This is a genomic window from Yoonia maritima, from assembly GCF_003003285.1.
GTDB lineage: Bacteria > Pseudomonadota > Alphaproteobacteria > Rhodobacterales > Rhodobacteraceae > Yoonia > Yoonia maritima.
This window is the reverse complement of record NZ_PVTP01000012.1, coordinates 88,911-138,300: the sequence shown is the minus strand read 5'-3', so window position 1 is coordinate 138,300 and position 49,390 is coordinate 88,911. Positions and strand designations below refer to the sequence as shown.

The following is a 49,390-nucleotide window of genomic DNA, read 5'->3' as shown; positions in this document are numbered from 1 at the left end:
ATTTCTTCGGGCCCACAACATTGAACATTCGATGAGCAGACGCGGTAATTGCCATGACAATGCGGTTGCCGAGAGCTTCTTCAACCTGCTCAAACCCCGCGAGCAAGCCAGACAGGACATCTTCGACTACATCGAAATATTCTATAACCCGAAACGCAAACATGCCAGAAACGGAATGCTGTCGCCCGTCGACTTCGAAAACAGACAGCTAAATGTGAACCAAGAAGGTGTCTACAATACTAGGGGCTATTCAAACCGTGTTTTTGAAAGGTCAGGCCCATCTCCTCGCTTGGGTCACAATCACATATTGCGAGCAAAGCTATCGAGAAGCCGGACTGGTGATGTTTGCTGTCGTCGACGAAAATATAGGCCATTCGGCCACCGTAGACGACGCAACCTGCAAGTTAAAGGTGGCGTAAATCTGCAGTGAGATCACTTGAAGCTAGAATTCACGGTTGCGTTGAAAGTCCACAATGATGGGCCGCACCGCAGCGTTGTGACAGTCATGCTGAACGACGGCTTTGGGCCGTAAGGCGCCACCATTTTTGTAAGTGGGAAGCCAAACGGCGGGCTACGCGGCGGGAACGTTAGCGGCCTATTTGTCTGCCAAACACTCTTATATGTTGGCTGCCAACGTTTGTGCAGAATGTATCACCAATTTTGCATGTCGTGGACGAAGTGAGTTCGCGTGGAGTTGGTCCTCAGTGCGCCCATGGGCGGCAACCCAAAAATCCCCATCGGTGAGAAGTTCGGAAGTTACATGTGGCCAACGTCCGTCCTCATATCTTATCGCCATATCAAAACCGTCTTTGCGCAAACCAACCAGATTGGTGCTGGGATTTATAGCAACCGCGTCTTGCAGCAGCCTAAAAGTCGTGATTTGAATGCCGTCCACACCCGCAAAGCTCGGGCAAGTTCAGGCAGTCTTGGGCGGCGTTTATGCTCGCTTCTAGTGCAGCTAACGACAGCCCGGTTGTCTGCAAAAACGCAGTTAAGGCGGCGTTATTTTCACCTATGTCGCTTACCTTCTCGGATGTCGCCCGTGCAGATGTTAGAAATCTGGAATGGGCTTCGCCGAGCTTTCGAAAATAGACCAGAAATCCAAAGCCCTGTACGAAACATCTAAAAATCAATGCCTTATCAGCGCGCGCCACTGCCCGGACGTAATCCTTGCAGGACAATAAATGCGCGGCATCACGATCTGTGTCTTTTAAGTTGAAAGAATGTGCACGTTGGGATCGCCCCTTTGGTCCCGTCCACGCAGAGGTTAAAATAATCTGGCCACTAGCGTCTTGATGGAAAAGCGCCTGTGCCACCGGGTTGCGGCCCGCAATTGGAAAGGCTATGCCAGACACCGTTGTGCCTTGAGATGGAATGGCTTGGGCTTTTGTTGGCATCATCGCGGCCGTTTCCAGAATGTAGCCCACCCCCTTTAGGTGGACGCAGAGCGCTCGATGTAATCCGTCATGGGCCGCCAGTATTTGGCAGTCGGCCTGTGGTAAATGCTGCTGCACCAGTGCGCGCAATCTGAGCGTATGATACACGCAGTTGCCACCAAGGTGCGGAGGAACCTGAACACCATAGGCACGCAACACCGCCGCAATTGAGTTAAAATGGATATTGTGTTGAACGTCTTGCATCAGGGAGGACAAGAGTGCGCGTTCGTCCGTCAAATAGGCCTGCGGGGCATGTGGCGGTGCGATCACTGTGACCTCGCTGGCCACGGCACGGCAGTCATCTGAACAGGTGCTTTGGGTAATTTATCTTTTCCATTTTTGGTGATGATCCAATTGTCTCTTGCCGCCAATTGAGGATCATCTAAAACATGTGAAAAATTGTTTACCGGGGCCAGCAAGGTGCCATCAATCACAGCATCATCGTATAGTGAAGTGGTTTTCTGTGATCGAAAGTAGGACCGAAAAGGTTGCAAAAAATCTTCAATCTCAGCTTGACTTGCAAATTCAATCTGGGTCAAATCCCGGGCCAATAGATCAGGGGCTGCAAACCCGGCGGCGGCCATCCGACCAACCAAAGCCTGCATGCCGCGCACATCCCGCCCGGTCATCGGAAGCCAAACGACAGAGCCATCAGATGTCTCAAACAAAAGCGGCAGCGCTAGGGACATATCCCCGATTGCGTAGGTATTGCCGCGGCGGGTTAGATTGATCTGCTGCTGGTCCCAAAACTGGTAGGCGTTCACCAACATCCACAACCCGACATCGCGGATGGAAACGTCGATCAAGGCACCTTGGCCTGTCTTGCGCTGACGCCTGCGCGCGATCAACAGCGCCGCAAACGCATGGAGTGACGCAAAACGAGCGCTCATGAAAGGCGCTGAGGGTTTCACGGGTCGCCCCTGCGCCGCCCCCGTCAAATTTAGATATCCGCTTGCGGCAATGGCGATCAAATCGCTGGACGGGCGGTCCGCATCTGGTCCGTTCGAGCCAAAGGGCGTAAATCTAAGGATAATTGCACTGGGGTTATCTGCCCTCAATGACGTGCAACAAATAGCGCCGGGTTGTGCATTGACATCCCACAAGATCACATCCGCCGATAGAGCATGTTCAGCAAACTCTGCCGCGCGCACCACTGTTTTACCAAGATCAAACGCACCGTAAAAAGCGGCCAACCGTCCTGAGGAGCCATCGCTTTTTGATCTGGCGGTAAAGACGGTTGCGCCCAAATCCGTCAACATACGCCCTGTTAGTGCACCAGCTGTTCCGGCACTTTCGGCGACGCGCAAACCTTGAAAGGGGGGGGGAGGAAGCCCTTGTTTTGGGGTTGAATCAGGCTTCATCCAAGCGCCCCTTTGGCGCGCAGAGTGGAAATGTGGGTGGCATCATAGCCAAGAAGATCTTGGCACAACACATCACTATCGGCATCAAAACTTGGGAAAGGGCGATTGGGTCCTGAGATCATTCCATCAATTTGAAACGAGGGACTTAGTACCGCATGGTTGCCGTGATCGTCGTGTTTCAACTGCCGAAATGCGCCTGACATTGAAAGCTGCACCTCTGCAAAAAGGTCTTCCGCCAGATAGACTTTGCTTGCAGCCACGCCCTGCGCGCTTAATGCATCTGCCAGTTCAGCGGCGTTCCATGCGCAGGTATAGGCCTCAATTTCTTTGTCCAAGGCTTGTTCATCTGCTTTGCGGGCCGCCAAGGATTTGTAGCGCGAAACATTATCTGGCGCCAATCCAAGCACCACCCCCAATACCGTCCAATCGCGCTCTGTCTCAACAGTGATCGCACACCATGCATCCGGTCCCCGACAGCGATAGGCGTTGTTTGGGCATACATGTTCTTCATGGTTGCCATCGCGCTCAATTTTGATCCCCCATTGCACCGCCAACAGCTCTGGTGCCGCCAAATAGGCAGAGGTGTCGACATGTGCGTGATCTATGTAGGAACCCTCACCGGTGTCGTCCCGCACCTCAAGCGCCAACATGATTGCTGACAGCAAAACCGGCCAAGACATAAAATCGGTATAGGCAGAGTAGGGCCCAACAGGTGGCGCATTTGCTTCGCCTGTGATGTCGAACCAACCAGTTGCCGCCGATGACAAATGCCCAAATCCGCGCAGGGTTGCACGCGGGCCGGTCTGTCCCTGCAAGCTATGGCTTGCCATCACAATACGCGGATTCCAGTTGTGGATAACATCATAGGTCAAGCCAAGCCGTGCCATGACACCGGGGCGGAAAGCCTCGACCAAAACGTCTGAGACCATGACCAAATCACGCAATATCGCGCGGCCTTCAGCAAGTGATAGGTCCACCGCCATACTGCGTTTTCCAGCATTGTAGGCCGCAAAATATCCGCTGCGGTTCAGAGGGTCTTTGGTGGGTGCATAGGGCGGTGCAAGACGCGCAATGTCAGGCCGCTTAGCTGTCTCGATCTTGATGACTTCGGCGCCAAAGTCGGCAAGGTGGCGTGTTACTGTTGGCCCAGCAATTGTTGAGGTTAGATCAATCACGCGCATACCCTCAAGCGGCAATTCATCATCCACTGTCATGGGGTTTGTGCCTGTGGGTTTTGTAGCCAGAAGTGCGGAATGTGTCGCAATCCCGATCTTGGGTCAGAGGGTGAAAGCGGTGCTTCGGCTTCTAGATTAGAGCAAGCAACAAAGAGGGCTGTGACCGCTTCTTCCATCATCATTTGCGCAAGTCTTGAACCAAGACAATAATGGGGGCCTAGACCAAACGCGGAATTGGGTCCTGATCCTGACAGGTCTTGCGTTAATGCGGACAGTGACACCAAACACTGCGCGCCTGACTTGATCTTTACTGACGCAAGTGTGACCTGCTCAGTTGTGACCCGCGCAACATGTTGGGCAGGGGTCGCTTGAAGTAGTGCGGAGTCAATAAGCGCTGCATTTTCGTCTGGCGTGTCGGGGTGCAATTTTCCTTGATCCAATGTCAGCGGAATCGTCGTGCTTAGTGCGCTGACAACGGGCCAATATCCTGCGGTCAGCACGTTGAGGCAAACGGCTGCTAACTCTGCCTCGCGCTCCCTTGATGCAAACCTTGGCAGGGCCTGCAAGAGCGACAAAAGACTGGGTGAGGCGGGATCATCTGTGCGACAAGCGGCTTGTGCCAAAAAGAACGCCTCATACTGCAACACTGCGGCTTGCGCAGCATCCGCGACCTGTTTTTGCGCTGCGGGGTCAGGTTGACCAATGTAGAACCGGGTTTGGCAGGCCGCCCAACGCTCTATTTTTGCCCAGCAGCCAGGTGGAAATTCGAGCAACTCAAGCAGCATCTGTTGGACCATCGGTTGGATATAAGTAGTCAACAAATCGAAACGCGTGTGGGCTGCGCAAGCATTGGCATGTTTCTGCGCAATCCGGCTAAGGTTTGGTCGAAGGCCCGCCAACGATTTTTGCGTAAATGCCGGCTGTAAAGCTGCACGTAATTTCTTGTGCTCAGCGCCATCTAACAGCCCCAGCCGCGCCTTGGTGAACCTGCGCAATGCGGGATAGCTTTTGGTGCAATTTGATCCCTGCAATGCACGCTGAAACAATCCCTCTATCCGAGCACCGTTAGAAAACTTCGGGCTGCGAAGGCACTCTTTGGCGGCCTGTTTTTCCACGATCCGCCAGCTTGCACAATCAGGGTCCCAGACCGCCCCGTTTAATTCTTTGGTGCAATGGTTTGGCTGGTTCATTGCTGCACCTGAACAGGCCACCGCGCGATCCCACGGTGACGTTCATCCCGGTCCCATTGCGCATCTTCAGTGCGGATGTATGAATATATATCGTGGTTCAGCAACGCGGTCAGAGCCACTTGCACGAGCATACGCGCGAGGCCTGCGCCAGGACAATAATGTGGCCCCGCTCCAAAGGCGAAATGCGCAACACTGCCATTGCGCAGGTCCAATGTGTCAGGGTTCGCAAAGCGTTCTGGATCGCGGTTTCCTGATCCCGGCAACAGATGCACATTGGCCCCTTTGGGAACCTTCACGTCACTAAGGGTCACTGGTTTGGAAACTGTCCGGGACAGTTTTTGCACAACACAATCGTATCGCATGAGTTCATCCACGGCCTCGACTGACAATCCACCAGATTGCATCTGTGTAGCTGTCCACTGGGGATGGTTGAGGGCAGTATGTAACCCGACGGAGACCGCATGGCGTAAGCTTTCGTACCCTCCAGTAAGGCATTGTATTGCCGTGCAGATCGCAGCATCTAACCCCAAACCTTGCTTGATCATCGCCTTTTTGAGCGCCCGTATGATGAGGCTGTCTGAGGTTCCGTGATTGTCAGAAAGCAACTGTCCAAAAATGGAAGACAACGCGCCTACAGCACGCTCTTTGCGGTCTAATTCGTCGGTTGACATGGTTGCAAGCGCGAAGTCACCCAACATATTGCGGGTCCAACCCTCGACGTCTTCTAACGGCCAGCGGTGGTCTAGGCCCATCGCGGCCACCAACACTTCAAATGGTAATGGCTTGGCAAAGTCGCCAATGAGGTCAACGTCTTGGGTTAAGTTCAGGGCCTCCAGCCGGGCCTTGCATTTCGCTTCGACCATTGGTTTTAGCGCAGTGATGACAGGCCGCGCGGTTGCTGCTTGCATGAGTTTTCGATGCTTAGTGTGCGCGGTACTATCCAAATGCCCAAGATGGTTGGGAACAACTTTGCACACTGTTGGCAGTCGGTTCCTGATTTCCTCAGACAGACCCGCAAACAAAGCGTCGCAGCGCGCGCCATGGGACAGCGCATCAGAGGCTTCGATACGCGAAATATCGTCAAATCGTGATATCATCCATGCACCACGCCCGGCACTGTAATGAACCGGAGCTGACTGGCGAAGCTCTTTATAGAAGGGGTAGGGATCATCCAACAACGCGTCATAGGCCATGGAATTGCGTGCTGTTCTTTGTGCCGCCTGCGCCGTATCCGCACCGGGCCCGATGCTGGCGCATTTTGCATCTGAAATCGCTGAACCCTTGTGCTCATCCCGCATGAGTTCAAATTCCTGGATTTACAGGAAGCGCGAGGCTGAGATAATTGTCATTTTCCGACAACATCAACCCCATGCTGCAAAATCTGTCCAAGGCCGCACGGACTTCTTCTAAGCTATGGGCGTTTTCGTACTTGGAATTCAGCCGTTTTGTGACCTGACCAGCAGAGCAATAGGTTTCGTCACATTCCAGATAGATTTGGGCAAGTGGTCCCTCAAATGAATGGGTTCCCCGAGAAAAATCGCGACGGTCATCATCAATCATGATGCCGTCGTCGATCAACCTGTAGCTAAGAGTATCAGGCTGGTCACTTGTGGCCCGGTCTTGCCATTCTGCCACCCATGCGCGCAGATCCGAATGTTCGGACCCTTGTGTGTTGGCCATGACATAGTCAAAAAAATAGGCCACTTTTTCGAGGTTGAGATAGTCAGGATACGCATGGCCGTAACTGGCCTCTGGCACAATCTCTTGGATGGGAAACCGATCTTTTTGCGTATAAAATGGGGAAAACCGCTCTAGCCAAATTGGGCCGCATCCGCTTGGGGGTTCCAGATGGGGGATAAGTTTCGCGGCAGACAGTTGTGTCGCATAATCCTCGGCAATCTCTCCGGGAAAACCCCAGATGATATTCCAGCCAACCTTGAGCCTGTAATAGCGCGACCATTTTAAAAGGCGGACATTTTGAAGCATTGTGCAGCCTTTTTCCATCAGTGCCAAAACATTCGTGCTGAGGCTTTCGATGCCCGGCTGGATATGGCGCACACCGCCCTTTTGCAGCATCGCGACTTGTGACCGGTTTAAGTTCGCCTTTACTTCAAAAAAGAACGTGTAATCGAGGCGCTTCCCCTCAATTTCAGAGAAAAATGTGGAGAGATATTTCATGTCCAATATATTGTCGACGCTCTCGAAAGACGTAATGCGGTGGCGCTTTGCCAGCGTTGCGATCTCAGCCAAAAGGCGCTTTGGGTCTTTGGAGCGGTAGGTCATACCGGTGCCGTTCAGGCCACAAAATGTGCAATGGTGCTTTTCGCCCCACCAACAGCCACGCGACCCTTCCAACGGCAACATCCGCCCATAACGGTCGCCAGACGAAAGGCCAGTGGCGTCCATACGTGCGAAAAATTCGTCATAGATGGGGATTGGCTGGGCGTTCAGGTCTGAAAACTCTGCGTTGGCTGGCGTAAAAGATACATCTTGTCCTTGCCGCGCTATGACACCGGGAATGCCTGCGCCGGATTTTCCATCGCGTATCGCTTTGAGTAATTTGGGAAAAGCCGTTTCGCCTTCTCCGGATACGGCATAGTCAATGCAGTCAAATGCACGCACATATTCAGGGCCCATTTCATCTTCGAAATTAGCACCGCCAAACACGATTTTGGTGTCGGGGGATGCCGATTTGATGCGCCGTGCCAAAGCCAGTGATGCGACGTTTTGCTGGAAGGTAGAGGTGAAGCCGACAACATCCAAAGTGGTCCAGTCCTCGTTCGTCATACAGGCGTCGATAAACTCTGGTAGTATGCGGTGCCGCAGTTCGGTCAAATACGGGCGATCACAATCAAGCTTTTCGCAAAGGCCGTCGATTTCTTCGGGGAATGCTTTGAAATAGGCATTATCATCTGTATCAACTTCGCCCCCAAAAGCCGCGACTGAAAACAGCCAGTCACCCGTCATGCGTCCACGGTGTTGGCACAAGCTATGATAGGCATCAGCGCCGATGCGTTGGGCGAGATAGACTGTTAGATGATAGGTCGAAACCTGTGCGCCGATACTTTGAGCGATGGCAGCAAGCAAGCCAATTTGAATCGAAGGGTAATCTATTGAAAAGAAAGGGGCGCAAACCAATCCAACCTTTAACGGTTTTGGGTTGTCCGCAACTTTAAGGGTATCGCCAAATTCGAAACGTGCAGCGTTGTGTCCCAAAGATGAACTCCAACAAATGATATGAAAAATGAATAATAATGTGACGCCCGGCTCACCGGACGTCAGCGTTTCCGTGGTACCGGCTAAGAATAGCTAGGGTGCTATTCGATACAAACAGTACCGGGTGCAAGAACCGCTGCATTGCCGGATGGTTCTGGAAATGCGCCTGGCGCAAAGCGCGAGAAGGATGCGGCAAATCCAGCCTGCAACCCAGTGGAGTTGTCCCCGCCACGGTCAATACGCAGTCCTTCAGGCCCCAAATTCGCTAATTCACGACCAGCCAAGACAACCATAGCAGAAAGCATCGTCTGCTCTTTGTCATCGAGGTCCTTTGCAAATCGCTCAAGCTTGTCGGCCAAAGCTTCAAGCTCTTTTGCCGAAATTTCTATCTCTTTTCCTTCTTTCATAGTAATTCTCCAATTTTAGAAATTTATGTAAATAAAACCTTGAGCAATAAAATGGCTCATAGAAAGTGTAGCCCATTATCGTCAAAGTAGTGTTCATTTTCAATAAAATTCTCGAAGTTGTACCTATCGTGGCTTTGAAACACTCAAGAAAAAGGGCCTAAGTATTAGTCTGTAAACAACAAACAGGTTGCGCTGTTAGTTGTCGTTTTAGTCTACTTTTGGCGCAGTTCTCGCCGTGCCTTGTTAATTTGTACAGCATCAACCACCTTGTGCGGCAGCGACAACCACTTGGCCAGTTTATGCGCCGCTGTTGTGTTGCCTTGACCTGCGCCCTAAGTTTCCTCCAGCTTTGCGCGGACCCCTTAGATTTAAACCTTTGGCGTTAGGCCGCCATCTTGTCCATTGTCTTTCTTTGCAGAAATTCCATCGGTGTCAGCCTTGCTAAGGCTGAATGTGGTCTGCGCCAGTTGTAGTCTTCTTGCCATTCTTCCAGCGTTTCACGGGCTTCGCCCAATGTACCAAATAGCGTTTCATTACCGCACGATGATCCGATGGGCAGCGTCCCATCAATGCCTATTCGCTTGGATTTGGACTTTCAACTACCTGCCTTAGCGAGATCCATTCAATTTCAACAATAACACGTCACCTCGCCTTAGAGCCACTTATTGCGGCCATTGGAGCAGCCGCAGCCAAGGCCCGCTTCCTCCACAGATCGCTAGCTCGAGGCACCACGCATTTGCGTGTGCAGCGAATGACCGCAAAGCGGGCTGCGACCGCAGCATCCCCGAACTGCGCTGAGAGTCCGTTAATGGGATGTACCGGCTGCTTCACCCAGCAGGTTAGGCTGCGCCTAGTTCACCTGCATATAGGAGAAGTAGCATGGCGAAGACAGAGTGTGTTGAACTGATGTCGATTGGCATCGATATCGGGAAAGACACGTTTCATTTGGTTGGCTTTAGGATGCCACTGCCGTCAGCAAGGTGTGGCGGTCCTTCCGAATGCCTCGGCGCGCGACTGAGCCATCCGCCAAAACTGCATCGACATATCCAGCCGCAATAATTTCATCATGCTTTATGTGCACCTGCTTTGGCGTCATCCCGAAGATAAGGTTCGGTGGTTTGGGGCTTTCGATATGCAGGGAAAATTCCGGCTCACGTGCTGCTTCATCCAAAACTTGTCGCACGCTTTGACCGACCTTGTTGGGTTTACGGGAGTAGCTCTGGAGATGTAAAAACTGCGGGCCAGACATGCTCAGTGCCCCCAGCCAAAAGAAACACAATACTGACCGACTATTGAGTTGATAAACAACTCGCCGGGCAAGGCGCTGCGCCCCTGCACCCAACTATGCGGCTGCGCCGCCGATCTGTACCAGATCGAAGCCCCCGTTGGCGGCTGCCAGACCTCCCCCCTCACCTGCTATATGGAGGCCATTCGGGTGAGGTCTTGCAAAGGGAACCCATGCGTTGAGAACCTTGTGAGACACCACCCTTCTCATAGCCGAATTGCCTGTGGCACGCTTGATGTCTTTGACGATCTTCTCGCCGGGGCTCTTCATTGTCTTTCTCATCTTCCACTCCTCGGTGGCTACGATGAGCAACAAACACTCTCTTAGCAAATTGCACTATTTGAACCCATAAGCGCTGACGTCAGACAATCTTCAAGAGCAGTTCTTTGGTGTTCTTGGCGGTCATTTCGACTGGGTTGCCGCCTGTGCTTGGGTCTATGAGTGCGCCTGAGACGATCCTATCGATGTCCGGGTTTTCTACGCCTAGGCCGCCCAGTGTTTTAGGGATGCCAAGCGACGCGTTCAAATCGTCGACGTAGCTGCAAAAGCCGTCAAACCCACCTTTGATGCCAAGATAATTCGCCGCCATCGCCATACGGTCAGCGATTGCTGGTTTGTTGAATTGCAGCACCGTGGGCATGCAGACGGCGTTCGTTGTGCCATGGTGGGTGTGATAGATTGCGCCGATGGGGTGTGACAGGGCGTGGATGGCACCTAGTCCCTTTTGGAACGCAGTGGCACCCATTGCTGCCGCGGACATCATGTTTGCGCGCGCTTCGATATCTGTACCGTCTGCGTAGGCACGGGGCAGGTATTCTTTGACCAAGCGCATCCCTTCGAGCGCGATACCTTGCGACATGGGGTGGTAGTGCGGTGAACAGAATGCCTCTACGCAATGTGCGAATGCATCTAGGCCAGTGCCAGCGGTGATGAACTTTGGCATGCCAACCGTCAGTTCTGGATCGCAGATGACCACGGACGGCAGGAATTTCGGGTGAAAGATGATTTTCTTTTCGGCTGTGACCGAATTGGTGATCACGGATGCCCGGCCCACTTCGGACCCTGTCCCGGCTGTCGTAGGCACGGCCACGATCGGCGCGATGGCATCCGCGTCTGCGCGCGTCCACCAGTCGCCGATATCCTCAAAATCCCACAAGGGGCGGGTTTGGCCAGCGTAGAACGCGACCAGTTTTCCCAGATCAAGACCTGAGCCACCACCAAATGCGACAACGCCGTCATGTCCACCTTCGCGAAACGCTTTCACACCGGCCTCGGCATTCTTTTCGTTTGGGTTCGGGTCAACATCGGCAAAGATGGCGCGTCCCAAACCGGCGGCTTCAAGCAGATCAAGCGTCTTTGTCGTGATCGCCATATCGGCCAGACCGCGGTCAGTGATCAGAAGTGGTTTCTTGATGCCCGCAGCGGCGCAAGCATCTGCGATCTCGGAAATGCGCCCTGCGCCGAAACGAATTGCGGTAGGGTAGGACCAGTTTGCAGTGATCGACATCGGTTAGGCCTTTTTCATGTGGTAGGATTTCGGACGTGTCAGGTTGTGGAACCCGATCACGGATAGACCGCCGCCGCGCCCAGTGTCTTTGCAGCCGGTCCAGCACAGCGCGGGATCAAGATAATCCGCCCTGTTCATAAACACGGTTCCGGTTTCAAGCTGATCGGCAATTGCCTCAGCGCGTTCGGTATCTGGCGTCCAAAGAGAGGCCGTCAGCCCATAATCGCAGTCGTTCATGAGAGCGATTGCCTCGGCGTCGGATTTCACGGGCATGATGCCGACGACAGGGCCAAAGCTTTCTTCACGCATGACACGCATGTCGTGGGTCACGTCGGTCAGGATTTGGGGCATCAAATATGCGCCGCCATCTTGCGGGAACAATGCTGGATCGATGTGGGTCTTGGCACCAGCGGCAACCGCATCAGCGATTTGCGAACGAACACCATCAGCAAAGCGCACTTGCGCCATCGGCCCAATGGTCGTTTCCGGATCAAGAGGGTCGCCCAGCTTGTACGTGTTCACCAGTGCTACGGCTTTTTCGACAAATGCGTCGAATAGGCTTTCGTGGACGTAAATCCGTTCGATACCACAGCAGCATTGGCCAGAGTTGAACATTGCGCCGTCCATAAGCGTATCGACAGCGGCGTTTAGATCAGCGTTTTCCATGACATAGCCAGGGTCTTTGCCGCCCAGTTCAAGGCCCATGTTAGTGAACGTGCCAGCCGCGGCCTTTTCCATCGCGGCACCGCCTGCGACTGACCCGGTAAAGTTCACGAACCCAAAGGAACGTGTCGCAATAAGGTCTGATGTCGTTTGGTGATCAAGGAATACGTTTTGGAATACGTCGGCGGGCACGCCTGCGGCATGGAATGCCTCTGCCATGCGCTCACCTACAATCGGTGTTTGCGATGCGTGTTTCAGAACCACCACGTTGCCTGCGATCAGCGCAGGGGCGATTGTGTTGATCGCCGTCATGAATGGATAGTTCCACGGGGCAACGACAAGTACGACGCCGTGTGGCACGCGTTTGATCATGCGGCGGAATTTGTCGCTGTCTTCGACGATGGTCGGGGCAAGCGATTCATGCGCGATGTCCGCCATATACTGCGCACGCTCGTTAAAGCCGCCGAATTCACCGCCATAACGCACCGGGCGACCCATTTGCCATGCAAGTTCCGGCACGATGAGGTCGTTCATTTCACCGACCTTGGCGACACCAGCAAGCACCAATGCAATGCGTTCGTCCAGCGGACGCGCTGCCCATTCGATTTGGGCGGTCTTTGCGCGGGCGACGGCTGCGTCGGCTTCTACGCGGGTTAAGGTAGGGCGTTCGGCATAGACCGATCCGTCTACCGGAGAGATGCATTTGATAGTCATGGTTCAGGCCCTTTCAAAACCGCGTGCGATTTCCCAGTCGGTCACCACACGGTCAAATTCTTCTTGTTCCCATTCCGCTGCGCGGGTGTAGTGATCGATTACATCGTCGCCCATGACGTCGCGCAGGAATTTTGAATTACGGAGTGTTTCAGTCGCTTTGCGCAAGGTCTGGGGAATGTCACCAGCTTTGGCATCTTCATAGACATCACCTGTGGTAGCAGGCGCAAGAGGCATTTTATCTTCGATGCCTTTGATCCCTGCGGCAAGCATAGCGGCCTGGGCAAGATAGGGGTTCAGGTCCGATCCACCAATCCGGCATTCGACGCGAACGCCCTTGGTGCCATCACCACAAAGGCGGAACCCGGCGGTGCGGTTATCGACCGACCAGACCGTTTTTGTAGGGGCAAAGGTGCCTTTGGAAAACCGCTTATAGCTGTTCACATAGGGTGCCAGAAAATAGGTGTAGTCCGGTGCATAGGCGATCAGCCCAGCCATGTAATGTTCCATCAGTTCGGACATGCCTAGCTTGGCGTCCTTGTCATAGAATGCAGGCTTTCCATCGGCCCAAAGCGACTGATGCACGTGCGAAGATGATCCCACGCGGTCATGGCTCCATTTCGGAAGGAAGCTGGCGGCGTGGCCCTGCTGCCAAGCGATTTCTTTGATCGCGTGTTTCGCAATCGAATGATGGTCGGCGCAATCCAGTGCAGCGGCGTAGCGGATGTTTAGCTCTTCTTGGCCCGCTTCTGCCTCGCCCTTTGAATTCTCAATCGGGATGCCTGCCGCATATAGATGGTTGCGGATTGGGCGCATGACGCCTTCTTCTTTGGTGGTCTGAAGGATGTGGTAGTCTTCGTTATAGCCGCTGATCGGTTCGAGATCACGGAACCCCGATTTGCGGATTTCGTCAAAGCTTTTCGCGAAAAGGAAAAACTCCAACTCTGTCGCCATCATCGCGTCGAACCCAAGCGCCTTGAGCCGGTCAATCTGTTTTTTCAATATAGCGCGGGGGGAATGCGGGACCGGTTCATGCGTATGGTGATCCAGCACGTCGCACAGAACCATCGCGGTTCCTTCTAGCCACGGCACCATGCGAATGGTGCTTAGGTCGGGCTTCATCACATAGTCGCCATAGCCCGACTGCCAACTGGTTGATGCGAAACCGCTTGGCGTTGCCATCTCAAGGTCAGTGGCAAGCAGATAGTTGCAGCAATGTGTTTCGTTAAACGACGTTTCCACAAAGTTGGCCGCATGGAACCGTTTGCCCATCAGGCGCCCTTGCATATCCACAAGGCAGGTCAGAACCGTATCAACCGTGCCGTCAGCGACGCGGGATTTCAGATCATCGAATGTCAGATTGCCCATTAAGGTGTTTCTTTCTTTTGATTTCGCGCGTCGTTTTTAAGCTGTTCCAAGATTGCAGGGAAGTCGCTAGCTTTGGTTGTTGGAGCCAGTGCGGGAGGATCAAATCGCGCTTCCAGAACGCGATCGGTAAGCTCTATATCGACGCTCCGGAGTGTTTCGGCTTCGCCCTCAGGGTGGAGGTATAGAAAGACTTCATGTCCTAGAAATTCGACCAAGTAGCGTTCATCAACATTGGATCGCTTATAGCAGCCAAGCCCAAGGTGAGGCCCGAGTGTGGATTGAAGGTTTCCGGCAGCGTCATAATGAGCTGCTCTATGTACATGTGTAAGCGATGGTAAGTGATCAGATAACTTGGGATCTGAAGCGACGGTATCAAACCAACCTTTGATATGATCGGCCGCATCATCCGTCAGATGAATTATAGATGGGTCAATCACGGAAATTGCATTTTTCGTCATCATCGCTTGTTCTCCCCCAATTTGGTGCTCCCGCAAACATGAGGGAGCACCAAGCTCTGAAACCTTAGCCGTAACGGTAAGGACGTCCAGCTTTGAGCATGTCGGCGTTGTACTGTTTAAAGATATCGACCACGCGGCGTTTCACGTCGCTTTCGGCTGCGATTTCTTCCCAGAACTCTTGTGCTTTGGCTTCGACCGTTGCCCATTCTTCGTCTGGGATTGTGGTCAGTTCCATCTTGGTGCCATTGACGCGCAGGTTTGCTTCGCCACCCCAGTACCACCACTGACGATAGTAGTGTGATTGGTCACAGCAGACGCGGAACAGCGTTTGCAAGTCTTCGGGCAATTCGTTCCAACGATCCATGTTGGCAAAGAACGACCCAGCCCAAGCACCAGAGATGTTGTTGGTCAGGAAGTAGTTGGTCACGTCAGCCCAACCAACGGTGTAATCCTCGGTGATGCCCGACCATGCGATGCCGTCAAGTTCGCCAGTCTGCACCGCGACTTCGATATCTTCCCAAGGTAGGTTCACAGGAACAACCCCAAACTGGGACATAAAGCGGCCGGCTGTTGGGAAGGTAAAGATGCGCTTACCTTCCAGATCAGCAAGGCTGCGGATCGGGTCTTTGGTGGCAAAGTGGCAAGGATCCCAAGAACCCGCACTGATATGTTTCACGCCCACTGCAGAATATTCTTCGTCCCAAATTTCGTTCAGGCCATATTGGTTGAACAGCACAGGCACGTCCAAAGAATAGCGTGAACCAAATGGGAAGTAGCCGCCGAAAACGGTGACCTCGGTCGGGGACGCCATTGAATCGTCGTCAGATTGTACCGCATCAATCGTGCCGCGCTGCATGGCTTGGAACAATTCGCCAGTTGGGACCAGCTGATCTGCATAGAACAGTTCAATCTGCATACGGTCGCCAGCGATCTGGTTGAACATCTTAATCGCAGGATCAATGACGTGCTCGGCCAATGCGGCACCAGCATAGGTCTGCATCCGCCATTTAATTGTGCTTTGGGCAAGCGCGGGCGTCGCCAGCGCTGCGGGGGCGGCAATAGCGGCCCCTTGGATAAACTTACGTCTCGTTGTCATTATATCGTCTCCTAGGTTGGGAAAATGGCCCACTTTGCGGGGCTCTTATTAAGGTTGGTTGTAAATGTAGTCTGGCAGCCAAGTCGCAAGGCCGGGGAAAACCATCACAAGGATCAAAGCAAAGACCATGACCGCAACGAATGGGGTGATCGAAGAATAGATATCGCGCAGCGAGATTTCAGGCGGAGCCATCGCCCGCATCAAGAACAGGTTATAGCCGAACGGCGGCGTCATATAAGCGATCTGTGTCGTGATTGTATAAAGGATACCGTACCAAATCAGATCGAACCCTAGTTCACCAACCAGCGGTACGTAGAGCGGGGCAACGATGACCAGCATCGCAGTGTCATCTAGGAACGTCCCCATTACGATAAAGCTAAGCTGCATCAAGATTAGGATCGTCCAAGGCGACAGGTTTAGCTTTTCGGTGAATAGGCTCTCGATTGCTTTGACCGCGCCCAGCCCGTCAAACACCGCCCCGAACGCCAGTGCCGCCAGAATGATCCACATGAACATGCAGGTGATGCCCAGCGTATTGCGGACCGAATTTTCGAATACTTCGCGGGTCATTCGTCCTTTGATGACCGCAGCAACAAAGGCGGCGATTGCCCCAATGGCAGAGCTTTCGACAAGCGATGTCCAGCCGCGCACGAAAGGGATCATCATCACCGCAAAGATAATAAGTGGAAGCAACCCAGCGCGTAGCAGGCGCATCTTTTCTGCGCGTGGTATATCGCGTTCCTCAGCAGGTAAAACTGGCCCCAGATCGGGGTTCATCCGGCAACGGATCACGATATAGGCGATGAATAGCCCTGCCATCATCAGGCCCGGCACGATCCCGGCAAGCCAAAGCTGGCTAACTGGTTGCCGCGCAATCATTGCGTAAAGAACAAGCACGACAGACGGTGGTACTAGAATGCCCAAAGATGACCCAGCTTGGATCACCCCCGTGACCATGCGTTTGTCGTAGCCACGTTTTAATAGTTCGGGAAGTGCAATGGTTGACCCAATCGCCATGCCTGCCACCGACAATCCGTTCATTGCGGAAATAAGCACCATCAGTCCAATGGTCCCAATAGCCAGCCCGCCCCGCAGGCCGCCCATCCAGACATGGAACATCTTGTATAAGTCGTCTGCGATTTTGGATTCTGACAGCACGTAGCCCATGAAGATGAACATCGGCAGGGTCAGAAGCGGATACCACTTCATTAGCTTCATCGCGGCAGAGAACCCGATGTCAAATCCGCCTTTGTCACCCCAAAGCAGCAAGGCGGCGACGACAGCAACAAAGCCGATCGCACCAAACACCCGCTGCCCGGTAAGCAACATCAGCATCATGGTGGAAAACATCAAAGTGGCGATTAATTCGTAAGACATCAGATAGTTTCGCCCTTAATGCGCAGCACGTCTTTGCATAGTTCAGATGTGCACTGCAGTAGCATCAAGAATAGCCCCGTAACCATGACCGCTTTGATTGGCCAAAGGTATGGACGCCACGCGGTCGATGCGCGCTCCATCCTGCCGATTTCTTCGGAACCTGTGATGAGACCACCAAAGAACGAAAACGGTTCGGTTCCCCAGTATCCCAATGAATAAGCGGTGGAGCTAACGGCCCCGTAAAGAAGCACGCATAGATAAAAGATTAGCAATAGCGCAGTGAAGACATCAAACCACGCCTTTTTGCGCGTGGACCATTCACCATAAAGCAAATCCATTCGCACATTGGACCCGAGCTGGATCGAATACGGGCCGCCTAAAATATAGTAGCCGACCATTACAAATTGCGCCATCTCAAGCGTCCAAAGCGAAGGCACAAAGAACGTCTTACTGATCGAAGACCAAAGCAGAATCCCCATCAATATAAATATCCCGTACATGGCGATACGTCCGATACGGTGATTGATCGCGTCAACGACACGGATATACCCGAACATTATACCACGCATTGAACGGTTCCTTGCGCGCTGGTCGCTGCGACAGCATCAACAAGCCAATACGCGATCATATCACCCATGGCATTCTGTTGATCTTCGGTTTGGATCAGGTCGTTCCTGATTTCGAGCATCACATTCAGGTGTCCGTCCGGCAAAGCGTGTTCACGTAGCGTGTGGGTTACGCCGTTGTCTGGGCCATAGGGTTCATTACGTAAAACCACCGCTTTCGTGTGTTCGGTTGATGTGTTCAGCATCGCATCTGCCAACCGGGTGTCATGATCATGAAGCACACCAATTTCGACCCTACGGTTTTGACCATAATAGACAGGGGTAAAACTGTGGATTGTGACGATGATTGGCGCAGTGGTGTTTCTGAGCTGATCTGCAATCGTTTTGCGGAACGGTTCGTAATACATCTGTGCGCGTTGCTCTCGTGCCTCAGGAGTGAGGTTGAAGTTACCCGGGATATCGATGACTTCGCTGCGTGCGGGCATGGCGTCAGGCGCGCTGGGCGGACGATTGCAGTCGTAGACCAGACGCGACACATTGCTTGCGATTAGCACAGCGTCCAGCTTGCGTGCGATCCGCACTGATACGCCCAAAGCACCGGGGTCCCAAGCCGCATGGCTATCACGTGCCTTGAGAGACAGGCCAAGGTGATTCAATGCATCAGGGATATAATGCGAGGCGTGTTCGCATATTAAAACGGCAGCGGACCCACCCGTGGGGTTCACAATTTGCACCGTGTCGATTGGCTGGTTTTGTGTCATATGCTCTCCGTTAGGAATAAACTGCTTGCTCGCTGTGCGACATGTCAACAAAATTCTGTTATATTTGTAACAAGGCGAACTGCTTTGTTATTTTTTTAATCAAAACGAGGGCGGCCATGTCTGACGGAGTTCTTACGATTGCAGATCGTATTCATAATAAGCTGGATGATCTGACACGTGCAGAACGACAATTGGCGCACTCTATTCTTGAAAACTATCCAGCGTCTGGCTTGGGGCCGCTTGCAGCGTTAGCCAAAGGCGCAGAGGTATCGGTGCCGACAGTTGCACGCATGGTGCAAAAGTTGGGTTTTAACGGATATCCGGAATTTCAGGCTGAGCTTCGCGAAGAGCTAAAGGCCAAGGTGCAGAACCCCATTGCGAAACATGATACGTGGGCTGAGGGCGCACCGTCCGGTCATGTTCTTAATCAATTCACCGATGCGGTCATTGATAATATTCGGCACACGCTGGGGCAGATCGCGCCCGCAAAATTTGATGAGGCCTGTGCAATGGTCGCGGATCAAACTAAGTCGCTTTATATCGTGGGCGGGCGTGTTACGCATACGTTAGCCGAGTATCTGTTTCTGCATACACAGGTCATTCGTCCACGGGTGACACATGTTCAATCGACGTCAAACACATGGCCGCATTACCTGCTAGATGTTGCCGAGGGCGATGTTTTTGTGATCTTTGACGTCCGGCGCTACGAGAATAACACCTTGAAACTGGCTGAAATGGCGCATGCGCGTGGTGCTATGATTATCCTGTTTACGGATCAATGGCGGTCACCAGTTCATCAGCTTGCTCATATCAGCTTCAGCAGTCGGATTGTCGTGCCTTCTGCGTGGGATTCGGCCGCTACTACGATGCTACTTGTCGAAACCATGATTGCTGCAGTTCAAAATATTGATTGGGACGGCACAAAAGAGCGCATGGAACGGCTTGAGGAAATGTTTGATCAGACCAAGCTATTTCGCAAGTTCACCTAAGTGAACCCCCTTGTTTTATGAAATGAGCGAACAAAAATTCAATTTTTGTTCTTTATGAATGCTGCGTTGCGGCGTCAAATTTTGCGCGTAACCTAATAATCCCCTTGCCGAAACCGGTTTCGGAACGAACTATGATTCGTGGGGGATTTAATTTGCGTATTGATTTACATGATAAAGGCATGCGGCGTGTGGTGACACGTGTGACAATCGCGGATGTTTCAGATGCATTGGGGTTGACTAAATCGACGGTGTCACGTGCGCTGAATCACTATCCCGACATTTCAGAAACCACCCGTAACCGCGTGAAGGCGATGGCCGATAAAATGGGCTATCGTCCGCTTAGCCATGCGCAGGCCATCCGGACCGGATTGGTGAAATCGCTGGGGCTGGTTATTCAAATGGCAGACCACGATGCGCAGCGCCCATTCTTAGCGGAATTTTTGGCTGGTCTGTCTGAGGGCGCAAGTGTCGAGGGTTTTACCCTAACCATTGCAACATCAAACAGCGCAGATGCTACGGTTGAAACCTTTCGCAGCATGATCCGCGACCACAAGGCGGACGGATTTATTTTACAACGTACAATGATTAACGACCGGCGCATTGAACTGTTAGGTGAAGAACAGGTCCCGTTTGTTTTGTTCGGCCGTGCGGATCAGCCTAAAGACTGTCCATCGTTTGATATTTTGGGCGAGGTGGCAATGCGCAAGGCGGTGTTGCACCTTGTGTCACTGGGGCATCGCCACATCGGTTTTATTAACGGCGGCGCGCAATATACCTACGCCCCATTCCGCAAGGCAGGCTTTTTGCGTGGGATGCAGGATGCTGGTCTTTCGGTGGACGCGAAATATGTGTCGCAGGATGCGGTTACAGTCGCAGACGGAGAAGCGGCCGCTGCCAATATGCTTTCTTTGCCGATGCCACCGACAGCAATCATATGTGCTGTCGATATGGCTGCACTGGGCGTTTATCGTGCTGCGGCCTCTGTAGGCTTAGTCGTGGGTAAAGACATTTCGGTAATCGGCTATGACGGTGTGCCCGAGGGCGCACATGTCTCACCGCCATTGTCGACGTTTGCTGTGAATTTCAAGGAAGCAGGTCAACGCCTGAGCGACCTTTTAATCCGCCGTATTCGCGGGGCAAAACCGCATGATTTGCAAGAAACGGCAGTGCCAAAGTTTCTTAATCGCGGATCGACCGGCGCTGGGCTCGTTGATCCGAATACTTCAATTTTTACTAAGGGAGGAAACTATGAAAATTAATCGTAAATCCACATTATTGATGGGCGCGGCGACTGCTCTTGTCCTGTCCGCTGTTGGCGCATATGCCGACACATTGCGGTTTTGGACAACCGAGGAGCAGCCAGAGCGTCTTGCGCGGCAAGAGCAGATGGCCGCAGATTTCGCGGCTACGTCTGGTCACACGGTCGAGGTGATTCCAGTCACCGAAAGCGATCTTGGTACCCGTGCGACAGCGGCCTATGCAGCCGGTGATCTGCCCGATGTGATTTATCATACTTTGCAATATGCGCTGCCTTGGGCTGATGCAGGTATATTGGACGCAGATGCCGCGACGGATGTGATCGAAAACCTGGGCGCTGATACGTTCGCGCCAGGTGCGCTTGCTATGGCGGCAAGCAACGAAGGTTACGCGTCTGTGCCTGTCGATGGTTGGACGCAAATGATCGTCTACCGTGCCGACAAATTCGAAGAAGCGGGCCTTGAGCCGCCAACATCATACGCCAACGTGTTGGCAGCGGTTGATGCACTGCATAATCCACCTGAAATGTACGGGTTCGTCGCTGCAACAAAGGTCGATGAAAACTTCATGAGCCAAGTTTTGGAGCATGTGTTCCTTGCGAATGGGGTATCCCCAGTTGGCCCTGATGGGATCGAACCACTGGATGAGGCCGCCACGACTGAGGTGTTAGAGTTCTACAAGGCCATCGCAGAGGCGTCGCCTCCGGGAGATCTATATTGGGATCAGTCGCGGTCACTGTATTTCTCGGGGAATGCAGCGATGATCATTTGGTCGCCGTTCATTTTGGACGAATTGGCAGGCTTGCGTGACAGTGCGCCACCCACAATCAACGACGATCCAACCAGCTCTGCTCTGGCGGCAGCAACCGGTATCGTGACGACGTTCTCTGGTCCCTCTAACCCGGACGGCGCAGCATGGGGTGATATCCGCTATTTCGGTATCACGTCTGATGCTTCGACCGACGCGGCAATGGAATTCGTCGAATATTCGATGAACGAGGGCTACGGTCAGACACTTGCCATCGCGCCAGAGGGCAAGTTCCCTGTGCGTCGCGGGACGACCGACAACCCGACTGAGTTCAGCGATCTTTGGGCAACCTTGGATGTGGGCGTGGACCGCAAGGCGCCGCTGGGTGACTTGTATGACCCCGCGATGGTCGAAGAAATCGTTGGTGGTTTGGATGTCGCACAGCGCTGGGGCGTTGCGGATGGTCAGCTGGCGACAGCATCAAAGATCATCAACAGCCAAGTGATCAACCGTTTGGTGCGTGAATACATCGACGGCGAACGCGATGCAGCGGCAACAGTGGCAGCACTGAACGAAGCCATCGCTGGCGTCGAGTAACCAATCAGGCAAGGCGGCGTGATCCGCGCCGCCTTGCACACGACCAATTTCGGAGCATCACCCAATGTCAGACGTTTCACCACCAAAAGGCTCTGGTCCGCTCGCGCGGTTAGAGGCGCGTTTGGCTTGGGGGTTGCTTGCGCCCACGATTGCGGCAGTTGCTTTGGTGGTGATCCTTCCGTTGCTTGCGATCTTTTGGATCAGCATCAAGCCCGTATCGCTATCTGACCTGCGCGCGCCAGAGGTGGTCATCCGTGAAGATATCCGTGGCGACTATGAAGCCGTCGGTGACGAAGCCGCGATCAGATACCGGCTACGCAATTCATCCCAAGACCAACCCATACGTGGCGTCACGATAACAGATACTATTCCTCAGGGTTTAGCGGTCTTTGACCTCGACCCGCGTTGTGCGTTGGATGGTCGGGCATTGTTTTGCGACTTTGGTGATTGGGACGGTGGGTTTCGTGAAACCCTTATGATCCCTGTCATGGTCGAACAGGCTTATTTAGACACCAATATCCGTCCGCAAGACACTGATGCGACGGTCACTGGCCGCGCTTCTAGCGTGCTGACCAATGCGACCTTTACCTTTGACAATTTCAAACGCGTTTTTGACGGGGATGAATTCTGGTCCGTTCTGTGGGTCACGCTGTTTTATACTGTGTTCGGGACGATTGGGGCGCTACTGTTTGGGTTGTTCGCAGCGATGCTGCTGAACAAATCGTTCAAAGGGCAGGGTATTTTACGCGGCCTCTACCTGTTCCCTTACGTGTCGCCTGTCATCGCTGTTGCCTTCGCTTGGATACTGTTGTTCGACCCGTTTTCAGGGTCTGCGAATGCGCTTTTGATCCAAATGGGCGTCACGCAAGAGGCGATCAACTTTTTCGGTCAACGGCCATTGGCATTGATCATGGTGACCCTGTTTGAAATCTGGCGTTATTTTCCGCTGTCATTCCTGTTCATCCTTGCGCGGATGCAATCGATCGATAGCGACATGTACGAGGCCGCCGATATGGATGGCGCGTCACCGTTCCAGCAGTTTTGGTACCTGAGTGTGCCGCAGTTGTTGGGCATTCTTTCCGTTCTTTTCCTGCTGCGCTTCATTTGGACGTTCAACAAATTCGACGACATTTTCCTGCTAACGGGCGGGAATGCAGGCACCCGAACGCTGACGGTGAATGTCTATGAACAGGCGTTTGCAGTGTCTAACATTGGGGCAGGGGCTGCAGTTGCCGTCGTGATCTTTGGCTGTTTGCTGCTATTCTCGTTCTTCTTCTTCCGGTTCATCAGTCAGGAGGAAGGGCTATGAAGCAACTACGCTTTGGATATGTCACAGCACCGGTTTTGGGTGTCTTGTGGACATTCGTGATTGCCCTGACCGTCGCCATCGCGATGAGCTTTGCAACGGGTTCGGCCTTTCGTCCCTCAGGATTGGGCGCATTGATTTGGGGCGCTGGGCTGGGGCTCGCGTGTCTGCCGGGGCCAGTATGGAAACCCGTTGCCGCAGGTATCATCGTCACGATTGCGGCCCTGTTCGGTTTCGGTCCCATTGCTATCGGGAACGGCGTGTCAGGTTTTTCAAGCCTGATGGGTGCTGCCGGAACAGCCGGGTTCGCCGCGTTTGGGCTATGGATCATGCTGGATGAGGTCGCATTCGGCCCGATCAATCGGCACGTGTTTGAGGCTGCGATCATCAAGTTTCTGACCGGATTTGGCTATATTTTCTTTACCGCCATCGTGCTGATCCCGTTCTACGTAATGGTGCTGACCAGTCTCAAAAACCAAGCAGAGCTTATCCAAAATCCGCTTGATTTTTCAGTGGACCTTTCAAAGGGATGGGATCTGCTGCGGTCGTATGACGAACTGTTCACCCAGTTCAATTTCGGCACTTACCTCGTAAACTCTTTCATCATCTCAGTGCTGACGGTCTTCATCACGTTGCTGTTCGCTGTGCCCGGTGCCTATGCGGTTGCGCGGCTGCGGTTCCGTGGGCGTGCTGCGTTTTCGCGGTCTATTTTGCTGATCTATATGGTGCCAATGATCGTGCTGGCGCTGCCGATCTACATTGCTTTTTCCATGCTTGGCCTGCGCAACAGTCTGGGGGGGATTATCATGATCTATCCGGTCACGACGATCCCCGTCGCGCTTTATATGTTGCAAGGCTATTTCCGCGGATTGCCCGCCGAGATTGAAGAGGCAGGTCTTATGGATGGGCTAAGTCGGCTCAAGGTGATCTGGAAGATCACGCTGCCGCTGTCGCTGCCTGCCATGGCTTCGGTTTCGCTTTATGTTTTCATGATCGCTTGGAATGAATTCCTGCTTGCGTTCATGCTGCTGGACGATCCGTCAAAATTCACGCTGACACGTGGGATCGCCAGTCTCAACTCTTCTGAAATTCCGCGCCAACACTTGATGGCAGGCTCTGTGATCGCGACTGTGCCGATCATGGTTCTGTTCTTGGGGTTGGAGCGTTTCATGACCAAAGGACTGACCGCCGGGTCGGTCAAAGGATAACAAGATGAACTACGATAAACTTGATAAACAGGCGCGTAAAATCCTGCAGGCGAATGATCGGGGGCTTTATACAGTGCCTACTAAAGGCCTTTATCCATATCAGTGGAACTGGGACAGCGCGTTTTGTGCATGGGGCATTGCAACATATGACGTACGGCGTGCGTGGGCCGAGTTAGAGACGCTTTTTACCGGTCAGTGGGATAATGGAATGGTGCCACACATCGTCTTTCACAAGCAGGCGATCGGCTATTTTCCGGGGCCTGATGTTTGGGATGTTCCGCGCGTGCCGCATACATCGGGTATTACCCAACCACCAATCGCGGCCACGATGGCGCGTAGTGTCTATGAAGAAGACAAACACTATGGCCGGGTGCATATGGAACTGCTGTATGGGCGGTTGGTGTCTTGGCATCGCTGGTTCGTGAAATATCGTCTGCATGACGGCATGGTGGTTATCACGCACCCATGGGAATCTGGCCGTGATAACGCTGTCGATTGGGATGGCGCAATGGCCAACGTTGATGGGTCAAATGTCGGGGAATACACCCGCCGGGACACGGCACATATCGACCCTGAAATGCGCCCCAAGAAAGAAGACTATGACCGCTATCTTGCGATGCTGTATTTTTCGCGGGATTGCGGATGGGACGAGGTCGAGATCGCGAAGAACTCTCCGCTACGGGTAGCCGACGTTGGTATGACGTTCCTGTTTCTGCGCGCTTGTCGTGATTTGTTGCACTTGGCCTTGGAGTTGGACCACAAGACCGACGAAATCCAAGGCTGGATCAGCACACTAAAACAAGGCGTAGAGCGGCATTGGAATGCCGAGTGCGGTCACTACGATAGTATCGATGTTCGCACTGGAAAATTCGCGAATTCCCTCAGCTCTGGGTCGTTTTTGTGTTGGTATGCAGGCGTAGATCACCCTGAGATGCTTGCCCATTATGAACGGATCATGGGCGAGGTTCCGTTTGGTGTGCCGTCCAATGACCCGGCTGCTGATACGTTCAACCCTAAACGATATTGGCGAGGTCCGACATGGTCCAATGTGAACGCGTTGATCGCTATTGGCTTGGCTGAGATGCACCACATCACTAAGGCAGAAGAACTACGTAAAGCGACCCAAAGCTTAATCGCAGAGCATGGGTTTTACGAATACTTCGACCCTTACCAAGGCTCGCCTGAAGGCGGCGATAACTTTAGCTGGACGGCTTCGATTTGGCTGACTTGGGCGTCGCCACACGCAAAGGGGAGGTTCTAAATGGGATCTATTGCGCTAAAGTCGGTCGAAAAGTGGTTCGGCGATGTTCAGGTGATTAAGGGTATCGACCTTGAAATAGCCGAGGGCGAATTCATCATTTTTGTCGGACCGTCTGGCTGCGGAAAGTCCACGTTACTGCGGATGATTGCAGGGTTAGAGGAAACCAGTCGCGGTCAAATCATGATCGATGACCGTGATGCCACGGCTGAACCCCCGGCCAAGCGTGGCCTTGCAATGGTTTTCCAATCCTACGCGCTTTATCCGCATATGTCGGTCCGCGATAACGTTGGTTTTCCGTTGAAATCGGCTGGCATGCCAGCCGACGAAGTGACGGCAAAAGTGGATGAAGCCGCTCGGGTCTTGAAACTAGATGCCTATATGGATCGCCGGCCAAAGGATTTGTCGGGTGGTCAGCGCCAGCGCGTCGCGATTGGTCGTTCTATCGTGCGCGATCCGACGGCGTTCTTGTTTGATGAACCGCTCTCGAACCTTGACGCCGCATTGCGGGTCGAGATGCGTTATGAAATTGCCAAACTGCACCAGACCCTGAAATCCACGATGATCTATGTCACCCACGATCAGGTCGAAGCAATGACGCTTGCCGACCGGATCGTCGTACTGGATGGCGGTCGCATTGCGCAGGTCGGCAGCCCGCGCGAGTTATACGAAAAGCCAGAAAACCTGTTTGTTGCGCAATTTATCGGGTCACCCAAGATGAACGTGATGCCTGCCGGGACAGTGACCGGGGTGGCGAAGCCAGAAGGAACCACACACATCGGGCTGCGTCCTGAACATGCGGTGTTGGGGGCGCCCGGATCGGGCCAATTAGAAGGCACGGTGGATGTCCTTGAATATCTAGGCGCTGACACGTTTGTTGTACTTGATTGCGCAGCGGCGGGGCAGGTTACCGTCCGCGTGCTGGGTGATAGCGACCTTTCACCGGGCGACCAGATTAGCGTGCAGTTTGACCCTGCACGCACGCATTTCTTTGGTTCCGATGGCCTCGCCCTAATCTAGGGCGCGGATAGAAATCCGCCTTCGGGCAATGCCCCGAATGTAGACCGCCACTGCCCCACAAACCGTGACCGTCGATGTCTGTCCATTGCGACCAGCAATTTTGGATCGATGGCGATGGTCCGCTGGGCACTTTCGGAAAGCAGCGTTGTATCGTCGTCACGGCGTTGAACAAGGTTCCCGGCGGCCAAAATATCTTGGCCTTGTGGTGACAGTAGAAAATCTAGCAAGATTGCAGCGCCGTCTTTGTTCGTTGCTGTTTTCGGGATCATATAGGCGCGCGACAACAAAAGCGTGTAATCTTCGGGGTGGATGACGCCGATATTCTCTCGCGGAGTTGAGCTAAGGTATGATCCAAGGACGTTGTAGGCGATCAGATATTCACCTTTGGCGACACCATCAATGATTTCGGCGGAACAGCACGTCGCGACAGCATTGGTGCGTGCGAAACCCTCTAATAGCCCACCGAATGTTGTGGCTTCGAGACTGTCCATGAATGCAAATAGAAAACCCAGGCCTGATGCCTCAACATCGTAGGTGGCGATTTTACCACGATAGGGTGACTCTGCGCGTCGCATGAGGTCAAGCAAGGCAAAGCGCGTGTGGGGGGCATCATCGGCGGGGACAAGGGCGGTGTTATAGATAATCACCGCAGGTTCGAGCGTAATCCCCCAAAGCTCGTTACGCCAGACACGCGCCGTGGATAGCCCCCGTGTGATGTCAGATGTATACGGATGCGCACATGCGCGATTAACAAGGTCGACCATCTGATGCACGCCAGAAGACAGAACTGCATCAGCGGTTGGTATCTGACCATCACACGCAGCGCGGCTGTCTGCATAAAGCGCGTTGGACCCCCATTGTTCATAGGTGATTGAAATATCTGGGTAGATACCAACAAATGCATCGAGCGCAGGTGTCAAAACGCCAATATCAGTGGTTGAACGCACGACAATATCGGTGGGGTCGATTGCCACATCTGACACAAAATGCGCGTCGGCCTCTTGGGCGATGACGGGGCCTGACAACATCCATATACAAACGAGGTAGCGGATCATGTGTTGTCCTCATTTTGGGTGGGCAATGTTAGTGTTACCCGAAATCCTGTTTCTGTTGTGCCCATGTTGACTGAACCGTTAAATGCTTGAGCGACGGCGTGTACGATCGACAGGCCAAGTCCTGCACTATTGCCTTGTGACGCGGCGGATCGTTCGAAACGCCCGCCAATGCGGGATAAAACATCATGTGGTGGGCCTTTACCTGCGTCTTCGACCCATAGCTCTGACTGTGTCGGGCTTGTGCTAACGCCGATGCGAATGGGGGCTTTGCCATGCTGCAACGCGTTAGTTAGCATATTTTTCCCCGCCTCAGTTACGGATACTTCGTCGGCCATGACAATGACGGGGGCGTCGGTGATGATCAGATCAACCTCGACACCGGGGGCGAGAAGTTCTGGGTCGCAATCGTCTAGAACTTGCAGCGCGATATCGCGCAGATCTACCGGTTCTGGTGGGGCGTTGTCAGTGCGGTGAATAACCAATGCGCGCGACAGCATTTGATCTAATAGATTTCCCAACGACCGGGTGCGTCGCAATAGCCTCTCAAGCCGTTGTGGCTGATGTTCGGTATCATCTTCAATTGCCAATTCTGCCTGCGCGCGGATTGCAGCGACCGGAGTGCGTAACTGGTGCGCGGTGTCTGAAATCAGGTGTTTCATCGCGCCGATTTGCCGGTCAAGACGCTGCATAAATCTGTTCATCGCATCGGTCATTACGGCGACTTCGGCTGGGCCGTCGGCCTGCATCGGGGTCAGGTCATAGGGATCGCGTGCCAGTAATTCGCTTGCCATACGTTCAAGTGGACGCATCGCAGAACGGATCACTAAATACGCACTTAGGATCAGCGCGATGCCCGCGATGCCAGTGATAACAAGCGCACCTTTGGTTAGGTCAATTGCCATCGCATTGCGGGCGCGCAGCGTTTGTCCAACAGTGACCGATACCGTTCCGGAATAGTCTCGCTCTGAAAACCTGCGAACGACAGTCACAAAGCGGCTTGGTTCACCTTGCAACGTACTGTCGAAATAAAATGGGTCGGCTTGCCGTCGTGCCGCACCTTCGGGTGGTAATGCGGTTTCGTATCCGGTCAAAAGTGCGCCGTCTGGGCCACGTACTGCGTAAGCGATGCGATCATCCAGAGCGAGCGAGAGTAAGCCAAACGCAGACACTGGTATATCGGCGATTGCGGCCCCGTCGATGATATTGATTGATTCAGCAATGTCGTTTGCTGCCCCAACCAGCAATCTGTCATAGGACTGCCGCGCGGCGTTTTTACCGTAGGCAAACGCGGCGAGCGAAACGATGCATCCTCCTATTGCGAGTAATGACAAGACGCCAATCATGACCCGCGAAAGAAGTGAACGCTGTGCCAGCTTGGGTGGTTGATCAACCGTTGGCATGAATGCGGTATCCTAGACCACGCTGTGTTTCGATCGCGACGCCCGATGCATTAAGCTTTTTGCGCAGTCGCGCTATGTAAAGCTCAATTGCATTTAGCCCAACATCCACATCATCAAAGGCGAACAGCCCGTCATAAAGACGCTGCTTGCTAAGAACCTTACCTTGGCTACGCAGCAATAACCCCAATAGCATCGCTTCGCGTCGTGTCAGGTCGACGGGGGTACCGTTTAGGGTTGCGGCTAAGGTCGCTGGTGAAAACGATAGCGGCCCAAGTTGAACTTGATCAGATTTTTGATCTGTTTCGCGTCGCACCAACGCGCGGATGCGGGCTTCTAATTCGCGTTGATCAAAGGGTTTTACAAGGTAATCATCTGCCCCAAGGTCCAGCGCCGAAACACGATCATCTACCGAAAAAAGCGCAGTCAGCATCAGAACTGGTGTGCGATCATTTCTCTGTCGCAGTGACTGCAATAATTCAGTTCCGTTACGGTCAGGAAGGTTGATATCAAGCACAATGGCGTCGTAGCTTTGCACTGCAAGGAAATCTTCTGCGGTCGCGTAGGTGTCGGCCAGATCGCAGGCCATACCTGATTTGCCAAGACGGATCGCGATGGCCTCGGCCATGTCAGTTGCATCCTCGACTATTAAAACGCGCATTGGTGTCCCTTTCCCCCAAGGTATGATCACTGACCGCATTTTGTGGTGCGTGACAGGTTCATGACAGCTTGGCCCCCTATCCATTATTCATAGTCATTCGCGAGGAGACTGCAAATGCAGTGCGGATGCTATGGCACCGGGCGGCCTTATGGCCCGGGTGATATATATGTGTGGAGGAGTTATCACATGATTTTCAAGGCAACCCGTATTGCTGTAACATCAGCAATTTTTGGTGCGTCCGCGTTGGCCGCATCAGCACAGGGCTATACCCCAGAAAACGCAGAGTGCATCGCACCAGCCAACCCAGGCGGCGGTTGGGACTTTACTTGCCGTCAAGTCGGACGTTCACTGCAAGAGCAGGGCATTCTTGACCACACTATGCAGGTTGTGAACCTTGCTGGTGGCGGCGGTGGCGTTGCGTTTGCCGAAGTCGTTAACAAGCGTAGCGATGAAAATGACCTGATCGTTGCAGCATCTGCAGCGACAGCAACACGTTTGGCGCAGGGCGCGTACCCTGGCAACACAATGGACGAAGTTCGCTGGCTGGCTGCAATCGGCGCTGACTATGGTGTTGTTGCCGTTGCCGCAGATAGCGACATCGCTGATTTGCCAGCGCTTCTCGATATGATCAAAAACGATCCAACATCTGTTTCTGTTGCTGGCGGTTCTGCCGTTGGTGGTTGGGATCACCTAAAGGTGCTGATCGCGGCTGATGCTTATGGCGTCGAAGACGTGCGTACCGTGAAATACATCGCATTTGACGGCGGCGGCGAAGCGGTAACACAGCTGCTGGCTGGGTCTGTTCAGGCATTCACTGGTGATATCTCCGAAGCTAAAGGTTTCGTAGACAGTGGTGACATCCGTGTTCTTGCGATCCTGTCACCAGAGCGTCTGGAAGGCGAATTCGCTGACTTCCCAACTGCGGTTGAGCAAGGCGTTGACGCGATTGGCGCAAACTGGCGCGGGTTCTATGCACCGGGCGACATGTCTGACGAAGCCTATGACGTTTGGGTTTCTAAGATTGCAGACCTCTATGCATCTGACGAATGGAAAGACATCATGGCAGCGAACGGCCTAGCGCCGCTTGATCTGCAAGGTGCTGCGTTTGAAGAATTTGTTTCTGGTTCTGTTGAGCAGATCCAGCAGATTTCTAAGGACATCGGCATCATCAAATAACGGCCACTCATTGACCGTTCTTCCCCCGGGGGCGCTGTAACGGGCGCCCCCAACTATTTCATACTTACCGCTACAGGAGATCCCAATGAGTGATCGTATCTTTGGCGTTGTCGGTATCCTTCTTGCTGTTAGCTTTGCGTTTGCTGCGCTGGCGATCGAAGAAAGTTTCCTGTCTGACGCTGTTGGCCCAAAGGCCTTTCCTCTAATTGTTGCTGCGGTCCTTGGGATCAGTTCCCTTGTTATCGCTTTGAAACCGGACGCTGCGCCCGAATGGCCAAGCCTTGATCGGCTGGTCGAAATCGGTGCCGCCGCTGTTGTGATGGTTCTTTATGCTGAACTGTTGCCAGTGATCGGCTTTGTCATCGCGACCGCACTTGCCGCCACCTATCTGACTTGGCGTTTGGGTTCCGGCCCTATCGCGTCTGTTGTGACCGGGTTGGGCACGTCCGTTGGCATCTACGTTGTATTTCACCTCGTGCTTGGACTTTCGCTCGCACGTGGTCCTCTTGGCTTTTAACGGAGACTGAAAATGGAAACTTTTGCGTCTCTTGCCGATGGTTTTGCCATCGCGCTGACGTGGCAGAACCTTCTGCTTGCGCTACTTGGGTGCTTTTTGGGCACGATCATGGGCGCGCTGCCGGGGCTTGGCCCATCAAACGGTGTGGCGATCCTGATCCCACTTGCATTCACGCTTGGCCTTGGCGCTACGCCTTCGCTGATCTTGCTGACCTCTGTCTATTACGGGGCGATGTATGGTGGGCGGATTTCGTCAATTTTGCTGAATATTCCCGGCGATGAACCCGCGATGATGACCTGTCTTGATGGCTATCCCATGGCCCAAAAAGGCATGGCCGGTCAGGCGCTGTCTTTGTCTGGTATCGCATCATTCGTCGGTGCGTTTTTTGCGACTTGGGGGCTGATCTTTCTTGCGCCTCAGTTGGTGAAAATCGCGCTTTTGTTTGGTCCTGCTGAATATTTCGCGTTGTTTGCACTGGCGTTTATGACGCTAGGCGGCGTGTCATCAACAAACCAAGCCAAGTCAGCATTCGCTGCGGCACTGGGCCTTGGGCTGGCGATGATCGGCGTGGATACACAAACGGGCGTTCCACGTTTCACATTCGGCGAAGTCCACCTGTACGACGGCCTAGATTTTCTTGTTGCGATCGTTGGGCTGTTTGCGCTGTCAGAAGTGTTCATCTTTCTTGAAAAGCGTCACGGAGAAGCCGATGCGGACAAGAAAAAGGTGAAAGTGGGTCGTTTGACACCGCCTTGGTCGATGATCAAACAGACTACGCCGACCATGCTACGCAGCACTGGTTTGGGTTTCTTGGCTGGCGTTCTGCCAGGGGCAGGGGCATCGCTCGGGTCGTTCATTTCCTACTCTATGGAAAAACGACTGGTCGATAAGGACAAAACATTCGGCACAGGCGATCCCCGCGGTATTGCTGCACCAGAGGCAGGTAACAACGCTGCTGCCGGTGGTGCATTGGTGCCAATGCTAGCGCTGGGTGTGCCGGGTTCTGGTACGACGGCGGTGTTGCTGGCGGTTCTACTGTCACTGAACATCACGCCCGGTCCGCTACTGTTCAGCCAAAACCCTGATGTCGTTTGGGGCCTTATCGCAGCGCTGTTCATCGCGAACTTTATGCTTCTTGCGATGAACATCCCAATGGTTGGCCTGTTCACCCGTGTGCTGATGGTGCCGCCGCGCATCCTGATGCCTGTGGTCGCAATGGTTAGTTTCGTCGGGATCTACGGTATATCAGGTTCATCGTTTGACCTGTTGGTGATGGTCGGTTTCGGTATCATGGGCTGGGTTCTGCGCAAACTGGACGTGCCGCTGGTGCCGATCATCTTGGGTACGCTGTTGGGCAACACGATGGAAAACAACCTGCGTCGCGCGATCACCATCTCAAACGGAGATTGGATGACACTGATCGATAGCCCGCTGTCCATCGGCTTATGGGTCATCGCGATAATCGGATTTATCCTACCGCTTGTTATTGGTCGCCGGGTAAAGGCACAAATGCACGCAAAGGCGGGCGAAGAAGGCACGATTTCCGATTAAACTAAACAGCATGGGCAGACGCTAAGTCGTGCTGCCCATGCGATTCCTTGTCCTGAATAATGTAGATTCTAATTTATTCTAAAACACCACGGTCGTGTTGCGCGATGGTTGGGGATTCACGGGGGTCAATATCATGCTTCTTTAGCAGTACGTCTAAATAGCTGTTTTCTGGCGGGATACCATCATACATGAACGCACAAAAACGTTTGATCGGCGCCCAAATGTGAATACAGCGTGTGTCCTCTGTCAACAGCTTACGGGTTAGCATTGGACGTTTTATAAAAATCCTGCGGTCAGCAAAATGGACTGGGTAGTAAACATCTGTACTTCTGGCATGTTTTGCCTCGCCGGTTTTCCTTAAAAATGCTGTGACCCCAAGCGGTCCCCAGACACCCCACGGCAGCTCAGACACATGCATTGGGTTACCTTCTTCGGCACGCTTTTTGATTCCAACGAGGCGTTTACGCGGGAGCCATTCTGGAATTGGATATTCATCCTTGGTAAACTCGAGCAGCCCCTGCAGGGCTGGAGAGTCTTGAGGCATCCGCAAAATTGCCCCGTTGATCTGCCCTTCATTTTTTTCATTAGTACGTGTCTCGTAGCCGAAAACGTGGCTTTCATTGCCCGGAAATGGCTTAACTGAATATACGTCTGTATCGACGTAAATGATATCTGGGTCGTTCGCGATCATATGGAAACGGAACAGATCCGAAAACAACGCAACACTGCCAGATCGATCGTGTGTGATGAAACGGTCTGTGGGTAAAACAGTGTTGCCATCACGAATTTCAACGCCTTCGGGGACACCCGTAACCTTACCATACGTATACAGGATCGTTTGGTGTCCTTGGTCAACGAATGATTTGAGGCACAACTGTTCAAGCCATGTAAGCGAACCGCCAATCCAAAGTGCGCCAACTGGAGGAAGATCGGCCATAGTGTTACCCTGTCACGTAATGATTAAATTCGAAGATAATCTTTAGCTGATGATCGGTTCTGTCACAAGAAGCTTGCCTGCGGTCCTTGCGGCCCAACTATGAAAGTCACTTGATGCAGCGGAGTAAAGATGGGACAACCTCCTGACTTTGGTAAAAGAATAGGTGCATGGTGGACAAGGAACGCTTTCTCGTTGTGACGACAATGAAGAATGAAGGGCCGTTCATGCTTGAATGGATCGCCTTTAACCGTGCGATCGGGTTCGATGATTTTATCATTTACACCAACAGCTGTGACGACGGTACCGACGCGATTGCGATGCGTTTGGAAGAGTTGGGGCTTGCTGCGCATATTGACAATAACAAGCGTAAAATCGGCAGGAACGGAAATGAATTGTCGCCGCAATTGGCGGCACTGCGCTTGGCGCCTCGACATGAAAAATACGCCGCAGCTGACTGGGTTATCTGTGCTGACGTTGATGAATTCCTAAATATTCGTTGCGGGACGTCATTGCCGGATTTGGTAAATGCGAGCGGCCCCGCAGATGCGATTTCGATTTGCTGGAAGCTGTTTGGAAATGATACGCGCCGCAATTACGAAGACGTCCCAATTACCGAGCAGTTCTTTGGGTGCGCACCTGAAGACAAGATCAACATCTACCGTGAAGCGGGTGTGAAAACCTTGTTCCGGAACAATGGGGCATTTGAACGCATGGGGGTACATCGCCCGCGCGTTAAAAACCACAAATCGTCTGATCCAAACCTGAAGCCAGTCTTTGATGGGATCACTTGGCGTGACGCGGGTGGCAACACAACCGATCCAAGCCAAATTTCTTGGCGTACATGGAAAGGCTTTAAGCACGATCACGCGCGACTGCATCACTATGCGGTGCGCAGTGCAGACAGCTTTTTGGTTAAGCGTGATCGGGGCCGTACCAACCATGTGAATATGGATCAGGGGCAAGAATACTTTGACGCTATGAATGCGAACTATGAACGCGATTACAGCATCTTAAACCATGTGCCTGGCATGCTGACAGAGCTGGCAAAGCTGAAATCCGACAAAGTTCTGAACGATCTACACGCCGCCGCCGTTGAATGGCACCGCGCTAAAATTGCGGACATTAAGTCGCGGGACGATTGGGGTGATTTTATCGAAATGACCTACAACCACAGTGGGCAGGCCCGCAGCGCAGAAAAATCAAAGGCTTAGTCACAAGGCGCACTAATGAAGACGCACGCCTTGTGCTTGTAGGATTTTTTGCATCGCCGCGATATCGATATGCGCGAAATCACAATCGTTTTTGACAGACCAGGCGGCAGCGACGCCTGCGCCTTGCCCAACAACGGCGCAGCAGGCCATGTTCCGGGTCGCGGCATGTGCAATGCGATCTCCGCCGATAGCGCGGCCTGCGACGATCAGGTTTTGCACCCCCTTTGGTAGCATCGACCGATAGGGGATTTGCATGTAGCGGCCCGTGGTCGGAATGATCAAAACACCATACCCATCGATGAACTCTGGGTAGATGCCGATACTGTCGTCAAACCGTCCTTCATGACGCACATCGCTTTCGGTCATGTTATACACGGCGTCGATCTTGCGGGTGTCGCGGATGCCAATCGACATACCGAAATTACGTAGCCGCATTGCGGTGCAGCCGGGTGTGTAGTGGCGAAGCGCATCGATGGCGAGCATGGCTTGCTTACGCCCTTCGATTTCAAATTTGGTCATACTGTCGGGGTCTGTGCCATCACAACCAGCAAGATGTACAAGGTTCATATACGTCATTTCGCCGCTGTCATGTACTGCGCCCCAAGTGCCGCCAATGGTATTCAGGTGGGCGGGGATGATGCCGTCGTTGATTGCTTGGGCAAACGGTTTAGCAAGGAAGGGTGAAAACATTGCGTCTGATTTTCCATCAGATTCGACATGCCATTCGCCAGTCGACCAATCACGATAAGTTTGCGGGTCAGATTTAACACCCGCCATGAACGCGGCCTTATCTACGCCTGCGACGTGAAACATGACGCTGGCTGCTTGCATGTCTTCGACAGGGGTTTTGATCGTTGGTGCGCCTGCACGCTGTGCAATATCTGCATCGCCTGTCGCATCAATCACACGTTTTGCAATGATGGCTTCGCGACCGGATTTTGATTCAACGATCACACCTGTAATTCTGTCTCCATCCATGATGGGGGCAACGAATTGGCGGTGTAGCATGGGGTGAATGCCGGCCTCTTCGACCAGCTTGTCAGCGACCAGCTTAAAACCTTCGCTATCCAATTCGTAGCTAAGTGATTGGCTTTCCGGAACTGCTGCGCCCATTGCCTTGGCGCGTTCTTCGAACTCCCAGCCGATGCCGCCTGCCTCGACCGTGGCTTCGTGCCGGTACCATGCAAAACCTTCGACGCCGACCACTGTAATGTTGCCACCGAAGCAACCGAACCGTTCAAGTAGGGTCACATCGACCCCACAGCGCACAGCGGCTAATGCCGCGGCTAAACCTCCGGGGCCAGAGCCAACCACCAACACATCCGTCGTATGAATGACGGGTGTTTTGCGGGCGGGTTCGGTGATTGTTTTATGGGGCAAAATCGGCCTCTTTGGTTGGTGATGATACAATGATCATCATTTCCGCACGCGCCGCTAGGTCCACAATTATGGAATTGGGTACGCCAGATTGGACGTCTAGGTGTTTTTAGATGGTTTGCACCGATAAACAAATGCCTATCAGTGCAAACCAGCCCTATGTCCGTGAGCGGCTATTGTTGTGGTTCAGTTGACGTTGGTGCCGATTTCGAAAAATGTCGGACGATCACGTAGAACGACGGCACCATAAAGATACCAATGACAGTGGCTGACAACATCCCGCCCAGTACACCAATACCGATTGCGTTTTGCGCGCCCGCGCCCGCACCCGAGGCAATCGCCAACGGCGTCACGCCAAGGATAAACGCAAGCGACGTCATCAGAATTGGTCGCAACCGCAGGCGCGCTGCTTCTAACGCGGCTTGCGTTGCTGAGCGCCCATTCATTTCTAATTCACGCGCGAATTCAACGATCAGAATGGCGTTTTTCGCCGCCAGACCGATGGTCGTCAATAGCGCAACCTTGAAGTAGACATCGTTTGACTGCCCAAACAACCAAGCAGCAACAAGCGCACCAAGCACACCGACCGGAACGGCCAGCATAACCGAAAGCGGAATTGCCCAGCTTTCGTAAAGCGCCGAGAGGCACAAAAACACGACGAGGACAGAGAGCGCGTAAAGATACGGTGCTTCGTCACCGGATTGACGTTCTTGATAGGATAAATCCGTCCAGGCAACGCCCCACCCGCCATCCATCTGCGAGACGAGTTCTTCAATGGCGTCCATCGCTTCGCCAGAGGATACACCTGCAGCTTCGGATCCAGAAACAGATACTGCTTGCAACCCATCAATCCGCGAAAGGCTAGGTGCAACCGGCGCCCATTCCGTTGTGATGAATGCTGAAAACGGAACCATTTCGCCGCTGCTGTTGCGTGCATACCAGCGATCAATGTCTTCTGGTTGCATGCGCGCGTCTGCGGTGCCCTGCACGACAACAGGGCGTAGCGATGTGCCTAGCTGGAAGTCATTGACCGAGTTTCCCGAAAAGATAGTGGCCAGCATGCTGTTCACATCAGATAAGGAAACACCCATTGCTGCGGCTTTTTCTTGGTCGATAACCAGCTTGAGCGCTGCTTCATCATCGGATGCACCGTTGCGCAGGTTGGTCGCGCGTCCGTCAGCTTCTGCTAGGTCGACCAATTCATCGGCAGCAGCGAACAATGCATCGGTGCCAGCAGAGGCCTGATCAACAAGATACATTGAGAACCCAGAGGAGTTGCCAAGACCTTGAATCGCAGGGGGCTGCATAAACATAATTTGCCCAGCACGTGACGACCCGAATTTTGCGTTGGCACGCGCAGCCACCGCTGTCGCCGAAAGATTTGCGTCTGTGCGTTCAGCAAAGTCACGCAGTTTGATGAAAATCATCGCCGCGTTCTGGCCTGACCCGCTAAAGCCAAAGCCCATGGCGACAAAGGTTGCTTCGACGGCTTCGGATTCATCATTTAGCAAATAGTCTTCGACATCTTTCACCACGGCAAGCGTAGACGCGGTGGTCGACCCTTCGGTTAAGTTGACCATCGTCATAAGCACGCCTTGGTCCTCGGTCGGGAGGAATGAGGATTCAATGCGCGTATACACTTGCCACGCGCCAATACTGACGGCTGCAAGCACCAGTAACATCGCGAATGGGCGTAATAGGATGCGGCGCAAGATGGCTACATATCCATCCGTTGCCGCGCCAAAGCCACGGTTGAACGCGCGTGCTGGCGCACCCAGTCCCGTTTCGGGACCATGGGGTTTCAAAAGTGTGGCACATAACGCGGGGGTAAGGATCAGCGCGACCGCTGCGGAAAGGACCATTGCAGTGATGATCGTTGCCGAAAACTGTCGATAGATCACACCTGTCGAACCGCCCGAAAATGCCATTGGCAGAAATACAGCAGAAAGCACGAGCGCGATCCCAATAAGAGCCCCTGTAATTTGCCCCATGCTTTTTTCGGTTGCTTCCATTGGGCCCAAACCGTCTTCGTGCATCACACGTTCGACGTTTTCAACAACCACGATCGCGTCATCAACCAGCAGGCCAATCGCCAGCACCATGGCGAACATCGTCAGTGTGTTGATGGAATACCCAAGCACGCCAAGCATGCCGAAGGTTCCCAAAAGAACCACGGGTACAGCGATGATAGGGATGAGCGTCGCGCGCCAGTTTTGCAAAAAGATCAAGATGACAAGAAAGACAAGCCCGATTGCTTCGATCAGTGTATGTTCAACTTTTTCGATTGATAGCTCTACAAAAGGTGACGTGTCATATGCGTAGGACACCTCGACCCCATCAGGGAGCGCGCTTTCCAATCCTGCGATGGTTTCTCTTACAGCTGCCGCAGTGTCGACAGCGTTAGCACCAGAGGCAAGATTAACGCCAAACCCTGCTGCATTTGCGGTGTTGAACCGTGAATCACCGCCATAGCTTTCTTGGCCAATTTCGACGGTTGCGACATCACCAAGCCGGACGGTCCGGCCTTCTGTTGTTGTCGTTAGGTGAATGCGTTCGAATTCTGCTACTGTGGTAAGCTGACTTTGGGCTGTGACTGTTGCGGTGAATTGTTGCCCTTGCGTGACGGGCTGGGTTCCGAGTGATCCGACGGATACCGTAGTGTTTTGCCCCTGAACTGCGCTGACAACATCTGTTGGGGTAAGCGAAAACTGGGCCAAACCCAGAGGATCAAGCCAAATACGCATAGCATATCCAGAGCCAAAGCTGTTGATGCCACCGACACCTTCGGTTCTGGTCACAGCACCTTCGACGGTAGAGGAAAGGATGTCGCCAAGCTGAATGGTGTCATAGCGGCCATCGGTCGAAACCAGCGCACCGATCAAAAGAATGGACGACGACGACCGCGATATGCTCACCCCAGAGCTTTGTACAGCATCGGGCAGGCGACGGGTGACTTGATCGACGTTTGATTGAACGGTGTTTTGCGCATCAACGGGATCGACGCTGTCGTCAAAGGTTAACGAAAGGCTAGCGCTCCCTTGGCGGGATGACGACACAGTATACAGTAAATCGTCAATACCGGTTAACCCATCTTCGATGACTTCAGTGACGGATGATTGCACCGCTTCGGCTGTCGCACCGTCATATGATGCTGACACGCGGATCGTTGTTGGCGCAATGTCAGGGTATTGCGATACTGGAAGCTGAAGCATTGAATACCCGCCAGCAAGCATGACGACAATCGCAAGCACCCAAGCGAAAACTGGGCGGTGAATGAAAAACCGTGCCATGTTTTATTGCTTTCCGTTTGTGTCGTCAGTGTCGGAAGGCGTGTCGATTACCGCACCGTCAGCGTTAATCGTAACCGGGACAGTCGTGACCTCTGCGCCATCAACAAGATTAGAAAGGCCGTCGACGATCAATACGTCACCAACATCGGCCCCCTCAGTCACGACCCAGCTGTTATCATAGCTGCCCGATGAAGATAGTGTGACTTGCTGCGCGTTTCCCTCACGTACAACAAATGCTGTCAGTGCACCATTCGATGCACGGCTGGTCGCGCGCTGCGGCACAAGCGCTGCTTTGGTTGTCCCGAATGTAATGTCGACACGCAAGAACTGCCCCGGCATGATCAGACGGTCTGGATTATCGAACTGCACCCTTAGATCAAATGTACCGGTGGTGGTCGAAACAGTTGTTCCGGGCGTGATAAGAGACCCTTCGCCCAAGTAAACGGAACCGTCCTCTAGCGTAAGAGAAATCTCTAGCTTGTCTCCAACGGTCAGGTTTCCGGTTTGGATTCTATCGCGGACACGCAGGCGCGCCGCAGAGCTATCACTAACGTCGATATAGATTGGGTCCAATCGCGTCACGCTGCCCAGCGGATCAGCTTGGTTGGCTGTCACCAACGCTCCTACTGATACTTCTGGTAAACCGCCGATGCCATCAATCGGGCTAACCACGGTCGTGTGGCTTAAGTCTAGGATCGCAATATCAAGCGCGGCCTGTGCCGCAGCTACCCCTGCCTCTGACGCTGCTGCGGTTGCTTCTGCTGCCTGTAAGTCGGCCTGCGTTACGGCAGAGCTATTTTGTAAGCTGCGATAGCGGTCAAGACTGGCTGTTGATGTGGTCGCGTCGACTTGCGCGCTCGCTAGGGCTGCTTCAGCGGATGCAACGGCTGCACGATAAGACGCATCTTCGATTTTAAACATGGGATCGCCAACCTTGAGTGGCGCCCCTGGTGTGTACAAAATTGCTTCGATCAGGCCGCTCACGCGGGGGCGCAGGTCAGTTTCTTCAAAAGAAACCGCGCGTCCGGGCAGGGTGCGCACATAAGGTACATCTTCAGAGGAAAGTGTGATCGTGCCAACTTGGGTTGGACCTTGAGCAGGTCCACCGGGGGGCATGCCTTGCGCGTGAACAGGGGCAGAGAAAAGCAATAAAAGCAAGGTAAGCAGTCTGACTGATGTTCCTTGAAGTGAGTTGAGATCAGTCGATTTCATGGGTGTTCCTAACGCAAGGTGTTTTCAATGATACGCATGGAAATGCAGTTTCCGTCGGGAAAGTTGAAATAAACTTGGTGTGTTTCCCTAGGGTAAATTCTTTGTGGTTCGGTTCTAGCTATATGCCGTTGTTTCACGTAATCTATGCTGTGGGGGCGCTCTAACTGGGTGCAATAAAAATAAATGAACGATATTCAACGCGCACGCGCGAAGCTATCGGGGACTCTGGCAAGTTGTAGCCTGTTTTTAGGTATTTCTGACGATGAACTGTCAGTGATCGCGCAGAAGATGGATGTCATAACAGCGCCGCGCGGGCGTTTGGTTATGCAACATGGCGATCTTACCTCAGAAACGTATTTTTTGATTTCGGGTGGCGTTATTGGTCAGTTGGTTGCGGACAATGGCCGCGAGATACTCTTTACGGAAATCGCTGTTGGCGGTTATTTCGGGGAACTTGCAGCATTAGATGGTGCGGCGCGTTCAATCACGATTTCCGCCAGCGCTGACTGTGTTTTTGCGAAGTTGAGCGGCGCAAAATTTCGCGAAATTTTGCTGGCCCACCCGCAAACGGCAGTCAATTTAGCGACAGATTTAGGTGCACGATTACGGCGCATGAATGAACGGGTCTTTGATCTTGTTGTGCACAGCGTTGAGACACGCGTCAGCATTCGACTAATGCAATTGGCCCAAGCCCAAGAACAGTTGATCCAAGGCGGTGTGATTAACGATGCCCCAACCCGAGAGGGGATGGCGAGCTTTGTTGGATCGAACCGAGAAGCCGTTAGCCGCGCTATTGCAAGGCTAAACAAGGCTGGCATTATCGAGACAATGCACAAGAAGGTTGTCATTCTAGATCTTGATCGCCTGCTAGTGTCTGCTGAAGGCACAGCGCAGTAGCAGCGACCAGTTTACCACACATCATGAGAGTAATTTTGCGGCCTCGTGCCCCAGCGCACAGATTTGCCGCGGGGCGGGCCTGCATACACCAAGTGTAACCAGTAACACGCACGACAAAGCCATAAATGGCGTATGTCGTGCGTTTGTTTTCATTGAGACATTTAACCAGCGGGACCCCACATGAACCGATCAGACAAGCACAAAAAAATCGTATCGACACTTTCAGCATTTCACCAAAAGGAGAAGGGCGAAGGTCGTATGGACTTGGATAGGAGCAAGGGGTCCACGTCGCTGGCAGGCTGGTTCCTAGGTCCGCTTGCCGAAAACGAAGATGTGCTTAGCCGATCTGTTGGGCGCGCTGTCGAGGCGCACTGTAATGCGCGCCGGGAATATGGTGCGCAGTTCGGTGATCCGGCTTATGTTACGCCTGAAATCAAAAAGTCAGATACCTATCTCGAGACGATTTCAGCGCTTGATACCAAGCTTGATGACCTACTAGGGGCGTTGCACGGTTCGATCCCGCTTTCCAGTTATCGCAACCAGTCGCATATGTACTGGGATATCACGATGCCCGGCGCGATCGGTTATTTTGCTGCGATGCTGTATAACCAAAACAATGTTGCTGCCGAAGCGTCGCCCGTAACGACCCTGCTCGAGATCGAAGTGGGGAAAGATTTGGCGCGCATGTTGGGGTATACTGTTCCCGCAGATGATGACCAAAGCAGCACGACCCCGACGCCTTGGGCGCATATTACCTGTGATGGGTCCGTCGCAAACGGAGAGTCGATGTGGGCTGCGCGTAACCTGAAATATATGCCGATCACTTTGGCTGAAGCGATCCGCAATGAACCCGACCTTGCGGCTGCTAAAGATGTAGAGGTCATGCTTGCAGATGGGGATTCTAAGAAGCTTCTTGATTTGGAGTGTTGGGAGCTTTTGAATGTTGCGATTGATGACGTCATTGCCTTGTCGCCACGTATGCAGTCCCAGTTTGGCGTTACGCCTGCAGCGATAGCGGCTGCACTAGACAAGTATTCCGTTCAAAACCTTGGCCTAGCTGAATACCAGCAGCGATTTATATCTAAAGACGTCCAAAGTCTTCCGGTGGTGTTGGCCCCATCGACAGCACATTATTCGTGGCCCAAAAGCGCGGCATTGATCGGCCTTGGCGCAAATCAGCTGTGGCGTATTGATGTCGATCTGGATGGCCGTATGCGCATGGACCGTTTGCGTGAAGTGCTGCAAGATTGCTTAGATAAAAAACGTCCCGTGATCGAGGTGGTTGCCGTCATTGGGTCTACGGAAGAAAGCGCAGTTGATCCGCTTGCGGATATTGTCGATCTTCGTGATGAGTTCCGCAAGAAGGGGCTCGAATTTTCACTACATGTGGATGGCGCTTGGGGTGGGTATTTCGCGTCGATGCTGCGTGATAGCAAAGAACCAATCGACCCCAAACAAGGTGGCGCCCTGGAGCAAACCCCTGCAATGATAATGAGCGACTATGTCATGCGTCAGTATCGCGCATTCCAACATGCCGATACGCAGACAGTTGACCCGCATAAGGCCGGGTTTATTCCGTATCCTGCCGGTGCGCTTTGCTATCGAAATGGCGCGATGCGGGACATGATCACATTCACCGCGCCTGTTGTGTATCACGGTGGCGTTGATCCAACCGTGGGTGTTTACGGCATCGAAGGGTCTAAACCCGGTGCCGCTGCCGCTGGCGTTTATCTATCCCATGCAATGATCCGCCCCGACAAATCCGGCTATGGTAAATTGCTGGGGAAATGTATCTTTAATTCTAAGCGCCTGTATTCAGAATTGGTGACCCATGACGGAGCCGACGACATTATCAAAGTGGTGCCTTTCCAACGGTTGCCTGCACAAAAAGCCGGACAAGACGCAGAGGCTGTCGCGCGTCAAATCAAATACATCCGTGACCACTTTGTGAAACCACAAAACGATGAATTGGTTGCCTTGTTTGAACGCGACAAAGACGCGCTTAAACTGTTCCAAGAATTGGGATCAGACCAAAACATCGTCACCTATGCGGTCAACTTTAAGACAAAGGACGGCTGGAATTCCGACGTTGCCCTGATGAACGATCTAAACACAGCCATTTATCAAAAGCTGTCGATTAGTACATTCGATGGTGGTGTTGTGCCTGACAAGCCGATGTTTGTGACCTCTTCTGCGTTTGATGTCCCAAGCTATGGGCAGGAGTTTGTCGATGCGTATGCCGAGCGCGCAGGCTTGAAGCCGACCAATGGTTCTTCCATGTCATTCTTGATTTCAACGACCCAAGATCCTTGGGTGTCCGCAACCGAAGATGGTAATTACATACCGAAAGTTGTCTCTAGTTTCGTAGAGGTCGCTAGGGTTGCTGCTATTGAAATTATGGAAAAAAATGGGCTTGTTTGGGAGTAAAATGATGCTTATCCAAAATTGAACGGGAGATAGCCTTTGGCATTCTTCCGCAAATTAGGGGGGATGGAGAATGCTGAAGGTTGTCATCGGATGGAGTGATGAACCCGACACTGGGGAAGCCACGAAATTTGCCTTGGATATGGCGGTCGCGTCTCTGGATGGGCAATCCGCGCAAGCTGCAATGGTTTACGCAGGGGTGGATTTTGACTTGGACATTGTTGCCAAAGAGATCAAAGCGCGGTTCCCCGATTTGTTGGTCGTTGGATGTACTACAGATGGTGAGATTGCGGGTGGTGAAGGCTTTTTAGAAGACAGCCTCGTTATTACTCTGTTCGCTTCTGATAGTATTCAGTTCACCGTTGGAATTGGACGCAATGCAATTTCTGATCCTCTGACCGCTGCCAAAGATGCTGTTGCTATGGCGCATGCGGGTTCAGAAATTGCGCCGTCTCTTTGCATCTCTTTGCTGGAAGGTTTGGGAACAAATATCCATCATCTGGTTGAAGGGATACGAAGTGCAGTGGGTGCAGATGTGCCTGTTGTCGGTGGCGCTGCAGGTGATCAGTTGCGCTTTGAAGGCACGCGTCAGATGTGCGGTGGCGTTGTCACAAGCGATGCTGTCGTCGTTCTGATGCTGCACGGACCACTTGTCGTCTCTACGGGTGTATCGACAGGATACACACCATTGGGACAATCCCATCCGGTGACTAAGGCTGACGGCCCTGTGGTCCATCAGATTGACGACCGTCCTGCTGCTGACCTTTATGCTGACTATTTGCAGCAACCGTCGATCTTTTACCCGCTTGCCGTCCAAGACGAGACTCGGCAATCGCTCGTTCTCAGCTCACCGCTGAACTTTGATGCTGATACTGGGGCTATTCACATGGTGAACCCTGTTGCGCAAGACAGTATGGTACAGCTTGCGACGGCATCGCGCGAAGAAATTGTGGATGCCGCGCGGAATTCTGTTGGGCAAGCATTTGCTGGTTTCGGTGAAGGGAAAGTTGACGCTGCGCTGCTATTTTCCTGTGCAGGGCGCCGTGCGACACTAGGGACACGTACAGGCGAAGAATATGCCGCCATTAAGAATGTTATCGGAGAAAATGTTCCGACAGCGGGCTTTTACTGTTACGGTGAAATCGCACCCGACTTTAATGGCGGCCAGCCTTTGACACACACGAATGCGTTTGTCGCGGTGTTATTGGGCACGCCCTAGAATTTAGCAATAGGAGTGAGTTCCAGCCTATGTCGGACGGTCTCGCAAATAGTGATAGGGAATTACTTCGTACCAAACGACTTTTGGCTAAATCGGAATTGCGGCGCGCCGAATTAGAACATCTAATTGATACAGGCCAGTCATTTCAACGGCGCGTCTTAGCAGAGGTAGAAGACGCAAAAGCCGCGCTACAGGTTGCGAACACCAAGCTTACACACGAACAAGAACGCACGGATCACCTTTTAAAATCCATTATGCCTTCGTCAGTTGCGTCTGAACTGAAGCAAACTGGGGGCGTAGTTCCGCGCCGCTATGAAGAGGCAACTGTGATGTTTGCCGACTTCGTAGGGTTTACAGCACATGCCGAAACACTTGATCCGTTGATACTGGTTCAGATTTTGGATCAGTATTATTCGGAGTTTGATCGAATTGTTGCAAACCACATTGTCGAAAAGGTGAAAACGATTGGCGATGCTTACATGTGTGTGTCAGGCCTGAATGAAGATCCGAAATCAGCGACCCGTATGGTTGACGCAGCTCGGGATTTTCTTTCGTTCGTCAAAAATATACGACCCTTTGGATTAACACCAGATATGCCAGCGTGGCAAATTCGGATCGGAATTAACTCTGGCCCGGTGCTGTCTGGGGTCATCGGATATGATCGGTTAAGTTACGATATCTGGGGCGATACCGTGAATACAGCAGCGCGCGTCGTTGCAGGCTGTGGCGTGAACGAAATACTGTTGTCGCGCAGCACGTATGATTTGTTGATCGACCAAGACGGGTATGAACCGCTCGGTTCGATCAAGGCAAAAGGCCGCGGACCGGTGGATGTGCTCCGGCCCGCAGGGTTATAGATCAATCCATGTAGATTGGCGCAACTGGGCGAACAGGCACGCCGGGTTTCCATGCTTGATTAAATGATGGTGCCGCATACGGGAATTTATCAAGGTTCAGGTCTTGGTCCGAACTCCGAGGGAGGAAGCTCGTCGGATCGGCGTAAAAGAATGGGTTCACATCCGCGATCGTCCAATAAATTGCGTCCTCTGCAAAGCTACGCCCGTTGGGGTAACCTGCTGGCTCTGATGGGTTCCAAAGGATCATATCACGACTGTAAAAATCGACGATGTCATCAAGTTGGGCTTCTTCAACCTCAAGCCGTTCGAAGCTGAATTTAAACTGATCGCCAAACTTAGCAATGCCTTCAGCTGGGGTCGTCGCATTGTAGGCATCGTTGAACGCGCCGACGGTTTCATAGGATCTATCGACAGGCAAATAGCGGTTGGGGTTATACCCAACCGGCGGATCCACAAAGAATATACCCTGAACGCCAGCGCGCCCCATACGATCAACGGCATGACCGTCTTCGTCAGCGACAACGACCCAATAGTTCAATTTTTGATCGGCCAATTCGGGTACTTCTAGCGTGATCAGGGTCATATCTGAAACACCAAATGCGCCGATTGAGGTCGGTGCGGCAGGTAGGTGGTCGCCTCCTGCCAGTGCTTGCTTAATAGCAAGTGCCGCTGGCGCCTGAACGGTCGTGAAATCAAAGAAGAATGGGTCACGCCGTGGACCAACAAACAAAAGTTCACCGTTTGTGCCGGTGGTGACTTCTAATGCGTGGTTCAGTGCAGTGGTGAAACCTTCACCAACATCTTCGCCGTCCCAACGGTTTGATCGCGCATCGTCGCCCGTTGCACGCCGCAGTTCAAGCCGTTGGCGTTGTGCTTCGCCTTCAATGTCATGAACACGGACTTTGTAGACAATATCTGCAATCGCATCATCATCTGTGTCCAGCTTGAACATGTAGATCAGCTTTGGATCAAGCTTAATTTCGTCAGAGCCAAGCGTGCCGGGCGCGCCGCTGCCTGACAAGGGGTTCAGTGTGAATGACATCGTGAGCCCACCGGTTTGCGCGCCGCGAAATAGAAAGCTGTCCCCAATATCAGACATCGGGTTTAATTGCGTATAAGGCGCATCACGGTGATCTGATGCGATTACTGCGGTAGCGCAGATTCCACCACAGATCGCGGCAACAGAAAATAACGTATTTCGCGTGCTCATTTTGTCTTCCTCGGAAATGTATTTACGAGCGAACCTAAATGAAAAGATTAGGTTCGCCCACATACTTACCCTTTTTTAAGAAGGTAAATTAACGCTGTGACATTAGCTGCGCGACGGGAAGGTGCCCTGAAGTGCGATGATGTAATTAATCACAAGGCTCGGCTGCATGTTCTCGTGCTGCTGGCCACCGCCTGCATTGCTAATGCTACCTGCGGCTAACTGTGAAGTCGGCGTTGTTGTTGCAGTGTATGTTGTTGATCGCGCGAGGTAGTCACCAGTTGGACGATCATTGTCGGCAGGGATATTCACAAAATTCAGGCTGTGATTATGCGGGGGAATCTGTGATTCAACCAAGGTCACGTCTTCAATGCCGACGCGCTGACCGATCACGCGTGGTGAAAGGCCTGGACCCGATCCTGCGTGAATTGGTGCGCGACCGCGCAGATCAGGCAGCGCAAATGTCGAACGACCGTCACCGCCGTAGGTTGTGCCAAGTATGCTAAAGAGTGCTGAATTGGACGAAATAGGCAAGAGCTGCCCGTCGCAAAACGCCCAGCCACGTGGTGCGAAATTTCCACCAAAAAGCATGATTTGAGCAATAAATGGTTCCATTACGGTAACTCCGAATTTCGCAATCGTATCTGATTGCATGTCAGTTGAATCGAACTCACGGCGATCCCGTTCGTTTCTTTCTTCAATCAATCAATTCGCGTTTTTCGATTCTGTGCCCCAGGGCACGGAAATGAAAATCCAAAACAGTATTTTCTAACAAAACCAGATCACCGCGCCACGCGCCAGAATACTCGATTGGATTCACCAGTGCCCCATATTATCTCAAGAGCTCTCGTCTTTTCTCTTATGTTATTTTTGTCGATACTGCCCAAAAGCGCGTTGGCGCTCGGTGGCGGAGCTTTTATCGACTCCGTGATAAAACCCGTGGGTGTTACTGCGGGAAGCTGTAACTTTAACCCATACTATGACGTTGGGTTTCAGGAGGCGCAGGTCAATTTTTCAGGCAATGGTGGTTCGTCAGGAAGTAACTATTGGTTTGGCGGTTCTATTGATTCTTGGCCAAACGATATCACGGCCGCATCGGTGGAATCGAACTGCGGGATTACTGGCATTCAGAACTTTGTGTCCGACGGTGCAAACGGGACTTTCGCAAGCGATGATTTTATGGGGGTGCGGTTTCGCGGAACCCACGGCGGTACGGTTTACGACTATGAAATTGGAATCAAAGGTGTCTCGTCCACTGTATTGGTGAATGCGCGCGTCGCTGCCCCGGTTAACACCGCGCCAACGGCGGATGCGGGTACGGCGCAGAATGTGGCCTCGGGTGCGAGCGTGACGCTGGATGGGTCCGGATCGGATGCGCAGGATGCGGGTCAGACGTTGACCTACGCCTGGAGCCAAATCGGCACGCCAGCGGTCACCCTGTCT

42 protein-coding genes and 1 pseudogene are annotated in these 49,390 nt (G+C 52.9%); 17 read left to right on the top strand and 26 right to left on the bottom strand.

Annotation, left to right across the window (positions count from 1 at the left end; genetic code table 11):
- Positions 1-232, top strand: a pseudogene (locus CLV80_RS15655) (IS3 family transposase); the annotation flags it as partial.
- A gap of 634 nt (positions 233-866) precedes the next feature.
- Here the strand turns inward: CLV80_RS15655 and CLV80_RS15645 are convergent.
- The 17 genes from CLV80_RS15645 to CLV80_RS15560 form a co-directional block, all read right to left on the bottom strand.
- Positions 867-1,706, bottom strand: a complete 840-nt coding sequence (locus CLV80_RS15645; RefSeq protein WP_106358878.1) for a hypothetical protein — start codon at positions 1,704-1,706, stop codon at positions 867-869.
- Positions 1,703-2,797 carry a CoA transferase gene (locus tag CLV80_RS15640; RefSeq protein WP_106358877.1) on the bottom strand — a complete coding sequence of 365 codons (1,095 nt, stop codon included), beginning with the start codon at positions 2,795-2,797 and terminating at the stop codon, positions 1,703-1,705. The genes CLV80_RS15645 and CLV80_RS15640 overlap by 4 nt, the downstream gene beginning before the upstream one ends.
- Complete coding sequence (locus CLV80_RS15635) at positions 2,794-4,011, bottom strand: CaiB/BaiF CoA transferase family protein (RefSeq protein ID WP_106358876.1); 1,218 nt, start codon at positions 4,009-4,011, stop codon at positions 2,794-2,796. Before CLV80_RS15635 ends, CLV80_RS15640 begins: the two co-directional genes overlap by 4 nt.
- Entirely contained in the window at positions 4,008-5,162 is a 1,155-nt protein-coding gene (locus CLV80_RS15630; protein ID WP_106358875.1) for a cytochrome P450, read from the bottom strand. The genes CLV80_RS15635 and CLV80_RS15630 overlap by 4 nt, the downstream gene beginning before the upstream one ends.
- Positions 5,159-6,460 carry a cytochrome P450 gene (locus CLV80_RS15625; RefSeq protein WP_106358874.1) on the bottom strand — a complete coding sequence of 434 codons (1,302 nt, stop codon included), beginning with the start codon at positions 6,458-6,460 and terminating at the stop codon, positions 5,159-5,161. Before CLV80_RS15625 ends, CLV80_RS15630 begins: the two co-directional genes overlap by 4 nt.
- A 4-nt stretch (positions 6,461-6,464) precedes the next feature.
- Entirely contained in the window at positions 6,465-8,378 is a 1,914-nt protein-coding gene (locus CLV80_RS15620; RefSeq protein ID WP_165793405.1) for a RiPP maturation radical SAM C-methyltransferase, read from the bottom strand.
- Positions 8,379-8,479: 101 nt separating this feature from the next.
- The gene (locus CLV80_RS15615) at positions 8,480-8,785 is read right to left on the bottom strand and encodes a hypothetical protein (RefSeq protein WP_106358872.1); all 306 of its coding nucleotides are present in this window, start codon (positions 8,783-8,785) and stop codon (positions 8,480-8,482) included.
- A gap of 382 nt (positions 8,786-9,167) precedes the next feature.
- The gene (locus CLV80_RS15610; protein WP_165793404.1) at positions 9,168-9,299 is read right to left on the bottom strand and encodes an integrase core domain-containing protein; all 132 of its coding nucleotides are present in this window, start codon (positions 9,297-9,299) and stop codon (positions 9,168-9,170) included.
- Between the two features lie 441 nt (positions 9,300-9,740).
- A complete protein-coding gene (locus CLV80_RS18515; protein WP_165793403.1) occupies positions 9,741-10,034 on the bottom strand; it encodes a hypothetical protein in 294 nt (97 codons plus the stop codon).
- Positions 10,035-10,431: 397 nt separating this feature from the next.
- Positions 10,432-11,577, bottom strand: a complete 1,146-nt coding sequence (locus CLV80_RS15595; protein WP_106358868.1) for an iron-containing alcohol dehydrogenase — start codon at positions 11,575-11,577, stop codon at positions 10,432-10,434.
- Positions 11,578-11,580: 3 nt separating this feature from the next.
- Complete coding sequence (locus CLV80_RS15590) at positions 11,581-12,954, bottom strand: aldehyde dehydrogenase family protein (protein ID WP_106358867.1); 1,374 nt, start codon at positions 12,952-12,954, stop codon at positions 11,581-11,583.
- 3 nt (positions 12,955-12,957) lie between these two features.
- Positions 12,958-14,319, bottom strand: a complete 1,362-nt coding sequence (locus CLV80_RS15585; protein ID WP_106358866.1) for a glutamine synthetase family protein — start codon at positions 14,317-14,319, stop codon at positions 12,958-12,960.
- Positions 14,319-14,780: a hypothetical protein gene (locus CLV80_RS15580; protein ID WP_106358865.1), complete on the bottom strand. Its 462-nt coding sequence runs from the start codon at positions 14,778-14,780 to the stop codon at positions 14,319-14,321. The genes CLV80_RS15585 and CLV80_RS15580 overlap by 1 nt, the downstream gene beginning before the upstream one ends.
- A gap of 61 nt (positions 14,781-14,841) precedes the next feature.
- Positions 14,842-15,873, bottom strand: coding sequence for a TRAP transporter substrate-binding protein (locus CLV80_RS15575; RefSeq protein WP_106358864.1), 1,032 nt, complete (start codon positions 15,871-15,873; stop codon positions 14,842-14,844).
- Between the two features lie 48 nt (positions 15,874-15,921).
- Positions 15,922-17,250, bottom strand: coding sequence for a TRAP transporter large permease (locus CLV80_RS15570; protein ID WP_106358863.1), 1,329 nt, complete (start codon positions 17,248-17,250; stop codon positions 15,922-15,924).
- Positions 17,250-17,819, bottom strand: a complete 570-nt coding sequence (locus tag CLV80_RS15565) for a TRAP transporter small permease subunit (RefSeq protein ID WP_106358862.1) — start codon at positions 17,817-17,819, stop codon at positions 17,250-17,252. The genes CLV80_RS15570 and CLV80_RS15565 overlap by 1 nt, the downstream gene beginning before the upstream one ends.
- Positions 17,807-18,577: an N-formylglutamate amidohydrolase gene (locus tag CLV80_RS15560; RefSeq protein WP_106358861.1), complete on the bottom strand. Its 771-nt coding sequence runs from the start codon at positions 18,575-18,577 to the stop codon at positions 17,807-17,809. Before CLV80_RS15560 ends, CLV80_RS15565 begins: the two co-directional genes overlap by 13 nt.
- 116 nt (positions 18,578-18,693) lie before the next feature.
- Between CLV80_RS15560 and CLV80_RS15555 the strand changes: the two genes are divergently transcribed.
- The 7 genes from CLV80_RS15555 (at position 18,694) to CLV80_RS15525 (ending at position 26,959) form a co-directional block, all read left to right on the top strand.
- On the top strand, positions 18,694-19,566 hold the full coding sequence (locus tag CLV80_RS15555) for a MurR/RpiR family transcriptional regulator (protein WP_106358883.1): 873 nt from the start codon (positions 18,694-18,696) through the stop codon (positions 19,564-19,566).
- Between the two features lie 152 nt (positions 19,567-19,718).
- The gene (locus CLV80_RS15550) at positions 19,719-20,825 is read left to right on the top strand and encodes a LacI family DNA-binding transcriptional regulator (RefSeq protein ID WP_243394597.1); all 1,107 of its coding nucleotides are present in this window, start codon (positions 19,719-19,721) and stop codon (positions 20,823-20,825) included.
- Positions 20,815-22,167 carry an ABC transporter substrate-binding protein gene (locus CLV80_RS15545; RefSeq protein ID WP_106358860.1) on the top strand — a complete coding sequence of 451 codons (1,353 nt, stop codon included), beginning with the start codon at positions 20,815-20,817 and terminating at the stop codon, positions 22,165-22,167. The genes CLV80_RS15550 and CLV80_RS15545 overlap by 11 nt, the downstream gene beginning before the upstream one ends.
- A gap of 64 nt (positions 22,168-22,231) precedes the next feature.
- A complete protein-coding gene (locus CLV80_RS15540) occupies positions 22,232-23,476 on the top strand; it encodes a carbohydrate ABC transporter permease (protein ID WP_106358859.1) in 1,245 nt (414 codons plus the stop codon).
- Complete coding sequence (locus tag CLV80_RS15535) at positions 23,473-24,681, top strand: carbohydrate ABC transporter permease (protein WP_106358858.1); 1,209 nt, start codon at positions 23,473-23,475, stop codon at positions 24,679-24,681. Before CLV80_RS15540 ends, CLV80_RS15535 begins: the two co-directional genes overlap by 4 nt.
- Before the next feature lie 4 nt (positions 24,682-24,685).
- Entirely contained in the window at positions 24,686-25,942 is a 1,257-nt protein-coding gene (locus tag CLV80_RS15530; protein WP_106358857.1) for an MGH1-like glycoside hydrolase domain-containing protein, read from the top strand.
- Positions 25,943-26,959 carry an ABC transporter ATP-binding protein gene (locus tag CLV80_RS15525; RefSeq protein ID WP_106358856.1) on the top strand — a complete coding sequence of 339 codons (1,017 nt, stop codon included), beginning with the start codon at positions 25,943-25,945 and terminating at the stop codon, positions 26,957-26,959. It abuts the gene before it with no gap.
- Here CLV80_RS15525 and CLV80_RS15520 read toward each other — a convergent pair.
- From CLV80_RS15520 to CLV80_RS15510, 3 genes are read right to left on the bottom strand one after another with little or no spacing between them, the layout of a single operon-like run.
- Entirely contained in the window at positions 26,956-28,014 is a 1,059-nt protein-coding gene (locus CLV80_RS15520) for an ABC transporter substrate-binding protein (protein WP_106358855.1), read from the bottom strand. The genes CLV80_RS15525 and CLV80_RS15520 overlap by 4 nt on opposite strands.
- On the bottom strand, positions 28,011-29,414 hold the full coding sequence (locus CLV80_RS15515; protein ID WP_106358854.1) for a sensor histidine kinase: 1,404 nt from the start codon (positions 29,412-29,414) through the stop codon (positions 28,011-28,013). The genes CLV80_RS15520 and CLV80_RS15515 overlap by 4 nt, the downstream gene beginning before the upstream one ends.
- A complete protein-coding gene (locus CLV80_RS15510) occupies positions 29,401-30,072 on the bottom strand; it encodes a response regulator transcription factor (RefSeq protein ID WP_106358853.1) in 672 nt (223 codons plus the stop codon). Before CLV80_RS15510 ends, CLV80_RS15515 begins: the two co-directional genes overlap by 14 nt.
- 186 nt (positions 30,073-30,258) lie before the next feature.
- Here CLV80_RS15510 and CLV80_RS15505 point away from each other — a divergent pair, with 186 nt between their 5' ends.
- From CLV80_RS15505 to CLV80_RS15495, 3 genes are all read left to right on the top strand, one after another.
- Positions 30,259-31,248: a Bug family tripartite tricarboxylate transporter substrate binding protein gene (locus CLV80_RS15505; RefSeq protein ID WP_106358852.1), complete on the top strand. Its 990-nt coding sequence runs from the start codon at positions 30,259-30,261 to the stop codon at positions 31,246-31,248.
- Between the two features lie 85 nt (positions 31,249-31,333).
- Positions 31,334-31,765, top strand: coding sequence for a tripartite tricarboxylate transporter TctB family protein (locus tag CLV80_RS15500; RefSeq protein ID WP_106358851.1), 432 nt, complete (start codon positions 31,334-31,336; stop codon positions 31,763-31,765).
- A 12-nt stretch (positions 31,766-31,777) separates the two neighbouring features.
- The gene (locus CLV80_RS15495; RefSeq protein ID WP_106358850.1) at positions 31,778-33,316 is read left to right on the top strand and encodes a tripartite tricarboxylate transporter permease; all 1,539 of its coding nucleotides are present in this window, start codon (positions 31,778-31,780) and stop codon (positions 33,314-33,316) included.
- A gap of 73 nt (positions 33,317-33,389) precedes the next feature.
- Here the strand turns inward: CLV80_RS15495 and CLV80_RS15490 are convergent, their stop codons facing one another.
- Positions 33,390-34,253, bottom strand: coding sequence for a hypothetical protein (locus CLV80_RS15490; protein ID WP_106358849.1), 864 nt, complete (start codon positions 34,251-34,253; stop codon positions 33,390-33,392).
- A 167-nt stretch (positions 34,254-34,420) separates the two neighbouring features.
- On the opposite strand from CLV80_RS15490, the gene CLV80_RS15485 reads away from it, so the two are divergent.
- Complete coding sequence (locus CLV80_RS15485; RefSeq protein ID WP_106358848.1) at positions 34,421-35,464, top strand: glycosyltransferase family 2 protein; 1,044 nt, start codon at positions 34,421-34,423, stop codon at positions 35,462-35,464.
- Between the two features lie 12 nt (positions 35,465-35,476).
- On the opposite strand, the gene CLV80_RS15480 is transcribed toward CLV80_RS15485, so the two are convergent.
- The 3 genes from CLV80_RS15480 to CLV80_RS15470 all read right to left on the bottom strand — a co-directional run bounded on the left by CLV80_RS15480 (position 35,477) and on the right by CLV80_RS15470 (position 41,343).
- The gene (locus CLV80_RS15480) at positions 35,477-36,844 is read right to left on the bottom strand and encodes an FAD-dependent oxidoreductase (RefSeq protein WP_106358847.1); all 1,368 of its coding nucleotides are present in this window, start codon (positions 36,842-36,844) and stop codon (positions 35,477-35,479) included.
- Positions 36,845-37,014: 170 nt separating this feature from the next.
- Entirely contained in the window at positions 37,015-40,131 is a 3,117-nt protein-coding gene (locus CLV80_RS15475) for an efflux RND transporter permease subunit (RefSeq protein ID WP_106358846.1), read from the bottom strand.
- Between the two features lie 3 nt (positions 40,132-40,134).
- Positions 40,135-41,343, bottom strand: coding sequence for an efflux RND transporter periplasmic adaptor subunit (locus CLV80_RS15470; protein WP_106358845.1), 1,209 nt, complete (start codon positions 41,341-41,343; stop codon positions 40,135-40,137).
- Positions 41,344-41,526: 183 nt separating this feature from the next.
- On the opposite strand from CLV80_RS15470, the gene CLV80_RS15465 reads away from it, so the two are divergent.
- The 4 genes from CLV80_RS15465 (at position 41,527) to CLV80_RS15450 (ending at position 46,740) form a co-directional block, all read left to right on the top strand.
- A complete protein-coding gene (locus CLV80_RS15465) occupies positions 41,527-42,240 on the top strand; it encodes a Crp/Fnr family transcriptional regulator (protein WP_106358844.1) in 714 nt (237 codons plus the stop codon).
- Positions 42,241-42,420: 180 nt separating this feature from the next.
- Positions 42,421-44,667 carry a pyridoxal phosphate-dependent decarboxylase family protein gene (locus tag CLV80_RS15460; protein ID WP_106358843.1) on the top strand — a complete coding sequence of 749 codons (2,247 nt, stop codon included), beginning with the start codon at positions 42,421-42,423 and terminating at the stop codon, positions 44,665-44,667.
- A gap of 70 nt (positions 44,668-44,737) precedes the next feature.
- A complete protein-coding gene (locus CLV80_RS15455; protein ID WP_106358842.1) occupies positions 44,738-45,883 on the top strand; it encodes an FIST signal transduction protein in 1,146 nt (381 codons plus the stop codon).
- A 29-nt stretch (positions 45,884-45,912) separates the two neighbouring features.
- On the top strand, positions 45,913-46,740 hold the full coding sequence (locus CLV80_RS15450; RefSeq protein ID WP_106358841.1) for an adenylate/guanylate cyclase domain-containing protein: 828 nt from the start codon (positions 45,913-45,915) through the stop codon (positions 46,738-46,740).
- Between the two features lies 1 nt (position 46,741).
- On the opposite strand, the gene CLV80_RS15445 is transcribed toward CLV80_RS15450, so the two are convergent.
- Positions 46,742-47,950, bottom strand: a complete 1,209-nt coding sequence (locus CLV80_RS15445) for a DUF4331 family protein (protein WP_165793402.1) — start codon at positions 47,948-47,950, stop codon at positions 46,742-46,744.
- 102 nt (positions 47,951-48,052) lie between these two features.
- A complete protein-coding gene (locus CLV80_RS15440) occupies positions 48,053-48,562 on the bottom strand; it encodes a phage tail protein (RefSeq protein ID WP_106358881.1) in 510 nt (169 codons plus the stop codon).
- 324 nt (positions 48,563-48,886) lie between these two features.
- Between CLV80_RS15440 and CLV80_RS18510 the strand changes: the two genes are divergently transcribed.
- On the top strand, positions 48,887-49,390 hold a 504-nt coding region (locus tag CLV80_RS18510; protein ID WP_207766600.1), incomplete at its 3' end, for a hypothetical protein.

What these genes read in the sequence shown, in the direction of transcription:
- CLV80_RS15640 (WP_106358877.1), bottom strand. Translation starts at nt 2,797, where the DNA reads ATGAAGCCTGATTCAACCCCAAAACAAGGGCTTCCTCCCCCCCCCTTT.
- CLV80_RS15635 (WP_106358876.1), bottom strand. Translation starts at nt 4,011, where the DNA reads ATGACAGTGGATGATGAATTGCCGCTTGAGGGTATGCGCGTGATTGAT.
- CLV80_RS15630 (WP_106358875.1), bottom strand. Translation starts at nt 5,162, where the DNA reads ATGAACCAGCCAAACCATTGCACCAAAGAATTAAACGGGGCGGTCTGG.
- CLV80_RS15625 (WP_106358874.1), bottom strand. Translation starts at nt 6,460, where the DNA reads ATGCGGGATGAGCACAAGGGTTCAGCGATTTCAGATGCAAAATGCGCC.
- CLV80_RS15615 (WP_106358872.1), bottom strand. Translation starts at nt 8,785, where the DNA reads ATGAAAGAAGGAAAAGAGATAGAAATTTCGGCAAAAGAGCTTGAAGCT.
- CLV80_RS18515 (WP_165793403.1), bottom strand. Translation starts at nt 10,034, where the DNA reads ATGTCTGGCCCGCAGTTTTTACATCTCCAGAGCTACTCCCGTAAACCC.
- CLV80_RS15595 (WP_106358868.1), bottom strand. Translation starts at nt 11,577, where the DNA reads ATGTCGATCACTGCAAACTGGTCCTACCCTACCGCAATTCGTTTCGGC.
- CLV80_RS15590 (WP_106358867.1), bottom strand. Translation starts at nt 12,954, where the DNA reads ATGACTATCAAATGCATCTCTCCGGTAGACGGATCGGTCTATGCCGAA.
- CLV80_RS15585 (WP_106358866.1), bottom strand. Translation starts at nt 14,319, where the DNA reads ATGGGCAATCTGACATTCGATGATCTGAAATCCCGCGTCGCTGACGGC.
- CLV80_RS15580 (WP_106358865.1), bottom strand. Translation starts at nt 14,780, where the DNA reads ATGATGACGAAAAATGCAATTTCCGTGATTGACCCATCTATAATTCAT.
- CLV80_RS15575 (WP_106358864.1), bottom strand. Translation starts at nt 15,873, where the DNA reads ATGACAACGAGACGTAAGTTTATCCAAGGGGCCGCTATTGCCGCCCCC.
- CLV80_RS15570 (WP_106358863.1), bottom strand. Translation starts at nt 17,250, where the DNA reads ATGTCTTACGAATTAATCGCCACTTTGATGTTTTCCACCATGATGCTG.
- CLV80_RS15565 (WP_106358862.1), bottom strand. Translation starts at nt 17,819, where the DNA reads ATGCGTGGTATAATGTTCGGGTATATCCGTGTCGTTGACGCGATCAAT.
- CLV80_RS15560 (WP_106358861.1), bottom strand. Translation starts at nt 18,577, where the DNA reads ATGACACAAAACCAGCCAATCGACACGGTGCAAATTGTGAACCCCACG.
- CLV80_RS15555 (WP_106358883.1), top strand. Translation starts at nt 18,694, where the DNA reads ATGTCTGACGGAGTTCTTACGATTGCAGATCGTATTCATAATAAGCTG.
- CLV80_RS15545 (WP_106358860.1), top strand. Translation starts at nt 20,815, where the DNA reads ATGAAAATTAATCGTAAATCCACATTATTGATGGGCGCGGCGACTGCT.
- CLV80_RS15540 (WP_106358859.1), top strand. Translation starts at nt 22,232, where the DNA reads ATGTCAGACGTTTCACCACCAAAAGGCTCTGGTCCGCTCGCGCGGTTA.
- CLV80_RS15535 (WP_106358858.1), top strand. Translation starts at nt 23,473, where the DNA reads ATGAAGCAACTACGCTTTGGATATGTCACAGCACCGGTTTTGGGTGTC.
- CLV80_RS15530 (WP_106358857.1), top strand. Translation starts at nt 24,686, where the DNA reads ATGAACTACGATAAACTTGATAAACAGGCGCGTAAAATCCTGCAGGCG.
- CLV80_RS15525 (WP_106358856.1), top strand. Translation starts at nt 25,943, where the DNA reads ATGGGATCTATTGCGCTAAAGTCGGTCGAAAAGTGGTTCGGCGATGTT.
- CLV80_RS15520 (WP_106358855.1), bottom strand. Translation starts at nt 28,014, where the DNA reads ATGATCCGCTACCTCGTTTGTATATGGATGTTGTCAGGCCCCGTCATC.
- CLV80_RS15515 (WP_106358854.1), bottom strand. Translation starts at nt 29,414, where the DNA reads ATGCCAACGGTTGATCAACCACCCAAGCTGGCACAGCGTTCACTTCTT.
- CLV80_RS15510 (WP_106358853.1), bottom strand. Translation starts at nt 30,072, where the DNA reads ATGCGCGTTTTAATAGTCGAGGATGCAACTGACATGGCCGAGGCCATC.
- CLV80_RS15505 (WP_106358852.1), top strand. Translation starts at nt 30,259, where the DNA reads ATGATTTTCAAGGCAACCCGTATTGCTGTAACATCAGCAATTTTTGGT.
- CLV80_RS15500 (WP_106358851.1), top strand. Translation starts at nt 31,334, where the DNA reads ATGAGTGATCGTATCTTTGGCGTTGTCGGTATCCTTCTTGCTGTTAGC.
- CLV80_RS15495 (WP_106358850.1), top strand. Translation starts at nt 31,778, where the DNA reads ATGGAAACTTTTGCGTCTCTTGCCGATGGTTTTGCCATCGCGCTGACG.
- CLV80_RS15490 (WP_106358849.1), bottom strand. Translation starts at nt 34,253, where the DNA reads ATGGCCGATCTTCCTCCAGTTGGCGCACTTTGGATTGGCGGTTCGCTT.
- CLV80_RS15485 (WP_106358848.1), top strand. Translation starts at nt 34,421, where the DNA reads ATGGTGGACAAGGAACGCTTTCTCGTTGTGACGACAATGAAGAATGAA.
- CLV80_RS15475 (WP_106358846.1), bottom strand. Translation starts at nt 40,131, where the DNA reads ATGGCACGGTTTTTCATTCACCGCCCAGTTTTCGCTTGGGTGCTTGCG.
- CLV80_RS15470 (WP_106358845.1), bottom strand. Translation starts at nt 41,343, where the DNA reads ATGAAATCGACTGATCTCAACTCACTTCAAGGAACATCAGTCAGACTG.
- CLV80_RS15465 (WP_106358844.1), top strand. Translation starts at nt 41,527, where the DNA reads ATGAACGATATTCAACGCGCACGCGCGAAGCTATCGGGGACTCTGGCA.
- CLV80_RS15460 (WP_106358843.1), top strand. Translation starts at nt 42,421, where the DNA reads ATGAACCGATCAGACAAGCACAAAAAAATCGTATCGACACTTTCAGCA.
- CLV80_RS15455 (WP_106358842.1), top strand. Translation starts at nt 44,738, where the DNA reads ATGCTGAAGGTTGTCATCGGATGGAGTGATGAACCCGACACTGGGGAA.
- CLV80_RS15450 (WP_106358841.1), top strand. Translation starts at nt 45,913, where the DNA reads ATGTCGGACGGTCTCGCAAATAGTGATAGGGAATTACTTCGTACCAAA.
- CLV80_RS15445 (WP_165793402.1), bottom strand. Translation starts at nt 47,950, where the DNA reads ATGAGCACGCGAAATACGTTATTTTCTGTTGCCGCGATCTGTGGTGGA.
- CLV80_RS15440 (WP_106358881.1), bottom strand. Translation starts at nt 48,562, where the DNA reads ATGGAACCATTTATTGCTCAAATCATGCTTTTTGGTGGAAATTTCGCA.